Below are 57,671 nucleotides of genomic sequence, written 5' to 3'. Positions count from 1 at the left end.
CAGCTTGCTGCGTTCTTCCGGCGAGAGTCGGAGCAGGCCCTCGGTGAAGAATTCCGTGCGCAACACCGGGTTGAGCGCGAGCAGGCTGGCATGGTTCGGTCCGTTCCCAAGGAAGCGGCTGACGTCGGGGTCCGTGCGCATGCGCTCGCTCCAGCGCTTGACCGTGGCAGCCTTGGGCGAGTCGGGTGCGATACCCAGCTTTTGCAGGCTGGCGGCCTGGATTGCTTCGACCAGCGACAAGCTTCCCGTTGATGAAGCGGGGACCGGCGGGCTAGCCGGCGGCGCAGGCGGTATAGCCTGTGCCGGCGCAACCGGATTGATGGCTGCCTGTTGCGATCGGTAAAGCGCTGCCGGGGCCGACGATGGATTGATGCCTGCAGCAGCGTCACTCCGGCTCGGCGGCGGCGCTTGAGGTGCGGGCTGGAAGTTGAAGGTCGTGTGCTGCACAACCCGGTGCGCGACACCATCGACAACATAAGGGGCACACGTGCCCTTTGCGATCGCTTCGCGGGCTGCGTTGTCGAGCTCCTGGTTGCCGCTGCTCTTGTCGACAATGACAAGGTCGATTCGACCCGCCGTGTTGACCACGTACGTCACCCGGACGCTGCCGCGTATGCCCATTTGCCGTTGCAGTGCGGTGTATTTCGGCCGCCCGAGGCGACAGGGCACGCCGCTTGGTGGACTGAGCGCGTCGGCAAATGCCGATGGATCGGGCGGGTTGTCCGCATGAGGGTCGTCCGGTCTGACCGGTGCGCACGATGCGAGCAGTAGAAGTAGTACCCCGGTGAATGCAAACAGCAAAAAGCTGTCAATTTTATTGGCCAACGCTTTCATTTTAATTTTTGGTCGCGGGTTACAGGTCTTTGGGCTGCAATCTAGCACAGCTGCGATGGCCGCTGAAGTGATTCGCCTTCAAGGCCCGAGGCCTAAGGTCTTGCAGCCACTTCATCCAGATGCAACAGCAAGTCCGCGGGGTCTTCATACACGCGCAATGCGCCGGCCCGTTCAAGTTCATCCATTCCGTATCCGCCCGACAGCAGCCCCACGCCCAGCGAGCGGCAGCGCCGCGCAGCGAGCATGTCCCAGATGCTGTCACCCACCACGACGCAATGCTCGATCGACACGCCCAGACGCGACGCCGCTGCAATGAAGAGATCAGGGTCCGGCTTGGCGTACTTCACGTCGTCGCGCGTGACGACCACCGACTTGGCCGGATCGACCCCGAGCGCTTCCAGATTCACAGCAGCCGTTTCCATCCGGCCGCTGGTCGCAATGGCCCAGCGCGTACCCGCGTCCGTGAGCGCGGCGAGCAACTCGCGTGCGCCGGGCAACGGGCAAACCTGTGCACGCAGCCGCTGATACGCTTCCGCATGAGTGCGGCGCAAACGCTCTACACGCTCGGGACTGATCTCCCCGTGCGTTTCGCGCAGCAACTGGTTCGTGAAGAGGCCCCCGCTCATGCCGATCTTGCGATGGATGCGCCATACCGACAGCTCAATACCTTCTGCATCGAGCGCTTCTTTCCATGCAAGAACATGCTGATACACGCTGTCGACCAGCGTCCCGTCGAGGTCGAAAAGGAATGATGTTTCGATTCGCATGATGGGGTCCTTTGGCAGTAGGTTCAGGCGACTTCATGAGCGTGATGACAGCGTACGCCTGAATGTTGTCACTGATGTGGCTTGCGCGTCGCACGCCATCTATAAATGCCCTAAACGCTGATAGCCGCCGCCGCCTTCGCAACAGCTTTTCCCCACTCATCGAGACGTTTGGGCTCGTAGCGGGATTCGGGCATGGAGATGCAGATGCTGCCGACCGGCGCACCATCCGAATCGATGATTGCTGCACCAATAGCGCACACCGCGCGTCGATACTGCGACAGGTTGATCGAATATCCGCGCTTGCGGATGCGCTCGAGTTCGAGTCGTATCTCGGCGGGGTCGCACGGCGTGGTGTCGCTGAATTTTGGCAGGTCGCGACCCAGGATTTCTTCCACCTCGGCCTCGCTCATGTACGCGAGTACGGCGAGGCCCGTTGCCGTCGCGTGGAACGGGCTGAGGTCGCCAATAGGACTGAAGGTTCGGACCGTCTGCGTGCAATCCGCACGATCGATGAGCACCATTGACTTGGTGCTGTCCGGGATCGACAGGTGGACGGTCTCGTTGGTGAGCTCCCGTAGCTCGCGCATCGGCTCGCGTGCGGCGGCATACAGCGCGCCGCCGCGAAGCGCGGCAGGGCGCACGCCGAGGATCCGCGCGCCCACTTCCCAGCGCGTCAGGTCGCCGCCGGTCTGGCGCAGCCAGCCGGCTTCGAGAAAGGTCATCAGCACGCGCTGGACGCTGGATTTCGGCATGTCCAGCAAACGCGCCAGCACACCCACGCTGACTGGCTGGTTCTGCGATACCGCTTCCAGGATCTCCAGGCTCTTCAACAAACTGTTCATGCACCCCCTCCAGTGATTTGCGGCCGCGCGACAAGCGCGCTCATCCCGGCACGCTGTTGTTCCCTTGCGTCGCGAAAAATCGCGTGTTACTTTGCATCGTAAAAATATGGAACGGCGTGCCGTATTATGGCACGGTAACAAAAATCTCGGAATCCCGAAAACACTCTCGCGATGACATTTCCTCTTCATGCGCCTGCGTCTTTGCAGGTAGTTGCCGCCAACGGCGCCCTGATTCCCCGGCTGGGGCTGGGCACGTGGCAATCCACCCACGATGAAGGTGTCCGTGCCGTGCGGGCCGCCCTCGACGCCGGGTACCGGCATATCGACACCGCTGCCCGCTACGAGAACGAGCAGGCGGTCGGCCAGGCGCTCGCCGCGTGCGGCGTGCCGCGCAACGACGTGTTTGTCACCACCAAAGTCTGGCATACCGAATTGCGCGCAGCCGACTTCCGCCGCGCGGCAGAAGCGAGCGTCGCGCGGCTGGGGCTCGATCACGTCGACCTGCTGCTCGTGCACTGGCCCAACCCCGAGGTACCGCTTGAAGAGACAATCGGCGCGCTCAACGACGCACAACGCCGCGGCCTGACGCGTCATATCGGCGTATCGAATTTTCCGGTGGCGCTGCTCGATCGTGCAGTGGCGCTCTCGCCGTTGCCGCTGGTCGCGAACCAGTGCGAATACCATCCGTATCTCGATCAGACCAAGCTGCTCGCTGCCTGTTCGCGACACGGCATGGCCCTGATCTCGCACTCACCGCTTGGCAGCGGCAAGCTGCTTGCGGACCCGGTGATCGCGGACATTGCTCGTCGGCATGACAAGCAACCCGCGCAGATCATCTTGCGCTGGTTGATCCAGCAGCCCGGGGTCGCGGCCATTCCGAAGTCGTCGAATCAGGTGCGCATAGGGGAAAACCTCGCGGTATTCGATTTCGAACTCGATGCCGCGTCGATGGCGCGCATCCGCTTGCTCGCCCGTGCCGATGGCCGCGTGAGCAAGCCGGCGTGGCATCCCGCATGGGACATCGCGGACACCTCCTTATGCGCAATGCAGCCATGAACCCCATCGACACAATCATGAACTCAGTAACTGATTCGTATAGCGAAGCAATCTTGGCAACAGACCGGCGCCACTTCATGCATCCCGGAACGCATGCGTCCGACCATGCGTCCGGCGAGCTGGAAGGGCGCCTGATGAGGCGTGCGTCGGGCATACGCATGGAGGATCACGCGGGCCGTTCCTACATTGATGCATTCGCCGGGCTGTATTGCGTGAACATCGGCTATGGACGCGAGGAGATGGCCGAGGCGATTGCAGCCCAGAGCCGCAAGCTGTCGTTCTATCACACGTATGCAGGCTTCTCGAACGACCCCGCCGTCGAACTGTCGCAACGGCTGATCGAGGACTGGTCGCCACCGGGAATGAAGAAGGTGTTCTATGGCATGTCCGGCTCGGACGCCAACGAGACACAGATCAAGCTGGTCTGGTATTACAACAATGTGCTCGGGCGTTCGCGCAAGAAGAAGATCATCGCGAGGCATCGCAGTTATCACGGTTCGGGTATTGCAACCGGCAGCCTCACGGGACAAGCGAAGTTTCACACGGCTTTTGACTTGCCCATGCCGCAGGTGCTGCACACGGCGTGTCCTGACTTCTATCGCGACGCCCGGCCAGGCGACAGCGAAAGTGCGTTCGTGGCGGATTGCGTCGAACAGCTTGAACAGTTGATAGAAAGCGAAGGGGCGGACACTATCGCTGCATTTTTTGGCGAACCGGTCATGGGCTCGGGCGGCATCCTGCCGCCGCCGGCCGGCTACTGGCCAGCCATCCAGGCCGTGCTGAAGCGGCACGACATCTTGTTCGTCGCCGATGAAGTCGTGTGCGGTTTCGGGCGCCTCGGCTCGCGCAACGGCTCCGAACATTACGGTATCGAACCGGATCTGATCTCGGTCGCGAAGGGCCTCACGAGCGGGTACTTGCCGCTGTCCGGCGTGATTGTCGGCGAGCGGGTGTGGGACGTGATCGAACGCGGCTCGCGCGAGCAAGGCGCAATGAGCCACGGTTGGACTTACTCGGGCCATCCGGTGTGCGCGGCTGCGGCGTTGACGAACCTCGACATCCTCGAGCGCGAGCAACTGACGCGCAATGCCGCCGACGTCGGCGCTTATATGCAGCAAAGTATGCACGCCGCATTCGATGATCACCCGCTCGTCGGTAATGTACGAGGCGAGGGGATGCTGGCGGCTCTTGAGCTAATGGCCGGCAAGACCGAACGCACACCGTTTGTGCCTTCTCTCAAGGTCAGCAGCCGGGTCGCGCAGGCAGCGCTTGCGCGTGGCCTGATTGTTCGTCCGCTTGGCATTAACGACATCATCGGATTTGCGCCGCCGCTGGTCGCCACGCGAGCGGATATCGACGAAATTATTGGCATTACGCGGCAGGCGCTGCATGCGGCGAGCGAGGATTTGCCCTTGTCCGGCTGATGCGTCACTGCCCGGAACCACACCCTGAAACCATCGGTTTTTAGTGTGTCGTAGTCCTATCATTCACCGCCGTCGATCGTCGCGATGGCGGCGCTTCGTGCTGGTTTTCCGATCGCCCGCCGCATAAAGCACGACGCTCCCACCCCGTTTTTCTGAACGCTTGCACGCGATAAATGCGCGTGATACTTTGCACCTCAACGAGTTTATGGAATGCCGTGCCGCAATGTGGCACGGAGAAATGCAGACCCATTAAGGACCTCACCGTGTCGACGCGCAGCCAAGTGTTTTCCTCCGATTTCACCGACACCCCGTACTGGTGGAAAGACTGGCGTCCGCACGACGACCTGATGTCCGAAGTGCCGCGCGAAGTTGACGTGGCGATCGTCGGCGCGGGTTACGCGGGGTTGTCGTGCGCGCTCGAATTCGCGAAGCACGGCTTGAGCGTGGCCGTTCTCGAAGCCGATGTGCCCGGCATCGGTGCGAGCACGCTTAGTGGCGGACAAGTGTCGGGAGGCGTGAACGTAGGCAAGGCGCCCTCAGGCAAGAAGCTGGACAACGCCGTATCGGAACAACGCCAGCAAGCGCTCCTGCGCGAAGCCGCGGCTTCCTACGGCGTGTTCGAAAGCATCCTCAGGGACAACGCAATCGAATGCGCTTATTTGAAGGCTGGCCGCATCAACGCGATGTGGACCGACGCGCACCTGGCTGCGTGGAAGAAGCGCATCGTGAACCTCAACGCGTACGCGTCGGCGGGTGCACGGATCCTCTCGCGCGACGAACTGCGCAGCGAACTGGCGAGTGACATTTACGCGGGCGGCGTATTGCTCGAGCGCGCGGGACAAGTGCACCCGTCGATGATGTTTGCCGGGCTGCTCGCTGCTGCTCGCGGCGCGGGTGTCACGGTGTGCAGCAAGGCCCCGGTGAAGAGCGTTACGCGCTCAGGGGCGGGGTATCGCATAGAGACCGCGCGGGGAACGCTGGCGAGCCGGCACGTGGTGATTTGCACCAACGGTTATACGGGCGAATCGGTGCCGGACCTGAAACGCCGCGTGGTGCCGGTCGTGTCGCATCAGATCGCCACTGAGGAGCTTCCTGCCGACCTGCAGGCGTCGCTGATACCGAAGCGCCGCGGTATTTCGGAGACGCGCCGCGTGGTCAATTACTACCGCTATTCACCCGACGGCAAGCGTTTCCTGTTTGGCGGCCGCGCGCGTTTCTATAACCTCGACCGGCGCCAGTCGGGTGCGATCCTGCACGCGCAAATGGTTGAGCGCTTCCCGCAGATGGCCGACGTAAAGGTCGCTTATAGCTGGGGCGGCACCGTGGCGCTCACACTCGACTTCCTGCCGCATCTGGGCCGCACCGCCGACGGTATCCACTACGCGCTCGGTTGCAACGGCAGCGGCGTGGTGATGATGACCTACCTCGGCTACAAGGTCGCACGCCTGATTCTCGAAGGGCAAGCGCCCGAGAGCAGCGCCTATGGCACGCCGATGCTCACGCACGCGCTTTATCGCGGCAAGCCGTGGTTCATGCCGGCGCTGGGGAGCTATTACCAGATCCGCGACGTCATCGACAAACGCAGGCAGCACGCCTGAGCGGCACGCTCTTAACCGGGACCCTCCATGATGGCAACAGCAGTCGCAACATCTTCGCCGAGCGGCGCCGAGCGCTCGCAGCGTCTGCTTCTTGATGGCGTCAGCAAGCGTTTTGGTGCGGTCACCGCGCTCGAGACGATGACACTCGATGTGCATCCGGGCGAGCTCCTTGCGCTGCTCGGACCCTCGGGTTGCGGCAAGACCACCACGCTCAGACTGATTGCCGGATTCGATCAACCTGATACCGGGACCGTGAGTATTGGCGGTCGCGATGTCACGGGCCTGCCGCCGGACAAACGCGGCCTGGGTATGGTGTTCCAGAACTACAGCCTGTTTCCGCATTTGAGCGTAGGCGCGAATATCGGCTTCGGACTGCGCATGGCGGGCACGCCGAAAAGCGAGATCGCCGCACGCGTGAAAAAGATGCTCGAGACGATCCGACTGCCTGGCATCGAGGCGCGCAACATCGCGCAACTCTCGGGCGGCCAGCAGCAGCGCATTGCCTTGGCACGTGCCTTGATCACCAATCCGTCTGTGCTGCTTCTCGACGAACCGCTTGGCGCGCTCGACAAGAACTTGCGCGAAGGCATGCAGTTCGAGCTTCGCCAGATACAGAGCGAGCTGGGCATTACAAGCGTGATGGTGACGCACGATCAGGAGGAAGCGCTGACCATGAGCGACCGCGTGGTTGTGATGGATCGCGGGCGGATCTTGCAGACCGGCAGTCCCCGTGATGTCTACGAACAGCCGCGCACGCGTTTCGTAGCGGAGTTTCTTGGCACGGCAAACGTGATCGAGTGCGATGTGATCGCGCGACATGCGCAGGCCGTGAAGCTTCGGCCGCACCGGAGCCGCGCGGACGTCGTGGTCCCGCTACGCGATGTCAGGCTCTCCGGCGATCAGGCCGAGTTTGCAATCCGCCCCGAGAAGGTCGTGCTCGACGCGCCGCAATCGCATCATGTCCGCTTCGACGGGCGTATCGTGCAGCATGTGTTTCGCGGTGCCCACCACGCCTACCGGGTCGATGTCGCGGCACTCGGCCGGCCAGTTTATGCCTATGAGATGGCGACGTCGTCCTCGGGCGGCGGTGCGCGTCCCGCAGGCGCGCAAGTGGTTGTTTCCTTCGACGCCGAAAGCGCCGTGCTGCTGGAAACCGATGGCGGTCCCGCTCTGGCAAAGGCGGCGTAAATGCAGACTTTCGATGCCATCCCAACTCAGCGGATTGAGACGAAGGTCACGAAGCGGCGTGTGCGACCGAGCCTGCTTTACCTGCCCGCGGTGATCTTCCTGTGTGTGTTTTTCCTCGCGCCGCTGCTTGAAAACATACTGCGCAGCGTGGCGCCCTCCCGTGAGGGGGCAGTTTTAAGCTTTCGTTTTTATACGAAGCTGATCAGCGATCCTTATTATCTGGGTGTAATCTTCAACACGCTGAAGGTCAGCTTCGTCACCACGGCGATCTGTGCGGTCGTCGGTTACCCCGTGGCCTACTTTCTTGTGCGGCGCGCGGGCCGCTTCGGTCCGGTGCTGCTGTTTCTGCTCGTCGCGCCGCTGCTGACGTCAATCATCATGCGCACCTTCGGCTGGCGCATCCTGTTTGCACGTCACGGCATGGTCAATGAAGCCTTGCAAGCGCTGCATCTGATCGACCGGCCGTTGAACGTGCTGAACAGCGCGGGCTCGGTGTATATGGGGCTGGTCCATGTGATGGTGCCGTTCATGGTGCTGTCGATTACGCCCGTATTGCAAGGTGTCGACCGGCGGCTCGAAGAATCTGCGCGTATTCTTGGCGCCGGCGCGATACGGACCTTTCTCAACGTGACGCTGCCGTTGAGCATTGAAGGCATTGTGACCGGGTGCATTCTCGTGTTCATGCTGACCAATGGCAGTTTCGTGACCATGCTGCTGCTCGGCGGTGGCCAGGTCGTGACGCTGCCCGTGCTGATCTTCCAGCAGTTCAGCCTGACGCAGGACATCGGCTTCGCCGCGGCAATGGGCAACCTGCTGCTTTTCATCGTGCTGGTTTGCCTCTTCCTGCAGCAGCGGTTCGCTAGCGGCCGGGGAGTGCGGCCATGATCGCGCTGCTGCGCAGGACGGGCGTTGCGCGCGTGCCGTTGTCGCTCTATAACCTCTTGTTCTTCACGTTTCTCATTGCGCCGATCGTCGTGGTCGTGGCCGCGTCGTTCACGGCGGGCAATGCGATCACCGTGCCTTATCACGGGGTGTCGTTGCGCTGGTATCGGCGGCTGATTGAATATCGCCCGTTCATTGACTCGCTGATGACGAGCGTTTATCTCGCGCTCAGTTCGGCATTCGTCGCGATCCTGCTGGCTGTCCCCGCTGCCATCGCGCTAGGCCGCAGCCGCAGCGCCGCCGCTGCGGCCCTAACGACCTTCCTGCTTGCGCCGGTAGCGATTCCCGCCCTCGTGATCGGTTTCTCTTTGCTCTATTTTCTGTCGAGCCTGGGCATTGGCGTGTCCTTCGTTGCGCTCCTGATCGCTCACACGGTGATCTCCGTGCCGTATGTGATGCGTACGGTGCTTGCGGTCTATCGCAACGTCGGCATCAACTTCGAGGAAGCGGCTGCGGTGCTCGGTGCGAACCGTTTGCAGCGCTTCTATTTCGTAACGCTGCCGCTCATCAGCCCGGGTGTATTCGCAGGCGCGCTGTTCGCGGTGCTGATCTCGCTCGACAACCTGCCGGTCTCGTACTTCTTCGGGACGGCGAACGTAACCACGCTGCCGGTCGTGATGCTGTCGTACCTGCAGAACCAGCTCGACCCGGCCATAGCTGCAATCAGCACCGTGCAGATGCTGATTGCGATCGGCTTACTGCTGTTGGTCGAGCGCACCTACGGACTGCGTGCACTCAATGCATGACTTCCCCTTCACTGATTTGATTGCCACGAGGCACGCATGAAATCGATCCCGCCTTTCGCCATAGGCGCTGTTTTCACTTTGACCGCAGCGCTACCGCTAACGGTGAGCGCCGCTGACCTGACCGTTACCGCATTCGGTGGATCGTGGGAAAAGGCGTACCGCACCTGCTTCGTGCAGCCGTTCGAGAAAGCGACCGGGAAGTCGGTCGATGTTGTTCTGGGCAATCCGCTGCAATGGGTCAATCAGGTCGCAGCGAATCCGACAAAACCACCGATTGATGTAATCGTCAGTACACCTGAGGCTGCATACAAGGCGATATCGTTGAATTTGCTGGATCCGGTAACGGCCGCCAACGTGCCGAACGTCGCGCAACTCGATCCGCGCCTCGTGGCATACGGTAAGGGCTACGGCTTCCCGATCACCTTTGGTGATTTCGGCCTGATGTACAACACGAAGACCGTGAAGAACCCGCCGAAGACGTGGAAGGAATTCGTGGACGGAACGGTGGCTGGCAAGTGGCAGGCGGCGCTGCCCGGCATTGCGTACGTTGCGACGCCGCCCGGTCTGATCACGCTTTTCACGAAGGTCTATGGCGGCTCAAGCACCAACATCCAGCCCGCGCTCGACCAGATCAAGCGCATGTCGGCAAGCGGTAACGCCACCTTCTACAGCGACCCGAATACGCCGCTTATGTCCATGCGTTCCGGCGATCTCGATATCGCGATGTACTACGACGGCCGCGCCTGGGCTGAGCACGACGCGAACAATCCTGATATTGGCTTCATCAGTCCGTCTCCGGGCTCAGTGGCATTCCCGAACATGGCGCAGAAGGTCAGGAACGGCTCGCCGCTCGGCTTGCAGTTCCTGAACGAACTGGCGTCCGCCGACGGCCAGAGCTGTTTCGTCAACGCGATGCAATACGCGGCGTCGAACCGCAACGTGAAGTACGACACGCGCGTGGCACCACGGGTCGCGACCAGGGAGAAATCGATCTGGGTGGAGTTCGAGCAGGTCTCCGAGCATTCACCCCAGTGGATTGAACAGTGGAACAAGCAGATCGGCCGCTGACAGGCCCCGCGACGCGAGGCTGTCAAGACTGCCCGCGCGTCCAGACGTTTCATCATTTTCGACAGGCAAGGACAACGCAATGGGTTTGAGAATCGGAGTGGATATTGGCGGATCGTTCACTGACTTCGCAGTGCTCGACGAAGCGACGCGAACAATACGGACCTTGAAGGTATTTTCGAGGCCGGACAGCCCCGGCAGCGAAGTGCTTGCGGGAATGGACGGTCTGCGGGAGCGCTACGGTATCGAGCCGCGCGACGTGGTTTATTTCACGCACGGCACGACCGTCGGCGTAAACGCGGTAGTGCAACGCAAGGGGCTGAAGCTCGGACTTGTCACCACGCGCAACTTCGAGGACGTGCTGGACATTGCGCGCCTGAAGATTCCCGACATGTACCACCTGATGTCGAGCCGTCCTGCGCCGCTGATTCCACGCGACCGGGTATTTGGCGTGGTGGGACGGCTGACGGCGGAGGGTGAGGAGGAAACCGCCGTCGATGAGGCCAGCGTGCTCGACGCCGTGCACGCCATGCAGGCGGCAGGCTGCGAGGGCGTGGTGGTGTCACTGCTGCATTCGTATCGCAATCCGTCGCACGAGCAGCAGGTGAAGGCAATCATCCAGGGGGAAATGCCGGGTATGTTCGTCTCATGCTCGCATGAAGTCTGGCCAATTATCCGCGAGTACGAACGCACCGTCACGGCGACCATTGGTGGTTATGTGCAACCGCGCGTGTCGAATTACCTCACGAAATTGCAGGCGGCGCTGGCGGAAAGCGGTATTGGTGCGGACCTGAAGGTCACCAAGTCCAACGGCGGCGTGATGAGTGCCGAGAACGGCAAGCAGAACTGCGTGCAGATGATCCTCTCCGGCACCGCGTCCGGCGTGATCGGCGCGGCGTATCTCGCGAAGCTCTGCCAGGTGAAGGACTGCATGAGTCTCGACATCGGCGGGACGACGGCTGATATTGCGTTGATCGTGGATGGCAAGCCGCAGTACGCGACGGGCGAATATATCGGCGAATTCCAGATCCATATTCCGTCGGTCTCGGTCTCGTCGATTGGTGACGGCGGGGGCTCGATCGCCTGGGTCGACGAGTTCGGCGTGCTCAAGGTCGGACCGGAAAGCGCGGGGTCGAATCCGGGCCCGGTTTGCTACGGTCGCGGCGGCACGCGCCCGACTATCACCGACGCATTCGCCGCGATCGGCGTGCTCGGCAGCGCAGCGCTCGGCTATAACGCGGTAAAGGTGGATGTCGATGCGTCGTTGCGTGCGATCGAACCGCTTGCGCAACGACTGGGACTCGACGTCTACAAGACTGCAGCAGCGATCATTGAGGTATCGATCTCCGGCATGTATGCAGGCGTGAGCCGCTTGAGCTCGCGCTTCGGCATTGACCCGCGCACCTTCTCGCTGATGCCTTTCGGCGGCGCAGGGCCGATGCTCGGCTGCTTCCTTGCCCGCGCGCTGAATGTGCGGAACCTGCTGGTTCCGACTACCCCTGGTGTGCTCAGCGCGCTCGGCGGTTTGATTGCGGACACCAAGAACGATTTCGTTCGCACGACGTATTATCCGCTCGACCGTGCGTCCCTCGAACGGCTTGGCCACGACCTCGCGCTGCTGGAAGCCGATGCACGCGCATGGGTGATCCGCGAGACGGGCACAGACGCAACGGCCGAACTCGTGGTCTCGGCCGATATGCGCTATCGCGGGCAATCGTTTGAGATCGATACGCCGCTGACCGCCGACGCTATTGCCGCCGGTGACATTGAAGGGATTGCGCAAGCGTTTCATCGGGAGCATGAGCGCCTTTTTGGTCATAGCGACGAAAAGTCCGCAATTCAAGTAGTCGCGCTCAGGCTCGTCATCACCGCGCACACGCCCAAGCCCGAGTTGCCAAAGATAGCGGCGGGCGAAGGCACCCCAAAGATTGAGTCTGAAATCGATGCCTACCTCGACGGCGCGTGGCGTCGCGTTCCGCTCTACCGGCGCACGGCGCTGCTTGGGGGGCATCGATTCCCTGGTCCCGCGATCGTCGCCCAGGACGACACCACCACCTGCGTGCTGCCGGGTTTCAACGCCCGCGTAGACGACTACGGCAATCTTTTTCTCGAAGCCGTTTGAATAGCTGACTTTGGAAACACAACATGACATTCGATAAATCCGTCCTGCAGATTTTCGCGAACTACTGCGTCGCGGCTGCGGAAAGCATGGCCTATACGCTCGTGCGCACCGCGCATTCCGCTTTCGTGAAGGAAACCGAAGACTTCTCCTGCACGCTGATGAACACCCGCGGCCTCACGTTCGCCTCGCCGAAGACGCTGGGCGCGACGTGGTATCCGGGTCTCGACTTCGGTGCTGTGATCGACATGATCGACCACTACGAACCGGGCGATATCTGCATGACCAACGACGCGTACAGCGGCTACGTAGCGACCCACACGCCCGATGTGATGATGTGGAAGCCGGTATTCTTCAACGGAGAGATTGTCTGCTATGTCGGTGGGCATATCCACAACACGGACATGGGCGGCGCGGTGCCCGCTTCGCTGTCGCGCACGCTGACCGAGATCTACCAGGAAGGCATCCGCTTCGCGCCGACCAAGATTGTTCGCGCGGGCGTGCTGGATGAAGTCCTGCTAGAACACATGGCGATCAACGTGCGCGCGCCCGAGCAGAATCGCGGCGACCTGAAGGCGCAGATTGCGATGCTGATGACCGGCGAGCGCCGCGTGCTGGAGATCATCGAGCGCTTCGGGCTGGCGCAATTTCGCGCCGGAATGGATGCGCTGCTTGAGTACTCGGAAGAGCAGGCGCGCACGATTGTAAGGAGCATGCCAGACGGCGAATATTTCTTCGCTGAATATGCCGACGAGGACTCGGTCAACGGCAAACCGCTGCGTGTTGCTCTGACACTGACGGTAAAGGACGGTTCGCTCATATTCGATTTCACCGGCAGCGATCCTCAACTGAATTCGTCGTTGAACATGCCCACGGGCGGCAAGGAGCGCCATGTCCTCGCGCTCGTGGGTCTCAACTATGTCTTGTACTCGCTTAATCCCGATCTTCTGCTTAACGCAGGCATGCTGAAAGTGGCGCGCTGCATCATGCCTGAAGGCACGATCATGAATTGCGTTCCGCCCGCGGCGGTGGGAATGCGCAGCCTGACCGCGAAGGTCGCGCAGTATGTGACCTTCGGTGCGTTCTCGATGGTGTGCCCGGAACGTCTGCCGGCGTGTCCGGCCGGCGGCATGTCGATCCTTAACGTCAAGACCGTGGACCGCCGGGGTCGTGCGGTGATCGCTTCCATCGGTCCGGTGGGCGGTGGTGCGGGCGGAATGATATCGGGCGACGGCTCGGATGCGTCCGGCGCGAACGTGGCGTTCCTGCGCAATACGCCGGTCGAGATCAACGAAGCCGAAGTGCCGATCCGCATCACGAAGTATGGCGTCGTGCCGGGTAGCGCAGGCGCGGGCAAGTACCGAGGCGGGCTGGGAACCGTGATGGAGTTCAGGGTGTTTTCGCCGGGCACGCTGGTGACCGCGCGTAATCGCGACCGCTCGCGCTTCGCTTCCTGGGGCGTGCTTGGGGGCAAGGCGGGCGCCGTCTCGCGCTTTACCCGCAATCCGGGCCGCGAGGACGAGGAGGACCTGGGCGTGACCGACCTCGTGATGTGCGGTCCCGGCGATGTCATCCGCCTCGAAGGCTGCGGCGGTGGCGGCTACGGCCATCCTTACGAGCGCGACGCGCAGAAAGTGGCCGAGGACGTGCGGCGCGGTTACCTTCGCGTCGATCAGGCACGTGAGTTGTATGGCGTCGTGCTGGTCGATGGGGTGATCGACGCCGTGAAGACGGTGCAACTGCGCGAAGAGGCGAAGAGGATATCGGACCAGACTGCAGTCACCCACTTCGACTATGGCGCGGAGCGCAACGCCTATGAGGCGAAGTGGACGCGCGAACGCTACGACGTGTTGACGGGCATCCTCGCTCGCGCGCCGGTGGTGTGGCGTCATTTCCTCAAGCACAAGATCTTCGATGCACTCGACGCGAGGGAAGCGGCCGGCACGCTGACGGCCGGTGCCGGAATTATCGACGAACTGTATGCCGACGTGCTGCGGCGATACCCGCAATTGCTCGACGTCGAGCAGGCAGCAGTTACCTGAAACATGGGGAAAACGCGGATATTTTCGACGCCTGCTTGACGGCCATGCAAAGCACCGCGTTAGCGATGCGATAACAAGCGATTTATGCTGTTTCGCGGTTTTTGTCGGCGTTTCGCGCGAATTCTGCAGGCATACGATCCTTCAGAAGGGACGCGATAAGGCTAGCCCTCGCCGCTTCCCGAACGTTCTTTCAGATCCTTTACCCGTCCGGAGTCAAACCAAGTGAAAGATGATACAAAAAGCGCTGGCGTAAGCCGTCGCGACATGATGCGCGTGTTGGCCGGAACCGGCATGATGGCGCTCACCGGCGGCGGCCTGCTGTCGGTATCGGCGTCTGCGCTTGCCGCCGATACCCCCAAGAAAGGCGGCAGTATCCGGGTGGCGTACGACGCGGGTTCGGTCTCGGACACCCTCGACCCCGCCGTCGGTTCGACGGGTAGCGACTACATCCGCTTCTTCATGTTTTATAGCGGCCTGACGCAGCTCGACGAGAGCCTGACGCCGCAAATGAATATAGCGGAGTCCGTATCAAGTTCCGACGCGAAAACGTGGATCATCAAGTTGCGCAACGGTGTGACTTTCCACGACGGCAAGCCGCTCGCGCCTGCCGATGTGGTCTATTCACTGATGCGTCACAAGAATCCGCAGACGGCATCGAAGGTGAAGACCCTCGCCGACCAGTTCGCCGAAATCAAGGCGAGCGGCCCGAACGAAGTGACCATGACGCTCGATGTGCCGAACGCCGATCTGCCGGTGATTCTTGCTACGCCGCAATTCGTGATCATCAAGGACGGCACGACGAACTTCAGCTCGGCGATTGGGACCGGACCGTACAAGGTCAAGAGTTTCAAGCCGGGCGTCAGCACAATCGGCGTGCGCAATGACAACTATTGGAAGGCAGGACAACCGTACCTGGATCAGATCGAACTGGTGAGCATCAGCGACAACGCGGCACGCGTGAATGCGCTACTCGCAGGCGACGTGCATCTGATCAACTCCGTCGATCCGCGCTCGACGCAGCGCATTGCGTCGACGCCTGGTTATGCGGTCAAGGAAACCAAATCCGGTCTTTACACCGACCTGATCATGCGTCGTGACAATACGCTCACGGGCAACCCCAACTTTGTGATGGGCATGAAGAACCTGTTTGACCGCGAGCAGATCCGCACGGCCGTGTTCCGGGGTTACGCAGTGACCGGCAATGACCAGCCGATTCCTCCCGGTCACCGCTACTTCAACGCTTCGTTGCCGCAGCGCAAGTTCGATCTCGACAAGGCCAAGTTCTACATGCAGAAGGCCGGCGCGGTGGGCCCGGCCTTGCCGCCGATCTACGCCACGACCGACGCGAACGGTTCTATCGAAATGGCGGAGCTGATGCAGCAGACGGCAGCGAAGATTGGTGTGAACCTCGTCGTGAACCGGGTTCCCGGCGACGGGTATTGGTCGAATCACTGGATGAAACATCCGCTCGGTTTCGGCAGCATCAACCCTCGTCCCAGCGCGGACGTATTGTTCACGCAGTTCTTCAAGTCTGATGCGCCCTGGAACGAGTCGGGTTGGAAGGATCCTCGCTTCGACCAGTTGCTGCTGAGCGCACGGGCCGAGACCGACGAAGCCAAGCGCAAGGCGATGTATGGCGAGATGCAGGTGCTGGTGGCGGATCAGGGCGGCATTGGTATCCCGTCATTCATCAGCCTGCTCGACGCCAATGACAAGCGCTTGAAAGGGCTGGGCTCGATCCCGACTGGTGGCATGATGGGCTTCTCGTTTGCCGAACATGTCTGGTGGACTGCCTGACCCAGGCGCGCCACTGAAGCAGCGCCAAGCGGCTGTTGTGGCGCGCGAAGCATCATGACTCAGAAGCACACTTGCTGCGCCACATTCAATTGAAAAATCAATGAAGCTTGATTCGTATTGGCTGGATACCGCTCCCGTATTCAGCGAAGGTGCACAGGGTCCCGTGGAAGGCCGCGCCGATGTGGTCGTGATCGGTGGCGGATTCACGGGTTTGTCGGCTGCGCTCGAACTCGCTACGCGTGGTGTGTCGGTCACCGTGCTCGAAGCAGGGCGCATAGCGAGCGAGGCGTCGGGGCGCAATGGCGGCCAGTGCAACACCGGCGTCGCGCAGGACTTCGCTTCGCTTGCCGCGAGAGTCGGACTGGAGCAGGCCCGGGGGTTTTATCGCGCGTATGAAAGTGCGGTGGCGAGCGTGGAGTCAATCGTCTCTCGTCATCAGATCGATTGCGACCTTGTCCGCACGGGGAAGCTCAAGCTGGCGGCCAAGCCCAGGCACTTCGAAAAACTGGCGCGCACCTACGAGGTGTTGCGTCGCGAAGTCGATCCGGACGTCGAGTTGATTCCGGCTGATCGCATGCGCAGCGAGATCGGCTCGGATGGTTTTCATGGCGGCCTGTTGCAGCGCAACGGCGTGCAGATGCACATGGGGAAGTTCGGCGTCGGGCTGGCGCAGGCTGCTACACGGCACGGCGCGCGTATCTTCGAGGACGCTGCGGTGACGCAACTGAAACACATCGACGGCGAGCGCTACGAGCTCACCTCGGCGCGTGGCGTCATCAGGGCGGACCGGGTGCTGGTGGCCACGGGTGCGTCGCGCGTGGGGCCGTTGCAGTGGTTCCAGCAGCGCATGGCGCCAGTGGGCAGTTTTATCGTGGTGACGGAGCCGCTTTCCACGCAGCAACTCGACGCGTTTTTCCCTCACAGGCGCAGCTATGTAACGTCGCTTAACATCGGCAATTATTTTCGGGTGACGCCCGATAACCGGTTGCTGTGGGGCGGCCGCGCGCGTTTTGCGATGTCCAATCCTCAGTCCGATGAAAAGAGCGGCAACGTGCTGCGCAAGGGACTTGCGAAGTACTTTCCGGAGCTTGCCAACACGCGGATCGACTACTGCTGGGGTGGCCTTATTGACATCACCGTGGACCGGCTTCCTCGTGCGGGACAGCACGAAGGGCTCTACTATTCGATGGGATACAGCGGCCACGGCGTGCAGATGTCAACGCATATGGGACGCATGATGGCCGACGTGATCTTGTCAGGGTCCGAGCAGGCCAACCCGTGGCGTTCGCTGCCCTGGCCTCCTGTGCCCGGGCATGCCGGCCGCACGTGGACGTTGCCTTTGGTTGGTGCGTACTATCGGCTGCAGGATATTTTGTTCTGACGGTTTTTGTTGACCTGGTTGAATCGTGCCTGCATGGCATGCGTGTGATGCGAACGCGCGCGACAGTACGTGGGTCGTCACCAAGGCGATCATGAGCGGACGGCGCGTCGGCTCATGGAAGGGAATGTCTTCATCCCTTCGTCTCTTGATTCCGGTTGGGACCGAGGCGTTGACCGCTTGTGAATTTGCCTCGCCTCGTGGCGAAAATTATTCGCTTTGCTCGATGGTTCCGGATGGTTAGGCTTGTGACTAGCGGCTTACCCCGCTAGTGTGCGCAGTCCTTAGCGGTGGCTCGCACGTTTCACCGCATGCATCCGGAGGGGACGATCTTGGACCCTGAATTGGTCAACCTAAGCTCAGTGGCAGAGCAGACTAAAGCGGGATATTGCAATCAGATCCTGGCGACGGTGAACGATCACGCGGTTCACCTTAGTGTGATGGATTCGCCATTTTTCTGGCATTTCCATCCTGACTCGGACGAAGTGTTCATCGTTCTCGAGGGCGTCTTGCTTGTCGAGCTGGAAACGGCGCGATACGAGTTGAAACCGGGCGAGATGTTGACGGTTCCGGCCGGGGTCAGGCATCGCACCAGCCCTTTGACCTCGCGATCGGTCAATCTCACTGTCGAAAAAATGAACGCGCAAAGCGTACGCGTTTCCTGAGTGCGGGCAGGGTGCATCAGTTGTCGTCCAGGCGAGCACCACGCAGACCTCCACGATCGCGAATAAAAATACCGTAAAGCCGTAAAAGGCTTGCGTATATATGCCGTAAAAAATGAAATATTTACGGCATTTTTTCTTTCATGAACCGGCGAGGAATCCTACACTTCAGGCAACTGATGAGGCCGGGGGTGTCATGTCGAAGCAACGCACAGCAAAGAAGAATCACACGCGTATCAGCTACGTTCATCGTGGCGTAGGCAGCGTCGTACTGAGGCGCTTTGATGCAGCGTGCGATTCATTCGATGAGCTCACCCAGATGCTGCACCGGTCGTTTGCGCGGCTTGGGCGGATGGGCCTTAATTGCACATGCATTGACCAGTCGGCGCTTATCACCCGCGCGCGTGCCATGCGCGGCGACTGTTATGTCGCGGTATGCAACGGACGACTGGTTGGAACCATGACGCTTTACGCACAGGATGGCGAGTCGTCATGTGCGCTTTATCGGCGCAATGATGTTGCGAGCGTTCGCCAGTTCGGCGTTGATCCCGCCTATCAGAGCAGGGGGATCGGGAAGTCGTTGTTGGCCTACGCGGATCACTGGGCCGCCATTCGCGGTTACGCTGAGCTTGCGCTGGATACACCGCAACCCGCTGCACATTTGATTGCTTTTTACCGTGGCCAGGGCTTCCGGATCGACGACTTCGTCAGGTTCGCGGGCAAGCAGTACGACAGCGCGATTCTGTGCAAACCGCCCGTCGCTTTCCGCCACCTTGCCGCGTGGTCGCGCCGTCTTGAACTTCCGCAAGCGAGCGTTGCTCGCGCGGCATGACAAACAGGCCGCACTCATGCCTCAAGTGCGGCCTGCATCAAACCTTGCTTCGAAACCTGCGTTGCAACCTGCCTTGCGACCTATTGCGATTTAATAATCAGACCTTTACCACCGAGGCCTGATAGATCTCATCGACAGACGTTGCAAGCGTTGCGTCGAACTCGCTGTCGCTCATTGACTTCTTGAGCTCGTTGATCAGCGCGCGGGAGAAGCTGGCGATCATCCCGTGATTCTTCGCGAGGCGATTGCACGCGTCGGTCCGAGCGTAGCCGCCCGAGAGCGCCACCACGCGTACCACAGCCGGGTGCTCGATCAGCGGACGATAAAGATCCGCGACGTCCGGGATAGTCAGCTTGATCATGACCTGGCTGCCATCGGGCAACGCATCGAGGCCCTTGAGCAGCTCAGCCAGCAGGATGGTTTCCGCTGCCGCCTTGTCCGGGCTGTTGATCGACACTTCGGGTTCCAGGATTGGCACGAGACCGTGCGCCTGGATTTGCGCCGCGACTTCGTACTGTTGCTTGACGATGGCCGCGATCCCTTCCTGCGACGCATGGTCGATAACCGAGCGCATCTTCGTACCGAATACGCCTAGCTTGACCGCCCGCTCAAGCAGCGCGTCCAGCCCGGGGATCGGTTTCATCAGACGCACGCCGTTCGTTTCTGCCTCGAGCCCCTTGTCCACTTTCAGGAAAGGAACCACGCCGCGGTCTTCCCACAGGAAGGCCGGAACAGACTTGCCTTCAGCCTGTCCGTCCATGGTGGCTTCGAAGAGAATGGCGCCGATGACCTTGTCACCGGTGAAGGCGGGCGCGGTCATGATGCGTACCCGCATCTCGTGCATCAGCTTGAACATCTCGGCGTCGCCGCTGTAGTCACTCTCCGGAATTCCATACGCCCGCAGGGCGCCAGGGGTGGATCCGCCACTCTGGTCGAGGGCCGCGATAAACCCGGGTTTGTTGCTCATTTGCGCCAGCATCTTGTCATTTGCCACGTACGTTTCTCCTTCATAACTATCAAACACCGGACCAGGGATCTCTGGTCTGGGCCATTGCCTTCGATTCAATAAGTGTACTGGATTGGCGGATCAGCTTCGAAAACAAACCAATAGCAGTCGACCGTTTTACCGGGCCGTGCGGGGCGGTCGAGGGCCGGACACGGCAGCCGAAACGGCAACGCGCCGGTTTTCCTGTCTTCGATTCCCGCATGAGCGTTTGCATTTCAGAAGATTGTCCGCCAAGGGCTGCGGCCCTTAAAGCCGCAATTTTAACGCCTGGAAATCTTTTTGAAGATTTGGAAAGGACCTCCGGGAGGCGCGTGTTGCTCGCCGTTTCACCCTTGGCGGAAGTGCGCAACCATGAGGGCGTGAATAGATGTCCCCTGGCCTAAGCAACGCGCGGCTGTCGCATCGCATCGCTTAGTGTCCGCTGAGGGCCCAGAGGCTTGCCTTTAGGGGGCGATTTCCATCCAGGCTCAAAAGCAAACCTGACGCACGGAGCATTTTAATGTCGACGATTTCCAGCGGGTCCAGCGTGCCCACCTCGGCCAGCGCGACCTCGGCCAACGCCATCTCGACCGCAGCCGACACGACGGCCGCCGCGAATTCGGCCAGGGCGGCCGCCGCTCAGTCCGTCATCAGCGGCTCGACGGGCAACGCGTCACTGGACGTCTCGTCGCTGGTCACGAGCCTCGTCAACGCGAAGGTGGCGGGCCAGACCGGCTCGCTGATCGCCCAGCAGAGAAACGACAACACCAAGCTCTCGGCAATCGGTGCTTTGCAGGCAGGGTTGTCGGCGTTGCAGGCCGGCATTGCGCCGCTGTCGAACGGGACTGCTCTTGGGCAGTTCACCGTGACTGCGGACGGCACGGGGTTGACGGCAAGCGGCAGCAGCGGCGCGGCGACGGGCAGCTATTCCGTTGCGGTGACGCAGGTCGCCAGCGCGCAGACGCTCTCGTCGGCAGCGTTCGGCGCAACAACCGCACTGGGCACCGGCACGATGAACGTCTCGGTTGGAGACAACGCGATGAGCGTTGACATCACGCCGGCGAACAACACCGTGAGCGGCATTGCGAGTGCGATCAACGGGTCGTCAAGCAATCCCGGTGTCACGGCAACCGTCGTAACGGGCACGGACGGTGCGCACTTGATCTTGCGCTCGTCACACACGGGTGCATCGAACGCGATTGATGTTTCAGTGGGCACGGTAACCGACGATGCCGGCCTGTCCAGCCTCGGCGTAACGTCCACGGCCGGCGCCAGCGCCGCGGACCCGTCGACCATTGCGTCGGTGTCCGCCACGAGCCCGTGGACGCAGACCGAATCAGCCCAAGACGCCATGTTCACCATCGACGGTACGGCCGGCACGAGTCCAGGCAACACGGTGGCTACTGCGATCCAGGGCGTTACGCTGAACCTGAGCGCGGCGGCCATTGGCGTGCCGGCCGGTACGCCGCAGACGCTGACCGTGGCACAGGACACCACCTCGGCATCGAGCGCCATCAACAACTTCGTCAGCCTCTATAACACCCTGGTCACTACCTATGACCAGGTTGCCGGTTTCGACAGTTCCAGAGCCAAGGGCGCGCAAGGCGGCCCGTTGCTCGGCAACGCGATGTTCAACACGATCAAGAGCACGCTCGCGAATATTGTCAGCAGTGGCGTCAAGAATGGCAGTTCCAACATTTCGCTCGGCGCTATCGGCATAGCCCTGAACAAGGACGGGACGCTCACAGCCGACCCCGCGAAGATCAATAACGAGCTGACGAGCAATCCGGAGGGGGTGGCAACCCTTTTCAACTCGACGACCGGCGTGGCCGCGAAGATGACAAAGAGCCTGAACGGATTCCTGGACGAGCACGGCCTGATTGCGAATAACCAGGACCCGCTCAACGCGAACCTCAAGGGCATCAGCACGCAGCAAGACACCCTGGCTAACTACACGGCCCAGCTTACTCACCAGTACCAGGCGCAGTTCACGGCGCTGAACACAGTCATGGCGACGATGAACAAGAATTCGCAGTACCTGACGCAACTGTTCGGCGGCGCCAACAGCGATGGCGCGATGGCGAAAAACAAGGGCGGTTGATTGACGAGGCGGTGGCGGTAGCGGCGTGTACAGCGGCAGCACGAACGCTTTTGACGGCGGCAACGTTGGCGAATGTGCGCTCGCGGCGCTGGTTGTCATCCTTGAGCAGATTAAGCGAGCGCCGTGAGAATTGTGCTAACGAAAAAGACCCGGCCCACACGTCTCGCGCCCATTTATCAACTCTTGGCGACAGGATTCGCAGGCTTCGTCGCAAGCCGATCGAAAAAAACCAAGCTGCCGCACAGACTCCAGGCATAGCGCTCGCGCGTCTTGCCGGGGAGTCCAGCATGCTTACCGTCATTGCGGTCCATGTAGCCGCAGCCCTCCTGTCTCTCGTGGTTGGAGCATCAATACTCCTGGTCCGAAAAGGCACAACGCGCCACAGGTTGATGGGCCGCATATGGGTGGCGGTCATGTTCGTCACCGTGCTGAGTTCGTTCGACATCAGGGAGTTGAACCACGGTCATCTTTCGTGGGTTCACAGCCTCGCGGTGCTCACCGCGCTTAGCCTTGCCCGTGCAATCTGGGCTATCCGCCAAGGTAACGTCAGCGGCCACGCAGCCGCCATGCGCGGATCGTTCATCGGGCTCGTGGTAGCGGGTATTGCTGCGGTGGTGACCCCGCATCGCTTGCTTAACGTCATGCTCGGCGGGTGGTTTACGTAAATTTAGGTAAATGCTCCGATAGCGGCAGCAGTCCACGTTTCGCCAGGTCGTTTGACGGCATTGCACAGATCAATCGCGCGGTGTCGCAAATGGACGACGTTACGTCGCAAAACGCCGCGCTGGTTGAAGAGACAACGGCAGCGGCCGTGTCGCTCGCCGAGCAGGCACAGATACTTCGCGAAGCCGCTGTGCGCTTTCGCATCTGATATTTGTCGAACATCATGGCAGTCAATCGTGCCGTCGAAGCTGCAGTGAGTAAGTGAAACGGTCGGCGGGAAAAACGCTGACGGTCGCCTCGAAGACAATGCCGTTTTCATCGACATAGTGCCGCGTAATCTCAAGCGCATGCCCGTCCGGTTCAGTCACAAGCTGCTTGGCGATGCGAGGCGGCACGCCTATCGCGCGGATCTCCTGTCGCACCTCTTTGACCACGCGGCCGAAACGTTGTTCGACCATCTCACAGATCAGGCCCGTGCTTTTGCGCAACTCCCGCTTGATACCCGCGCCTAACGTGGGCTCGAGGTACACGTCGGTCCAGCAGATGGGCGTGTCTGGCTTGGCGGGATCCACACGCAGCATTTCGGTCCTGAGCCAGCGCGAGCCGGTCACCACTCCCAATTGCGCGGCCAGCGACGGGCTTGCCGACACTTCAGTGACCGATTGCACATGACGCTCGGTGACGACCGCGAACTGAATCAGGTCTTCGACGCTTGAGAGCGACTGGTCGAACGCTACACGCGGTTTTGTCGCTTCTACGCGTATGCCAGCCCGCTTGCGCCGCGATATCAGCCCAAGTTCCTGCACCCGCTCCAACGCTGAACGCACCGTCGCACGGCTGACACCGTACTGGGCGGACAGGTCCAGCTCGGTAGGCAGCGCGGAGCCGACTTCGAACGTTCCGTCGCCGATAGCCTGGATGAGCTGCTCTGCCAATTCGGCGTAACGGGGTTTCATCTGGTTCAATCCTTTTCTGGTTTTAAAGCCGCTGCAATGCTGCGGCGCGCTCATGCTAGCTCGCAGCACGCGCATTGCCAAGCGCCCGGGCCGCGCAGACGAAAACAAGGACGATCATCAAGGTAAACCCGAGATTGACCCGTTGCGGTAATTACCAATATAGTCCGGACATATAAAACAAGTACGGACATATTAAGCGAGCTGGTCCATATTTGGGCAGCCGCTGAACCTGGAGAAGAGCATGGCAGTTCATACGGAGACCGCACCTCACCACGGCCCTGACGCGGAGCCGGTAACCGCCCGCAGGAAAACGCCCTTCTACGCCCGGCTCGGCGTGCAGATTGTGGTGGGGATCGTGCTTGGCATCACGCTTGGCTTCGTCGCCCCGAAGCTCGCGGTGGACATGAAGGTACTCGGCGACATCTTCCTGCGGCTCATCAAGATGATTGTCGCGCCGCTCGTTTTCCTGAACGTGGTGTTAGGTATTGTTGCCGCGGGCGACCTGAAGAACGTCGGCCGTATTGGGCTGCGTGCGCTGATCTACTTCGAGGTCGTGTCTACCATTGCGCTTGCACTGAGCATGGTGATCGCCAACCTGTCCGGCGTCGGGATGGGCATGCATCTTACGCAGAGTCCTGAGGCTGCGGCCGCTGCTCACGCGCAATACGGCAAAGCCGGAGCAGTCTCGGTCGAACATTTCCTGCTGACGCTCTTCCCGGACAATTTCGTTGGGGCCTTCGCCAACGGCTCCCTGCTACAGGTCCTTGTGATTTCGATCGGCTTTGGTGCCGCAGTCCTGATGCTGAATCAGGACCAGCGCGGCAGCGTCGAGCATGCGCTCTCGCGGATGTCCGACTGCTTCTTCAAGTTCGTCGACGTCATCATGAAATTTGCGCCGCTGGGCGCGTTCGGCTCGATCGCTTTTGCGATTGGAAGCAGCGGCATGAATGCCGTGATTTCCCTCGGCTACCTGCTCATCGTGATGTACCTGTCGCTCGCGTTCTTCGTGGTTGTAGTGCTCGGCATTGTGCTGCGCTTATACGGCTTCAACGTGTTCCGCTTCTTGCGTTACTTCAAGGACGAAATCTTCCTGCTGTTCGCCACCGCTTCGTCAGAAAGCGCATTGCCCCGGCTGTTCGAAAAGCTGGAGCGGCTTGGATGTTCGCGGCAAGCGACGGGTCTGGTTCTTCCCACCGGCTATGCGTTCAATCTCGACGGCACCGCGGTCTACATGTCGCTTTGCGTGATGTTTATCGCCAATGCATACGGCGTGCCGCTCGACTTGCATCAGCAGCTTGGACTGCTTGTCATCATGCTGATTACGTCCAAGGGCGCTGCTACGGTGTCGGGCGGTACGTTCATTGTCTTCGCTGCCACCGTCACGGCATCGGGCATGTTGCCCATTGAAGGCCTGCCCATTCTTTTCGGCATCAACCGATTCACATCTCAGGCAGTTTCCATCTGCAACGCGATGGGCAATAGCGTGGCAACGCTTGTGATCGCCAAGTCGACCGGCGAGTTCGATGAGAGCGCCGCGCGTAGCGAGTATCAGCGCGTATTCGGCACCGCTCCCGGAAAGGTCATCTGATTTCAGAGAATTAAAGGATTAGTCATGCGTATCACTGCCGTCAGGGAAATATCCGTCCCGCTGGAAGGAAACGTGGCGAACGCCCTCGTGAGTTTCGCCGAACATGATGTATCGCTCGTCGCGTTGGAAACTGACGTGATGCGTAACGGCAAACCGGTCACGGGTTATGCGTTCGACTCCATCGGCCGCTACGCTCAGGGCGGCATTCTGCGTGACCGGATGATTCCCCGTCTCATGGCCGCGGAGCCCGGCGGTCTGCTCGATGCGTCGGGGCGCTGTTTTGACCCCGAGAAAGTGTTGCGGACCATCATGCGCAATGAGAAGCCTGGAGGTCACGGCGACCGTGCCGCAGCGGCTGGTGCAATCGAGCTGGCCGTCTGGGACCTGAATGCAAAGCTGCTGGATGAACCGGCGCATGTCACCATCGCGCGGCACTACGGCAGGCAGGGGAAGACCGAAGGCGTGAACGTCTATGCGGCGGGCGGTTACTACTATCCTGAAGAAAGCACGCAGCGTCTGGTCGACGAATTCAATGCTTATCGCGAGTTGGGCTTTGACGCGTTCAAGATGAAGATTGGCGGAGCGAGCCTTGAGAAGGACCTTGCCCGCATTGAAGCTGCGTTGACGGTTGCGCGGGAAGGGCAGCGCCTGGCGGTCGATGCAAACGGCCGCTTCGACCTGAAGACCGCGCTCGGCTACGCGGAGGCCATCACGCCGTATGACTTGCGCTGGTACGAAGAGATTGGCGACCCGCTCGACTTCGATTTGAATCGCCAGGTCGCGCAGGCTTACGCGGGCCGCATCGCCACCGGCGAGAACCTCTTCTCCTTGCCGGACGTAAATAACCTCACGCTGTTTGGCGGCATGCGGCCGGGCAAGGACATCTTTCAGATGGACGCGGGCCTGGCCTACGGGCTGACTGAATACGCGCGGATGATTGACCTTATCGAGAGTCGCGGTTTCAGCCGCGCGCAGGCGTACCCGCACGGCGGCCATCTCATCAACCTGCATATTGCTGTTGGATTGGAGCTTGGTGGATGCGAAGCGTATCCGGGCGTGTTCCAGCCCTTCGGCGGATATCCGGCGGGGTGCGGCGTGGGCGGTGGACTCGTGCGTCCAACCGATGCAGCAGGCTTTGGACTTGAAGAAAAAGACGCGCTGCGCCCATGGCTTACGCGTCTTGCAAACTGATTGAGGAATAGGCAATGGCAACTACAGTTTTCGACTCGGTACTTTTCCGCGACATGTTCGGCACGCCCGAGATGAGGGAGGTGTTCTCAGACGAGGCGTATCTCCAGCGCTGCATTGATACGGAGACCGCGCTGGCACGGGCGCAGGCGAAATCGGGCCTGATTCCCGAGCAGGCTGCGCGCGAGATCACCGCGCGAGCTGACTTTACGAAGCTCGATTTGGACGCGTTGCGCCACGAGACGGAGATAGTTGGTTATCCTATCTTGCCGCTGGTCAGGCAGGTGAGCGAGATGTGCGGCGAGGCTGGCCGATATCTGCACTGGGGCGCGACGACGCAGGACATCATGGACACGGCCACCATGCTGCAGTGTGCGCGCGGCGTGGCGATCATCGAGAAGCAACTGGACGATGTGCGTGAGGCTTTGCGCGAACTGGCCCTCAAGCATGCCGATACGGTGACGGCCGGGCGCACTCACTTGCAACATGCGCTGCCGGTGACGTTTGGATTTCGCGCGGCCGTCTGGTTATCGGCGCTGAACCGCCACGCTGAGCGTCTTCAGCAGGCAAAGGCGCGCGCGCTGATGGTCGAGTTCGGTGGCGCGGCGGGGACGCTTGCTTCGCTGGGTGACCCGGAAAGAGCGCTGGAAACGCGCAGGCTGCTTGCGGAAGAACTGGGTTTGCGCAACCCTGAAATCACATGGCATGTTGCCCGCGATGGGTTGAACGAACTTGTATCGTTGCTAGCAAGCATTGGCGCGTCGCTCGGAAAGATTGGACTCGACGTGATGATGATGGCTGCCTCGGAATTCGGCGAAGTGGCGGAGCCGTTCGTCCCGGGGCGCGGCGCAAGCTCCACCATGCCGCAGAAGCGCAATCCGATTTCCAGTGAACTGATGTTCGCGGCGGCGAAGATGCTGCGTGAGCGGGCAGCGCTTATGCTCGACGCCATGATGCACGACTTTGAGCGTGCGACAGGACCGTGGCATCTCGAATGGAGTGCGGTACCGGAAAGTTTCCTGCTTGCTGCCAGCGCGCTTTTCCAGGCGAACTTCATGTTGCGGGGGCTGCAGGTCGACCGCGAAAAAATGCGAAAGAACCTGGATTTAACGGGCGGACTGATCGTGGCGGAGGCGGTGATGATGGGACTTGCGCCCGCAATCGGGCGACAGCACGCGCACGATGTGGTCTACGACGCGTGTCGCATTGCGATTGAGAGTGGTCGCACGTTGCATGACGTGCTGATTGAAAATGCGCAGATTCGCGAGAGCTTTGGCGAGGCTCAGTTGCGAGCGCTGACCGAGCCCGCGAATTACCTCGGCGCTGCTGCTCACATGGCGCGCTCAGTGGCTAATGGGACGGCAGGGAAAGCTTATTGATGGAGTAGCTTACGGCGGTGGCCACTTCGGCCGCCGCTAGAAAACTGTGATCAATGTTACGCGGATCACTGAACCTCGCCACTATGATGCGAAGCCACGTCGCGGCCCGAGGCAAAGCTTTGTAGCGCGACGGTCAGTCGCCTGTCCGAACCGCGAATTCGCGCGCTATTCCGGCTGTTGTTGAACGGTCGCGTGCCGATCAAGACGTCCATGTGCTTGTGCTGTCGAAGTCACGCAGCGCTAGAACGCCGCTTGATACTGGGCCACAGCCCACCCAAGCCCTTGCAGTGATCTTGCCGCAACCACCGCCGCACGATGAGTTAGGCAACCCCGTGGCGGCGATCCTATACCTTGCAGACTTGCCGCCCGATAAGTTGCTCACGGTCGGGTAAGTGCTAACGCTGGTTCCGATTTCCATTCCACCTGGTGACGCGGCGTTCGGAGGGGGCGTTTTCCGCCCGGCGTCCACCTGTCGCTAGGTCCGTCTTCTGGCGCGTCGATGCTATCCGCTCGTTTTCTGCAAAGCCCCCGATGCAAAACCCTTGCAAGTCACCACCCGCGCGCCCGTCTGTTTATTGAGATGGACGCGCGGAAAAGTGCGTTAGCGTTGGTCTCTTGCAACCAGAGGAGACGCAACCGGATGACAACGGAATTAACACGCTACAACGGCTATCGGTACGTGCTGCGCAAGGGTCGAAGCGTCACTGATGACGTCGAGAGGACCGAAGCTGGGCGCGCTATGTTGATGCACGCGGATATGGTCGTTTGGGAATCGAACCCCGCGCTTGTGGCGCGCGTCGAATCGTTCCTGCTCAAAGAATTTTCGTGGTATTCGAGAAACTCAAAGAGCGCACGGGAGACCCTTCAAACGTTGCTCGCTTATGTGCGTGATGGCGCTGTTGTTGTCTTGCAGGAAAACGGCGCGACTACCGACCATTTCGAGAACGGCGGCTTTACGCTTGACCCGCCCGCGCGAGCCGCGAGGCAAGACCCGCCGCCGTTCGACTACGCTGCGCGCGTGGCTGAAAATTCGGCATCTCTGCGTGAATACAACGATGCTATCGACGCGAGGATCGAGCGAGAACGGCGGCTGAATACCCCATCATTCGAAGACATCAAGCCGTTGGATATGTCCTTTCTTCTATCGGTTGTGGGCATGGTGGTACGTGGCGAAAACCTCAGACGCCAAGCAATGCAAAAAGCCGCGTTGGGCTTTGGTGAGGTTGCAGACGATACGGCCACCCCGCTAGGCAAAGCTGCGCCGTTTGAGTACGTCAAGAGCGCAACCAGCGATGATGTATTGTCTATAGCGGCACGCGGCGTGGGTGAAGCACAAGAGGCAGATTGCCACGCAACATATGAGTTTGAAATGGAACTATGCAATTTTGCAAGTGCAATGTTTAAAGACCCACGCACCTACGCCTTATGTAGCCAGAAAGCGTTTTCTAATTACCAATTCTGTCGAGGTTACTAAATGACTTTGCGATACCTGCTTACCGGCTACGACCCGACTACCAAGACACTTCGCCAGTTCTCGATATCAGCGGATGCAATCGATAGCTTAAAAAATGCGGAAAATCGGGCGCTGATAGAAGTTCCTGTGAATGATCAAAACCCGCTAGATGATGAGCTCGCGCGAACAATAGGCGGAATGGTCTTGATGTCGCTCGTTTCGCAGTTTCCCGAGTTGCGCCCGCTCGCATTGGTGACGGACGGAAACGGGCGCACGGTAATGGATCGGACCGATGGGGGGCGAAAATCGCCGTCTGAGGAGTAGTACTCCGTCCGCCGGCGTGAGTGAAAACAACCGTCCGGTGATCTGATTTTCTGCGAGTGATCGTCGAAACGGGCTTCCTTGAGCGCCGGGTTTTGCCTAGCATCGCGTGATGTGCTTGTATGTCCTTGCGCCCAAAATATGCTGCTGGTCTAAAAGTGCAAGACAGGCCGTCAGCCAAAACCACCTCCCATTTTTCAAACAGCAGGAGAGACGATGCCAGACCTTTTCATGGAATGCGGCGCTACGTCTGCCAAAGACCTCATTGCGGCTCAGCAAGCCGATGGTCTGCCCCGCACCGATCCGTCCATGGCCGGCGTGGACGCCGACGCCATCGTTGCATTCCTGAATGACGTCGAAGCAGCCGGCCTCGACCTGCACGCCTTCATGCTTCATCGTAACGGCCGAGTGGTTGCCGAGGGCTGGCGTTGGCCGTATCGGCCCGACCGGCCGCGAAACCTGCACTCGGTCGTCAAGAGTTTCACCGCGTGTGCGATCGGACTCGCGCTCGAAGAAGGTCTCTTCAAGCTCGACGACAAGGTGGTCTCGTTTTTCCCCGAGCTTATTGTCGAACCGGATCAGGGTTGGCTGACGGAGATGTCCATAGAAGACCTCCTGACGATGCGCGTGGGTCATGCGAGCGAAACGTCAGGCGCAGAGTGGCGATCGCTGAACACGAGCTGGATAGCGGAATTCTTCAAGATCAGACTCGCGCAAGAGCCGGGAACGGCCTTCATGTACACGAGCGCTGCCAGCTACATGTTGTCGGCCATACTGAGCCGCGCGACGGGGGTAACGCTGCACGAGTACCTCAAGCCGCGAATTTTCGAGCCGATGGGCATTGAAGGCGAATCCTGGGATATAGGTCCAGACGGCATCAACCCCGGTGGCAATGGCCTCATCGCGCGAACTGCCGATCTGCTGAAACTAGGCGTGTTGCATGCACAAAACGGCATATGGGAGGGCAAACGCCTGCTTCCCGAAAGCTGGGTCGCTGCTGCAACGACGGCGCACGGCGAGCCGGCCAAATATGGCTATCACTGGTGGACGCGGCCTGACGGCACGTATAGCGCCATCGGCAAGTTCGTCCAGATGACAACGGTGTTCCCGTTGCATGGCGCGACGCTCGCCGTTACCGGCGCGATAAAGGGCAGCGCGAAGCTGTTCCCGTATATCGACCGATATTTTCCGGCGGCCTTTCGAGATCAAATTCGCGATGACATCGAAGACGGGGCTGCCGCCGATGCGCGGCTCAAGGCAAGGCTTGCCGAGTGGCAAAGTCCGGATGCACCGGCACCGTGGAAAGAGCCTTACGAACGGGCCGGTGCGCTCACGGATGGCGCACGCGCACCCGGACAAACGGAGCGCTTCCTGATGCACCCCAACGCCCAGGGCGTGAGCGAATTGCAATTCGAATTCGTCGACGAGACTTGTGTGTTTCGTCTTATCGATGCGCATGGCGAACATGTCATTGCCGCCGGATTTGGCCGGTGGCTGGAGAGCCGCGCCAACATGCCCGGCAGCGATCTTCACCATGGCTACCAGCTCGACAACAGTCCGGTCGTCGCCCGTGCCTGCTGGCTGGATAACACGCGGCTGCAGATGACCTGGATCTTCGCCGAGACCGCTTTTCGGGACACCGTGATCTGCGAATTCTCGGGCAAGACGATAACGTTCAAGCGCGAAGTGAACATCAACGGCGGTGAGCTGCGTCATGAAGACATAACTGGGTCACTCGCCGACTCACTCGCAAGCTAGACAGAGACCAATCAGAGACCAACGGGGAACGTAAATGCATGGCGCGCTTCACGATCCGGCGCCATGCAGCAGGCGTGAATAGGACACCAGCATGCTTGCGAGTTCCTGTGCGACCATGGTCAACGGCGAAGACCGTCGGCTGATGAGACAGACATCGCGTGGATCGAATGCTTCACGAATCGGTATGTTGACGATCGAATTCGAGAACAGCTTCAACTCGACCAGCACGCGCGGCTCGATGGTCAGGTAATCGGATTCGCACACAATGTGCAGCGTCTCTAGCAGCGACTCCGCCGTGATAACGATCCTGGGCTCCCCCAGTTCCTCTGCACGAAAGAGGCTGGTCAGGCGGTTCTCCGCCCCGCCAACAATTCCCGCAGGCCGGATGCTGACCCACTCGCAATCCTTCAGATCGCGAACGGACGTGGCACGCGCCTGGGGGTGACCCTTGCGCGCGATCACGCCTGGCACCGACCGGTAGAGGCGTTCTATGTCGAGATCGACGTCGCTGACTTGCGGCGCGAGCGGACACAGCGCGAAGTCGAGCCGGCCGTCGCGGATCTTCTCGATCAGCATCTTCGTATAGCCGCTGGTCACATGCACGTGTACGCGCGGAAAGCGGGCGATAAAGCGCTTGAGTACAGGCAGCAGGGATTCTGACAGCGGTTCGGACGTAACGCCGAGCGCGATTTGCCCTTCGGGTTCGCCCGACGACTGCTGCATGTCCTGCATCGCGCGTTGGCAATCGCGAATGATCGCGTTCGCGCGAATGAGGAAGGTCTCGCCCAGGCTGGTCACGCTGATACCCTGATGCGAGCGGTTCAGCAGCGTCACGCCAAGCTCGGCCTCAAGGCTCTGGATTGCTTGCGTCAGCGTGCTTTGCCCAATGTCGAGCGCCCTTGCCGCAGCACGGAAGCTGCCTTGCTCCACAACCGCGCAGAACACCCGGAGCTGGATCAACGTCATGAAAAACCCTCTGGAATAAGTGCACCGCTCGCCCGATCCTATGCCATGCCGGACGGCGGGAGCGATGCGTTCGGCTTGTGCCAAGCATAGCCTTCCAGAAAGCCCACGTGTACCGCTGAATCCCGATGCCCCGATGCCTCAATGCATCGATACCTCATGCAGCCTGAAAGAGGCCTCGTGCGCGTTCGTCGCTTTCGGTGGTGCCGGACGATGCCACGAGCGAGTAGAGGTCCTTGCAGTTCGACGGTTGGGCGATCAGGTCAATCTGCGTGCCAATTCCCTCAGTGCGCACAAGATCGTTAAGGTAACGCAGCGCCGAAAAGTCTTCCAGAGCGAACCCGACTGAATCAAATACCGTCACCTGTGCATCTGATTCGCGGCCTTGTACCTCACCGGCCAGCACGCGCCAGAACTCGATCACGGGCGAGTCGGCGGGAAGCTGCTGGATGTCGCCTTCTATGCGCGTCTGCGGTTCGAACTCCACCATTACGCGCGCACCGTTCAGCACGTCGGCATGCAACTCGGTCTTGCCGGGGCAATCACCACCCACGGCGTTGACATGCATCCCCGCTTCAATCATGTCGGGCGTGAGAATGGTTGCGTTGGTTTTATCGGCGGTCACGGTGGTGACAATATCGGCGCCTTGTACGGCCTCGCGTATCGATGCCGCCCGCGTGAGCGTCAGCCCCTTGATGCCGGACAGGTTGCGGATGAGTTTCTCGGTGGCGGCGGGGTCCGTGTCGAACACGCGAATATGCTCGATGCCAAGCATATTCTTGAACGCCAGCGCCTGGAATTCGCTTTGCGCGCCGTTGCCAATCAGCGCCATCGACTTCGATCCCGGTCGCGCCTGGACGCTTGCGGCGAGAGCGGAGGTGGCCGCCGTGCGCAGTGCCGTCATGATGGTGAACTCGCTGAGGAGCAAGGGGAAACCGTTGGCAACGTCGGCGAGCACGCCGAAGGCCATCACGGTCAGCATATTGGTGCGGGTATTGTTGGGATGCCCATTGACGTACTTAAAGCCGTACAACGCGTGATCGGCGACGGGCATCAGTTCAATGACACCCTCGGGCGAATGCGCCGCTGTGCGGGGAGATTTGTCGAACTCGGGCCAGCGCAGGTAGTCGGCGCGGATGTAGTCGGCGAGGGTGTGAATGAAAGTTTCCGGGCCGATGGTGCGAAGCAGTTGCCTGATGTCGTTGACGTCGATGTATCGAGTCATGGTGCGTTCCTGGACGATGAAATGAACTTGAGGGGCTACATGGGTGTGTCAATGTGCGTTGCTATGCAAGCTTGCAACCGATGCGTGGAAGTCAGGCGCCGAGCAGCTTGCCGGTGCGTTGAGGCGTCGCGCCAGTGACGCGGCCAAGCGGATCGCCATGCTTAACGTATCGCACGTCGCGGCGCATGTAGAACACGCCGCGGGTTTTGCTGTAAATGGTGGTGGTCTCGCCGCTCGTTGCATCGATCACGTCGAAGAGCGGCTGGCCTACTTCGATCACGTCACCAAGCTGCGCGCGATGCACCAGGATGCCGCTTGCGGGCGCGAGAAACTGCTCGCTGCCAGCAAGCGGGGTGGCGGGGCCGGCAAGCTCCGGCAACGGCGGCGCAAAGCCGTCTATGAAGCCTTGATGCGTGAGGTAGTCGATGATCGCCTGCGCGTCCTTCCGCGCCATGACATACGACACATCACGCTGACCGCGATGCTCGACCGTGACGGCCACCGTGCCGGTCGGAATCGGATAGTGCGCGCCGAATTGCTGCTTCAGTTGCCACCATGTCAGGCTCTGCGCTTCATCGAAGGAGCTGGCTCCAGAGTCGTATGCCAGCAGCGAGGCCACCGCGCCGAGGTACCGGGCGAGTGGTTCCGCTTCGGTCCAGATCGCCTGGCCCGTGTAGATATGCATGGCGGCTTCGCGTGAACAATGCAGGTCCAGCACCACGTCTGCGTCGTGCGCGAGCAGCATGAGCTGGCGTTGCAAGCCGTCGAACAAGGTGGCCGGTTGTTGCGTAATCAGCGCTGCTTTCCAGGCTTGGCGAATGATGACGAGATTTTCGTCGGCATCTTGCGTGAGCTTGCCTGCGAGCGCCGCCGCAATCTTGCTGGCGAGCATGGGGAAGTCGCGGTTGTAGTTGCGGCCGCTGGCGAATTCGAAGCGGCCGACGGGAGCGCCGAACAACCACTGGCTCAGTCCAAGCGGATTGGCGTTGCAGACCAGCACGATTTCACTACGAAGCTTGCCGTCGTCTTCAAGACGGCGCAACTGTTCGAGCAGCGTGAGTGCAACCATCACACCCGGCGTTTCATCGGCGTGCAGGCCGGCCTGGATGTACACCTTTTTGCCAGCACCACTAGCACCGAATTCGTGACTCGTCAGATGGTACGCGGCGCCTGCGGTTGCGTGGGGCAAGGCATGGGAGGTGCTGTTCATAAGAAGGAAAAGAGGCTCGTAGTAGCGGCAAGGTCATCTTACGGGGAGTTCGGGCGGCGCAGAAGGCGGCCTGACCGATCGGGATCAGCCTGGCAGATCGCCTGCCGCACGAACCTGAAGTCGGGTTTGTGTCACCATCAGAATCAGGCGCTCACGCCTCGCAGAAGGCGCGAGTAAGACACGAGCATGTTGACCAGTTCATGAGCGACCGTGGTCAACGGCGACGCGCGGCGCCTGATGAGGCAGACATCACGCGGATCGAATGCTTCTCGAATCGGGATGGTGACGAGCGACGGCGAAAAGAGCTTGAAGTTGGCTAGTACCGCCGGCTCGATAGTCAGGCAATCGGTTTCGGAAACAATGTGCAGCGTTTCCAGCAACGACTCCGCCGTGAAGACGATGCGCGGCGGTCCGAGCGCTTCAGCCTTGAAGAGGCTGAGCAGCCGGTTCTCGGCACCTCCGGCAATGCCTGCGGGCCGGATGCTGACCCAGTCGCACTCCACCAGTTCGCGCACGGACGTGACACGCGCTTGGGGATGACCCTTGCGCGCGATCACACCTGCGTCCGACCGGTACATCCGCTCGATGCTGAGATCGACGTCGCTTACATGGGGCGCGAGGGGACATAGCGCGAAGTCGAGGGCGCCATCGCGGATCTTTTCGATCAGCATTTTCGCGTAGCCGCTGGTCACATGCACCCGCACGCGCGGAAACCGTTCGATGAAACGCTTGAGTACCGGCAGCAGGAATTCCGCGAGCGGCTCGGAGGTCACGCCCAGTGCGATGTGTCCTTCCGGTTCTTCCGATAACGGCCTCATGTCCTGCGTGGCGCGCTCGCAATCACGGATGATCGCGTTGGCGCGGACAAGGAAGGTTTCGCCCAGGGCGGTCAGGCTGATGCCCTGATGCGACCGGTTGAGCAGCATGACGCCCAGCTCCGCCTCCAGGCTTTGGATCGCCTGGGTCAGCGTGCTTTGCGCAATGTCGAGCGCTCTTGCCGCGGCGCGAAAACTGCCTTGCTCGACGACCGAACAAAATGCCCGGAGCTGGATCAGCGTCACGATGAATGCACCGCTTCAAGCGCGATGCGGTGATCCATAAAAGTCGGCGTGGACGTGAGCGTACGCGCGACAACGTCGACCAGCACAGGCAGGTCGCGCCCCGCCAACTCGGCGTTGAAATACTTGCGGGACGGATCGATGTCGTCAGGCACGGTGCGCGTGATGACCTTGAAGCCGTCATCGCGATTTCCCCGCAGCTCGGGCACCGCTTGAAGGAGTCGGCGGGTGTAAGGGTGGCTCGGATTATCGAAGACGGCGTTGCGCGTTCCCTCTTCAACAATATGACCCCGGAACATCACCAGCACGCGGTCGGCAATCTGCTCGACCACGCCGAGATCATGCGAGATCAGCAGGCACGCAAACCGGTAGCGCTGCTGCAGCGAAACGAGCATGTCGAGAATCTGCTTCTGCACGGTGACATCGAGTGCGGACACGGGCTCGTCCGCGATGATCACGGCAGGTCTGCTTGCCAACGCGCGTGCAATCGCCACACGCTGGCGCTGACCGCCGGAGAGCTGATGAACGAGGCGGCCGGCGAACTCACCCAATCCCACGTCATCCAGCGCATCCGCCACTCGCTGGGCGCGTTGCGCGCGGCTCAAGGTCTTGTCGAGCCGCAGCGCTTCGCTAATCAGCGCGTCGACCCGCATGCGTGGATCGAGTGAGGAGTAGGGGTCCTGGAACACCATCTGGACCGAGCGGCGCGCGGCTTGCATTGCGTCGTGACCGGCGTTGAGGAAGGGCAGCCCGTTGAGCAGGATCTGCCCTTGCGCGGTGGGCGCGAGCCCGAGGATCGCCTTGGCGATACTTGTTTTCCCGCTGCCCGATTCACCGACTATTGCTACTGTCTCGCCCGCCTGCACGCTGAACGATGTCGGATGCACGGCCCGTGCGAGAATCTTCCTGAACCACAAACCGGGCACCCGGTAATCGATTGCCACATCCTTCACTTCGATGACCGGCGGCGCCGATGAGCTGGGTGGGCTCAACGCGTCCTCGTTATCGGCGCGTCTTGGCAGCGCTTCGAGCAGCTTCAGCGTGTATTCGTGCGAGGGGCGTGCCAGTACCGTCGCCACCGCGCCGGTTTCCACGACCGAGCCGCGCCGCATCACGAGCACTTGTTCCGTGTAAGCCGTCACCAGCGCAAGATTGTGGCTGATGAAGATCAGCGCGGTGCCTTCCTCGCGCGTGAGTTCGATCATCAGGTCGAGCACTTCTTTCTGCACCACGCAATCGAGTGCTGTTGTCGGCTCGTCTGCGATCAGCAGCTTGGGGCGCAGCAACATCACCGCGGCGAGCAGGATGCGTTGCCGCATGCCGCCGGAAAATTCGTGCGGATAACGCTTCATGCAGCCAAGCGGGTCGCGTACACGGACTCGCTCAAGCATGGCTATAGCCTGCAAACGAGCAGCGCCACGAGCGATCGAACGCCGCCGCATGAGTGCCTCAGTCAACTGGTCACCAATGCGGATGGCCGGGTTGAGCGAGACCATCGGTTCCTGAAACACCATGCCAATGCCCGTGCCACGCGTAGCCAGCCATTGCGCGGGCGTATTGCCGAGGACGTCACGACCCTCGAAGCTGATGGTTCCCGAGACGATCTCCGCACGCTCCGGCAGCAAGCCGAGCAATGCGCGGCCGACCATGGTCTTGCCGCTGCCGGACTCGCCCACGAGTGCAAGCGACTCGCCAGCGTTCAACGTGAAATTCACGTCGTGCGTGACCTGTTTGATCGCGCCTGTTTTGTCGGGGAAACCTATCGTCAGGTTGCTTACCGTCAGCAATGGGGGTTGAACAGGAGCCGTCATCACATTCCCCCCTTCATGCGCGGGTCGAGCAGATCGCGCACCCCATCGCCGAACAGATTGATCCCGAACAACGCAAGCGAAATAGCTGCGCCGGGAAAAAGCACGACCCAGATTGCCTGATCGATTGCTGTGCGCCCGTCGGCAAGCATGCCGCCCCAGGTAGGTTCGGGTGCGGGCACGCCAAGCCCGAGAAAACTGAGCGCGCTTTCGGCAAGCAGCGCCGAGCCAAACAATGAAGTCGAAAACACCAGCAGTGGTGCCACGCAATGTGGCAGGACATGGCGAAGCAGGGTCCATGCGCCGCTATTGCCCATGGTTCGCGAAGCGACCACGAAGTCGCGCTGGCGCAGCGACAGCGCCGCGCCGCGCGCAATGCGGCTGACTGAAGGCGTATAAGCGAGGCCGAGCGCGACCACCACTCCCCATTTCGAAGGCCCGACGACGGTCATGATGCCCAGCGCGAGCAGCAAGCCGGGGAACGCCATCAGCGCATCGATCAGCATGGCCGCAAGCCGGTCGAACCAGCCGCCGGCGTAACCGCAGACAGCGCCTATTGACGTTCCGGCGAGCAACGCGAACAGCACGGAGCAGACGCTGACGGTGGTACTGACGCCGGCGCCCGACATGATCCGGGACAGGATGTCGCGGCCGAATTCGTCGGTGCCGAACCAGTGATGCAGCGAAGGCGGCGCGTAACGTGCGTGAATATTGACGTCGAGGGGACCGTAGGGCGTGTAGACGAGATTGACCACCGCGATGAGCAGCAAGAGGCCGACGAGCACGGCTCCGATCACGAGGTTGGCGCGCCGGGCGCGCTTGGGAGAGGAGGGCATGGGAGAGTCAGAGCTTGAGGCGTGGATCGAAGATCGGGTACAGCAGGTCGACAACAAGATTGGTCAGCACATACAGCAGTGCGATCACAAGAAGGCATCCCTGCACGACGGGATAATCGCGCGAATAGATACTTTCCACGAGCAGGCGGCCCATGCCCGGCAGTGTGAATACGGTCTCGATCACGGCGCCTCCCGCGAGCAGGTGACCGAGCACGAGACCGATCACGGTGAGCGTGGGACCGAACGCATTGGGCAGCGTATGGCGCAGCAGCACGCGCCGTTCCGACAAACCTTTGGCACGTGCGTGAGCGATATATTCCAGCCGCAGGACTTCGATGCTGCTCGCTCGCATCATGCGTGTCACGACCGCGATTTCTCCCAGCGTGACCGCTATGACCGGCAGCACAAGGTATTTGAACGATGCCCAGCCGGCTTGCGAAAACGGCTGGTAGCCGAAGGTAGGAAGCAGGTGCAGCTTCACGCCGAACAACCAGATGAGCAGGATGCCGGCCCAGAAACTCGGTATGGATACCAGCATGATGCTGCCCATGACCACTGCGAGATCGCCGCGGCGGTTTTGCATCCAGGCAGCGAACAAGCCGGCGGGAATGGCGATCAGGCAGGCCAGGAAAGTCGCAGCGAGCACGATCTCCGCGGTCACGGGAAAGGTTTCGCGAATCAGTTCCAGCACCGGCTGATGCCGCACGATCGACATGCCGAAGTCGCCCGAAAGCAGATGCGATACCCAGATCGCGAATTGCGCGGGGATGGACTGATCGAGACCAAACGAGTGGCGCATTTGTTGCAGCAGCACCGGGTCGTTGAGGTCGCCGAGCATGAGCGAAGCCGGGTCACCGGGAATGGCGCGGATCATGCCGAACACGAGCAGGGTCACGATGAACACCGTCGGGACCGCCATCGATATGCGCTTGATGATGTAGCTGAGCATTGGCTTGCCTAGTTCTTCGTCACGTTGGAAAAACGCTTCAGGCGCAGGGGCCAGGTTGTCACACCCTGCAACCGGTTGCTCACAAGCGTCAGGTCGGGTGAGTCGTACAGCACGATCATGGGCACGTCATCCATCATCATCTGGTGCAACTGTTCGAAGGCCCGCTTTCGGGCGGCGGTGTCGGTCACGCCGTCGATGCTATGCAGCAGCGCGCGCGCCTTGGGGTTCTCCCACTGCACCATGGGATTTTTGGACTTGTCGCCGAGTACATCGCCGTACATCAGCGCAGGCTCGAGGCGCGCCGAGTAACCAAACGACATCAGCTGGAAATGCCCCGAGCGGAAGTCGTTGACCTGGGTGCCCCATTCGACCACCTGCAACTTCACGTTAATACCCGCCTGCGAAAGCAGTGACTGCAGATACACCGCGGTCGAGTACATGTGTGCGTAACGGCGGTTGGTTTCGAGCGTCAGCGTCTGGCCTGCATAACCGGCTGCCGCGAGCAGACGCTTCACCTCGGGGAGGTTTTGCTTATATCCCACTGCGTCGCCGGCGGTATAGAACGCTTCGGCATCCGGCGTCAGCGATGAGTTGTAGTGCGCCAGGCCACCGCTGACTGCGTTCACCACGCCCGGCAGATCCACCGCAAGCGCGATCGCGCGCCGGATGCGGACGTCGGCGAGCAAGGGATCACGCGTTTGCATCAACAAGGCAGCAGGATCGGCCCCTGGTCCTGCGATCACATGCCAGTGAGGATCGGCGGGCGGCAGGTTGTTCTCCGATACATTCATCTCGTCGATCTGTCCGGACATGAGCGCGGAGAGTTGTGCCGCTTCATCCGGAATGGCGACGAAGCGCACGTTCGCCTGCGGATGCTTGGCGCCTGCCAGTCCGCTTGGTGGCTCAGTGCGTGACTGGTATTGAGTGAAGGGTTTCAGCAGAACGTATTGCCCTTGTTTCCACTCGCTGAATACGAACGGACCGGTTCCCACAGGCTTCAGCCACGCCCCGTTCTTGTCGAGGCTTGCAGGACTCAGGATGGCGAGCGGGCAGCGGGGTTCCGTCATGTGAGTGAGAAAGAGTGCGGACGGCCGGTCCAGTTCGAACACCACGGTATGCGGATCGGGTGTGTTCACCGCCAGCACCTTCGGACCCCGGTGTCCGTCATAGTTGCCGCGGCAGACGTAGCCCGACTGCGGCTTCATGAAGTACTCGTAGCTCCATTTGACATCGGCGGAGGTGAATGGCGTGCCGTTGTGGAACAGCACGCCATGACGCAAGTGAAATGTGTATTGCTTTCCGTCCGGCGAGATGTCCCAACTGTCGGCAAGCATGGGCGCGACCGACAAGTCGCCCTTGAGCGCCACCAGCGACTCAACCACGTTAGCGAGGATCTCGTCCGTAAATGTATTGCGTAACACGTTGCCCGGCATGGACGTTGTTGTGTCGGTGTTGATGGCAAAACGGATTTCGGGAAGCGCCGGTGCAGCGACGCTCGGCTGCGCCCATGCGCGGGCGGGCAGGGCTGCGGCTGCCAGCGTTGCCACAATTGCCGCACGCTTCATGGACGGAACCCAGCGGTTTCCCACGCGGCGCGCTGCAAGTCGGTGAGGCGCGGGAAATCGGGAATTACCGTCAAAGGGAGTCACCATCAAAACGTCCTTCGGGAAGGGGATTGCACAACGCCATAACCATGCGATGAATAGATAGGAAGCGATCGTAGAAGCTCATATTCGCATTGGGAAGAGCAGTCCTGCCGATCGGTGGCCGAAATTCGGATCGCCCGGGAAAACAGCACTAGACACGCAGTTATTGATGTGAAGGGGCCTTGGGCGAGAGTGATCGCGCAGTAAGGGAAAACTGGGTATCGGGCGTGCAGATCATGATCGTCAGAAGTGTTCTTCCTTTCAAAAATTTTTCTACCTACGATTGCGGCATTGCTTCAGCGTGCCTGATGTCCGGTTGATCCTGAGGCCGCATCCCTCTTTTATCCGACCCCGTTCGCATCAGATGCCGTGCCCAGCCGGGAAGGGCATTAAATGAGAAGTTAGGAAACCAAAATAAAAATCAACCCATCTTTTAACCGTCAACTGAAACCACGATATCCCATGAAAAGAAAACTCATCGCGTTAGGCGCATTTGGCTTTGGCCTTGTCGGCAGTGTGCACGCGCAAAACAGCGTGACCCTTTACGGATTGCTCGACGACGGTTTCGTCTACAACTCGAACGCCAAGGGAACCCGCCAGTATGAAATGGCGGCAGGCAACCTGGAGGGCAATCGCTGGGGATTGATCGGCTCGGAAGACCTTGGCGGCGGACTCAAGGCGATCTTCCGGCTGGAAAATGGCTTCAACATCAACAGCGGGGCGCTGGGTCAGGGCGGGGCCATGTTCGGGCGACGGGCTTACGTGGGTTTGTCGAATCAGTATGGCGTGGTCACGATAGGCCGCCAGTATGACGCGCTGACCACCTATATGGCGCGATACACGGCAGGCGGCGCAGGCGGGGACGGGGTGGTTGCATCGTGGGCCGGCGTGTACGGCGTCCACCCCGGTGACATGGATAACCTCGGCGGCACGAATCGCACGAACAACTCCGTCAAGATTGATACCGAGTCGTTTCGCGGGCTGCAGGCGCAGGCTTTCTATAGCTTCGGCAATGCGGCGGGCAACTTCACGAGCAACCAGACCTACAGTTTTGCGACATCCTACAGGAGCGGTCCGCTCGACGTGGGTGTGGCCTACGACAACGTGCGCGATCCCAACTACGCGCTGTACGGAGATAATTCAAATTCGAATACCGCAAGCTCCACTAGTTCGCTCAATATGAGCAGCCCGGTTTATAGCGGCTTCGCTTCGGCGCACACATTGCAAATTGTTGCCGCCGGTGTCGGCTATCAGATCGGCGCATTTCGCCTGGGCACGGAATATAGCAATGTGCAGTTCCAGAACATTGGCACGGAGTCGGGAACCGGCCTCAACCCCGGCAAACTCTCGGGAACGGCCCGGTTCAATATAGGCGAAATCAACGCGATCTATCGTGCAACGCCTGCCCTGCAGCTTGGCGCGGCCTTCGCCGTCACGCGCGGCAGTTCAGTCGGCACCATCTCCGGCGCGCACTATAACCAGACCGATATTGGCGCGGACTATGCTTTGTCGAAGACGACCGATCTCTACGCGGTCGGGATCTATCAACTGGCAAGCGGGCATGATTCGACCGGCAAGGTGGCCGTGGCGACGATCGCAAATCTGACGGCGTCGAATAACAACAAGCAGGCCGCGGTAACGCTCGGTATCCGGCATCGCTTCTGATACGAAAGCGCCGATGAACCATGATGGTGTCCATGCTGCGCAGCGGCTGCGCAACTTCCAGATGCGAAGCCGCGGCTTGCTGCAAGGCGACAACACGCAGCTAGTGCTGGGATTCATCGGCGATAGCTGGGTTCGCGGTTCAGGCTTGCCTGCACTCGGCGACGCCAGCCGCACGCGTTATTTCATGCCGGGCCTGACGGTCGCGCTTCAGCGGCTCTATGGTGACGCCGGCGGCGGCTGGTGCGGGCTTTCATATGCAACGTCCAGTGACAGGCGTGGTGGTTCGGCGAACCCGGACCGCCTTTATCAATCCGGTAGCGGTGACTGGACAACAAGCAAGAACGACCGTCCGGTAGCGGACCTTTGTACGAGCGTGAGCAGTACACCGGGCGATACCATTCGCGTCACCAATATGTCGGGACCCACGAGTGAAGTAAGGCTACATTACTTGCCGGGCGGCGTGATTGATTATCGATGGAACGAGGGGCCGTGGATACGGTTTGATCTGCGTACAGCAGACCATGTCACGAGGCTGACGGGGTTTCCGAGCGTGGGCGCATGGACGCTGGACATCAAGGTAGCGTCGGGCGTGGTGGAGCTCGCCGGGATCGAACACCGGAACGACAATCCGGGCGTCCGCATTCACAATCTCGGTGCAGGGGGAAGTACTGCGCTGGATTGGTCAAGCGTCAACCCAGCAACATGGCAAAGAGCCATAGCGGCGCTTGATTTACAAACAGCACTGACGTTCTTCGGCACGAATGACCAGAAGCGGATCACGCCGCAAGAGCACGGCTCAAGTCTTGCAAGGCTGGTGCGCTCGCTTAGAGCAGCGGCGCCGGACGTAGATATCGCGCTGGGGACGTCACCGGAAAGCGGCGACATAACCCCGCCACGGCCCGGCCGTCCCATGCGCTTGTATATGGCCGAGGCTCGACAACTTGCAATCGATCAGGGGCTGTGCCATATCGATTGCCAACCCGCTTTCGGCGATGTCAGCGACTACAGGTACTCGGGACCCCGTCCGTTGCTTGATGATTCGCTGATCCACCCGTCGGTAGCCGGCATGCGCGTGATTGAATCGTTTTATCTTCGCGTGCTTGGCCTCGGTGATGCTTAGGCAGCCGTACTCGAATCCGAACCCTCAGGACGCAGGCGCAACCGATGCGCCGCCAATCTTGTGTCGTTGCAATGAGTCCGTTACGAAGCCCGACGCTTTCATCTCTTCCACGAAACGCCGGAGGTATTCAGCCGCTGCATTACCGCGGCTCTTCGGCAATCCCATTGCTTGCTGGATCACCATGAAGCGCTCGCCGAGCAACCGAAGGCCCGGCGTTTTCGCGGCATCGCTTTCAAGCTGTTGTTTCACGCCTGCGGCGACCTCGATCCCCTGTTCGAGAAACGTCTGCACCACGGTAGGCGACGAAGGCGCGCGAACGATCTGTGCGTGCTTGAGTTCCCGCGATAAAAACAGGTCATAAGCGCTGCCTTTACCGACTGCGACGCGCATGTCCGCATGGTCGACCTCGCTGTTGTGCTGAATTGGAGAATCGTTGCGGACCATATGAAAGCCTTCGATCAGCACATACGGCGCAGTGAACGCAATGCTTGCTCCTCGCGCTGGATCGATTGCGAAGAAGCCGATATCCGCGCGTTCGTCGCTGACTGCTTCAACGGACTTTCCGGCGGTATCGAAGATCACGAGATCGATGGGTAGAGCTAGACGCCTGCCGAGTTCCCTCGCGAGGTCGATAGACACACCGACCGGCTCGCCAGTAGCGGGATCCTTGTTAGCGAGAATCGGATTGCCCAGATTGATGGACGCCCGCAGCGTGCCGGTGGGCGCGAAAGCGGAGAGCACTGATGAGTCGGTCGTCATGGTGTCTTGAGCAATGGAAGGTTGGTGCAAACCGAACCTATGGTTTGAGGATGTTGCTGATGCGCGAGAGTGCATCGAGCGTATGTTGAAGATGTTCGCGCAGCGCCGCGGAGGCTTCTTCGTTACGTTCCTTCTCAAGCAGCGCCAGGATATGCAGATGCTGCTTACAATGTTTCTTGTACCGCTCGCGGTGCTGCATCGATCGGTACGAAAGCAGGCGGCGAACGCGGTTCACGCGCTTGATCGTATCGATGAAAAACGCGTTGCCGGATGCCTCGACTAATGACTCGTGAAAGCGAACGCCGCGATCGTGCAACTGATCCGCCGTGTCGGTCTCGATACCGCCGTCCAGCAGATGTCGTTCCGCCGCACGGCAGCGCTCGAGCACCTTCGGGTCCAACCGGTATCCAGGTTCAAGAAGCGCAGCCGGTTCAAGCGCCAGACGCAAGCGGTACGATTTCATCAAGCTGTCAGGCGTCGTCAGCATGGCCGAGAATTGCCACCCGTACCCCGGCTTGCGTTCGGCCCAGCCTTCCTGCGCTATGCGCCCCAGAACGGCTGTTAGCTGCGTCGCCGTCAGTCCGTAACGGGTCTTCAGCATTTGCTCCGACACCTCGTCGGGCAATGCACTTTTCAGGCGATCATCTGCTATACGGAAATACGCGCTCGTGATCGCGTCCGGGCCGCTCAAGCCAATCGAAATCGCGGTTTCCGTCGCTAATTCAATCGCAGGGTTTGCCACGAAAAATCCGCGATTGGGCTCGCGGCTCAACACGCCCTTTTCGTGCAACAGCGAGAGGGCTTCGTTGACCGGCGAGCGGGACAGCCGAAGAAGGTCCGCTATCTTTTGCGCGGGCAGATGAGTGCCCACCTCCATCTCTTCGGTCCTGATCCACTCGACGATTTGAGCGGCTATCGATCTATCGTTCATGCTTCTCTTTTTCACCTTGAGCGGCCAGGGTCTTCTGCAAAATAAGCGGAATGACGCCGCCACAGCGCAGCAACGCGATTTCCAGTTGCGTTTCAACAGCTGCCGTCGCCTCGTATGATTCAACGCGAGCGTCCGCCCGTACAATCTTTACGTCGACCTTGCAACGCGGCGTGACCGTCTCGGGCGGCGCGTTCACTTCCACCTTGTCACCGGGCTGGATGTTCAGCGTAACGGGGCTGATGCCTGTTGGCCATCGAAGCGGCAAGATGCCCATGCCGATCAGGTTCGACCGGTGAATCCGTTCAAAGCTTACCGCCAGCACGGTGCGAATTCCAAGCAGGCGCTGGCCCTTTGCCGCCCAGTCGCGAGAAGAACCCGTGCCATACCGTTCGCCTGCGATGAGCACGACAGCGTCGCCTTGCGCGCGATACTGCGCAGCGACTTCGTGAATCGGCTTGATGTCACCGCTCGGAACGTGCAGCGTATGAGCGACCGGCGCGCCAGGGTGCAAGAGGTTGACGAGAGACTTGTTGTAGAACGCCGCGCGGATCATGACTTCCCAGTTGCCGCGACGCGATGCGAAAACGTTCAGGTCGTCGCGGTCATCGCCTCGGGCAACAAGGAAGTCCGCGACGAAGCTGTCCTTCGGTATGGCGCTGGCGGGCGAGATATGGTCGGTCGTGATGTCGTCGCCGAGTACGAGCAATGGGTAGGCGCTGTACGTTCCCAGCTGCGTACCTTCGGTCACGGCCGCGAACGGCGGACGTCTTAACGCATTCGACTGTGAGTCCCACGGGAACTGCGAGGCGGCAGGTGCATCAATGCCATGCCACGCGGGATTCTCGCTGGCGATCGCGAACGCGCGCGGATAGTCGGCCGGGTCCGCCGCCTGTTCAAGAAACGTGGCGACCTCTTCTCGCGTAGGCCACAAATCGCTCAGGAAGACCGGTGTGCCATCTGGCGCGATCTGCACAGGGTAGTGTTTCAGATCGGCTTGCGCATCGCCTGACAGCGCAAATGCGACGACCAGCGGCGGCGACATGATGAAGCCGAGATCAAGGTCGGGATGAATGCGGCCGGGAAAATTCCGGTTCCCGGACAACATGGCGACTGGATAAATTGCCTTGGCTGCTAGTGCGGCTTTTACGGGTTCGGTGAGCTGGCCGGAGTTGCCAATGCACGTGGTGCAGCCATAACCCACTATATCGAAACCCAGCGCCGACAGATCGTCGATGAGCCCGGCACGCTCCAGATACAACGCTGCTGCGGGCGAGCCGGGCCCAAGCGATGTCTTGATCCAGCCCGGCACCGTCAAGCCCAGCTTGCGCGCTTTGCGGGCCACGAGGCCGGCGGCGATCAGCAAGGCGGGGTCCGACGTGTTCGTGCAACTCGTGATGGCCGCGATTGCGACAGGGTGCTTCGGCATGCCGGGCGCGTGTGCTTGCGGTGTGAACGCAAGCGTATCGAGTGCCGCGGATGTAGCCGAGTAATCGAGCAGATCCTGAGGGCGTCGCGGACCGGCAACATGCATGCGTATCGCGCTCAGGTCGATCTCGATGGTGCGCGTGAAAACCGGCTCGGCTGCAGGATCGAACCATAGGCCCGCCCGCTTGCTGAACACTTCGACGAGCGCGATTGCAGCCGCGTTGCGATTGGTCGTGCGCAAGTAATCCAGAGTGGTGTGGTCGACGGGGAAAAAGCCTGTGGAAGCGCCGTATTCCGGCGCCATGTTCGCCACCACCGAGCGTTCACCCGCCGTTAACGTGGCAACGCCCGGACCAAGGAACTCGACGAATTCGCCAGCAACGCCAATCTCCCGCAACCGTTGCGTCACCGTCAACGCAAGGTCGGTGGCAAGCACGCCGGGCTCGAGCGCACCGGTCAGGCGCACGCCGACCACGTCCGGGATGCGCTGCATGACAGGCATGCCGAACATCACGGTCTGCGCTTCCAGGCCACCCACGCCCCAACCCAGCACGCCAATACCGTTAATCATGGGCGTGTGGCTGTCCGTGCCGATCAGGGTGTCTGGCACAGCCCAACGCTCGCCGTCGCGTTCCTGGACCGATACGACGGTCGCCAGTTGCTCAAGGTTGATGGTGTGCATGATCCCCGTGCCGGGGGGATGGATGCGCACTCCGGTCAATGCCCGCGACGCCCAGCGAAGAAAGCGGTAGCGCTCCGCGTTTCGGCGAAGTTCCTGCTGCAGATTCATTGGCGCGGCGTCAGGCCGGCCGAAATACTCGACTGCCAGGGAGTGATCGACCGATGCATCGACTGGAAGAACGGGGTTGAGCGCGCCCGGGTCCGCACCGGCTTCGGCCAACGCGTCGCGCATGGCGGCAATGTCAACGAGCGCCGGCGTACTTGTCGTATCGTGCATCAGCACGCGGTCCGGCTGGAAAGCGATTTCGACTTCGCTGGTGCCATGTTCCAGCCATTCGATGATGCCTTCGACCGCAAGCCCGCGCTCGTCGCCATCCGTATTTCGAATCACGTTCTCGAGCAACAGGCGCAGCACGACGGGCAGACGGTAGAGCGTTTCACCGAACATGCCCGGCAAGTCGACAAACCGCAGCGACGCATTGCCGACCGTCAGCCGCGCTTCGGAATTGAAATCGCGAGTATTTTCCATCCGTCATATTTTGCATTTTTATAATTTAAAATGCAATGTTGACTCGTAGCGGGATGTGTTTACAACGCGGCGTCGGCTTGCCACTCTGCGGTCATTCCCGCTATGTCGGCGAGCCAGAGCCTGAACAACTTCACCTTGTCGAGGTTGCGTTCGTTCGTCCGGTACGACAGGAAGTGGGTCTCGCGCATGAAGGGTTTGAAGTGCCCTTCACCGAACTCGACCAGTTCGCCGCGCGCGAATTCGCGTTCGGCCAGACGCGTGGTTTCCAGCGCAATACCCATGCCGTCGACCGCGGCGGATATGGCCAGCGCGCCGCGATCAAACGAAGGACGAGGCTTGTTCGGAAAGTCCAGTCCATTCAGCGTGAACCAGTCACGCCATGTCACGCGGCTGAGTTGCGAATCGATCAGGGTGAAGTCGACAATCTGCTGCTCGAGAGAAACCCCTTCGCGCAACATGCCGGGCGAGCACATTGGCACGATCCGCTCGGCGCCGAGCGGATACACACGCAGGCCGGGACGCTCGACGGCCATGCCATAAGAGATGGCGATATCGACTTCATGCATGCGCGTAAGATCGATCGGTTCTGCGCCCGATGAAAGCCGGATCGTGATGTCGGGATGTGCCTGCATGAATTTAGGCAGGCGCGGACCCAGCCATTTCACCGCAAGACTCGGTGCGCAATGAACGGCCAGCACCTGCGCCTGGGGTGATAAAGCGACCTCGCTGCATGCGGCCTCGATTACGTCGAATACGCGCCCTAGGCTGTCGAAAAGCCTTCTGCCTTCAGCCGTGGTCTCAACGCGCCGGTTGCGTCGATGAAATAAAGGCAAGCCGAAATAGGCCTCCAGTTCCTTGACCTGATGACTGATCGCGGACTGCGACAGATGCAACTCCTCCGCGGCCAGCGTGAAGCTTTCAAGTCGCGCAGCCGCTTCGAAAGCGCGCAGCAGCACGAAATTCGGTATCCGTCGCATGCGCTTGCCGTCTCCGTTGGAATGTTTTTTGTCGATGCATGAATCCTGTTCATCTTTCTATGAACAGTCATCGTTTGTCAATGAGGGTCAAGCGGACGACCATGAAGCCCTGGAAACAATCCCACTTGATCTACAGGAGATAAACAAATGACGGCTGTCATGGAAGCGCGTCCCGACGCATCGGTAAAGCTGGTGAAGGATGGCAAGGTATCGATTTATCAGCCGGAGCAAGACGGGCTGATCTTTCCAGAATTGCCGACGTTCGCGAACCCCGCGGCGCATCGGCAGCACTTGAAGGAACGCCTGGCCGGAGCGTGCAGGGCGTTCGCGCAACAGGGCTTCGATTATGGTTTTGCCGGTCACCTGACCGTGCGCGATCCGGAAAACCCCGGCTTGTACTGGACGAATCCGATGGCTATTCACTTCTCGCAAGTGAAGGTGTCCAACCTGATTTGCGCGGATCATGAAGGCCGTGTGGTCGAAGGCAATCATGCGATCAATCGGGCGGGTTTTGTGTTGCACGCAGCCGTTCACGAAATGCATCAGGACATTGTGGCGATGTGCCATGCGCACACGGTATACGGCACGGCATTCGCGGCGCTCGGCAAAAAGCTCGAGCCGATCACGCAGGATGCCGCCGCATTTTTCGAAGACCATGTAGTGATCGGCGATGAAGCCGGACAGGTCGCGGTGGAAGTGAAGGCGGGCCACAAAGTCGCGAATGCGTTCAAGGGCGTGAAAGCTGCCATTCACCAGAATCACGGCTTGCTGACGGCGAGCCGTCACAGCATAGAGTCGGCAGCATTCTGGTTTATCGCGCTGGAACGTTGCTGCCATCAGCAATTGTTGATTGACGCAACCGGCATTGTGCCGAAGCTCGTCACGCCGGACCGCGCACGATATAGCCGCGAGCATGTGGGGAGCGAATACATCGGCTGGCTGCATTTCCAGACGATCTGGAATGACCTCGTTGCCAGGCAGCCCGACATGTTTGACTGATCACGCCATGCGTTGAACGCTGCGCACACAAGACGCATTTCGCTTTAAGCAGGGACGACACGGCCACCGTCACGAGCGGGGCGGCGTCCCGCTTTTATCCGACCCCAGGAGACAATACATGAATCCCGCTAGTCCGGCCGCATTGAGCAAACGCGACGAAGCATCCACGTTTTCCAAGATCACGTGGCGACTATTGCCGTTCCTGTTCCTATGTTATTTGTGCGCTTATCTGGACCGCATCAACGTGGCATTTGCAAAGCTCCAAATGCTCAAGGACCTTGATTTCAGCGATGCCGTGTATGGCGCTGGTGCGGGCGTGTTTTTCGTTGGCTATCTTCTGTTCGAAGTGCCCAGCAACTTGCTGTTGTTGAAGGTGGGTGCGCGGCGCTGGATCGCACGGATCATGATCACGTGGGGCATCATTTCCGCCGGCATGATGTTCGTCACAACGCCAACGAGCTTCTACATCATGCGCTTCCTGCTCGGCGTGGCGGAGGCGGGTTTCATTCCTGCAATCCTGTTCTATCTCACGTACTGGTTCCCTTCGTCGCGGCGCAGCAAGGTGACCGCGTTGTTCATGACAGGCATTCCCATGTCGGGGGTGGTCGGCGGCCCGCTGTCCGGCTGGATCATGAACCACATGGGCGGCGCGCATGGGCTTGCCGGATGGCAATGGCTGTTCGTGCTCGAAGGCATTCCGACCGCGATCCTCGGGCTGATCGCGCTGGTCTATCTCGACGACAAAGTCAGCGACGCCAAGTGGCTTTCCGCACCTCAACGAGCCTTCCTCGAAAGCGCATTGGTCGAGGAACGTTCGGCTCACGTACTGCATTCCGTGAAAGACGGTCTCATGCATCCGAAGGTCTTGCTGCTCAGCCTTATCTATTTCTTCTTCACGATGGGCCTGTACGGCGTGAGCTTCTGGCTGCCTACGCTGATCAAGGCGAGTGGCGTGGCCGATCCGCTGGATATTGGATTGCTGAGCGCGATTCCCTATGCTGCGGCGGCCGTCACCATGGTGCTCGTCAGCCATAGTTCGGATGCTCGCGGCGAGCGGCGCTGGCATCTTGCGTTGCCGGGTATTGTGGGCGCGGTGGGTCTGTACTTCAGCGTTTCGTATGCGCATTCCACGCCGATTGCAATGATTGCGTTGACCTTCGGCACGATGGGCGTGATGACCACGATCTCACAGTTCTGGGTTCTGCCCCCGGCTATTCTTGGCGGTGCGGCCGCAGCGGCCGGGCTGGCTGTTGCCAACTCGGTAGGCAGCATCTCGGGCGTGGTCAGCCCCTATGTGATCGGGTTGATCCAGACCGCGACGGGATCGACAGGAAACGGCGTGCTCGGGCTTGCGGTGAGCTTGATCATTGGCAGCGCGCTCGTATTCACGGTGCCCGCCAAACTCGTGAACAGCCGCAAGCGTGAAGCGATGAAGGGCACTGAGCACGTAATGGAAAGCGGCGTGCAGACACGTGCTTGATACAGCACATAAGAGAAGTTGCTCAAGGCAAGTGCGCCGCGTCTTCGCGTTCGTCTCCCAGCACTTCACCCAGGCGTCGTACCAGGTTCTCGCGGGCGCGGCTGGTGTGCAAGTCGGTGAGCTCGGCTGCGCGTCGCGCGTCGCCCGCGGCGATAGCCTCGGCAATCGCTGCGTGTTCGTCCCAGATGGATTTGCGTTGAGCCGACGATTGCAGCACGGCGCCCATCACACGGCGCAGATGAACCCAGTGAAGATGCGCGGTTTCCACAATCAACGGATTGCCCGATGCAAGGTAGATGGCAGAATGAAAAGCCCAGTCCGCGTCGATCATGGCTTTAACGTCGTCACCCTTCGACGCACGGCGCCCTTGCGTGATCAATGCTTTGTCGAGCTTTGCGCCGCGTTGCGCTGCAAGACTCGCGGCGAGAGAATCGAGCGCGCCGCGGATCTCGTAAAGATGGGCGATCCAGGTGGGGTCGAGCGGGGTGACAAGAAGTCCGCGTCCCGGTGCGTCCTGTACGAGCCCGTCTTTCTTGAGCAGGCGCAGCGCCTGCAAAACGGGCGACCGGGACACAGCAAGCTGGTCGGCAATTTCTTCCTGCGTGATACGGGTTCCCGGTGCGAGCGATCCTTCGCTGATGGCGTCGAGCAGCACTTTATAGACTTCATCAACATAGTCTGTACGGGCCTGAAGCTTCAGAAGTTTGGCGACCATGATGGCTCTCGGTAAGTTTGGATACTGAGTTCAACAGGTTACAGGCTGGCGCTGGACAGCGTCAAACGGATTGACCGGATAGCGTGAAACGGAGGGCACCAAGCGTTTACCTGTAGAGACAGCGCGGTACTTCGAATCGTATCTTTGTATACAGAGTTCGGAGTTCAGAATCTAAAGCATGAAGATAAGAGAGGCGGACGACAACCCGGCTCCGCACGATGGATAAACCCAGCAGAGGATCCCCATGAACATCAAGTCAGACAAAGCAGAAGGTCAGAAAAGCGGCGGTGGCGGCGTGGTACAGAAGAAACTTGTGCCGTTTGGCGGTTATTACACCAACAAGGTTCCGGGTCACGATCCGGAATTGACCGAGACAGGTCCTGGCACGCCGATGGGTGAATACATGCGGGCGTTCTGGCATCCCGTATGCATGTCGATCGAACTCACCGATACCCCGCGTTACCTGAAGATCCTGTGTGAAGAGCTGGTCGCGTTTCGCGACGGCAGCGGTCGTGTGGGCGTGCTGCATGCGCATTGCGTTCATCGCGGGGCATCGCTGGAATATGGTGCGATCCAGGAGCACGGCATCAAGTGCTGCTATCACGGTATGGTTTTTGATGTGGACGGTACCTGCCTTCACGTGCCGTTTCCAAATGGCGAAGAAAAGGAAGCCGAGAAATACGCGTGTTCGATCCAGCAGGGCGCGTACAAGGCCGTCGAGCGTAACGGCCTGGTGTTTGCTTACATGGGGCCACCCGACAAGGAGCCGCCGTTCCCGGAATGGGAGGGAGACTTTACCGTCGCGCCCGGTGATGAACTCGTGGCGTACAGCAACTTCCAGCATTGCAACTGGCTGCAAGTCCAGGACAACGCCGCGGATAATTACCATCCGACCGCGCTTCACGCAGGCAAGAACGTGGTGAACGGCAAGTACCAGGGCACGACGTTCGACGAAGTCGGCGCGAAGTCCATGGAGGTCGCACCCGACATGCATTTCGTGCCCGTGCAGCAAGGGCGCAGTCTCGCCTGCGCGGGGGCGCGTCGGGTCGATAAAGACAGGCTGTTCGTGCGCGTCCAGCATCAGGTCCTGCCTAATCTGAGCCTGCACGCTTATACCTCGGAAGACGGTTCGAAGAAGAAGCTGTTCAGCCGCTTCCACATCATTCGCTGGACCGTTCCTGTTGACGATGAAAACAGCAAGATGATCGGCTGGCGCGTGATGGGGCCGGGCATTGATACGCGCGGCATCTGCGATAAATCGCTGGTGGGGTACGAGTCGATCGACTTCCTTGAAGGACAAGTGGCCATGCGTCGTCCCGAGCGCTTCGGAAAATACAAGCTGGAGGACTTGCCGCCCATCCCGCCGAACCATCGCGAGCGGGAGAACTACAAGGACGCTCAATACGCGCCGGGCGATTACGAAGCCATCATCAGTCAGCGGCCGATCGCTGTGCATGCGCTAGAGAATCCGACGAAGTTCGACGCCGGCTTGTTCCTGTTCCGCAAGATGCTGCGTGATGCGGTACGCGGTACGAACCCGGCGGCGTCGGCGGATAACTTTGCTCAATGGTTCCGTGCCAACGCGGGCGCGCCGAATAGTTATTGCTCTGGCAATGTGTTCGATATCCCGGAAGGCGAGACTGTCGAACAGGAGGTGGCGAACCGCCGCAATGTGACGAAGCGCATCGTCGCGATTCTGACGGAAAGCGAGACGCTGAAGGGCGAGGAGCGGGCCGTGTTTGTGCGAGAAAAGTTCGATGCGCTCGAGGCGTCGGTCAAGAGCTGAGCGGATCATCACAAGGGTAAGGGCAACACACATGTTGCCCGGCCCCTATAGAGGCCTGCAACCAGGTCGTGCAAGGAAATGCTATGGCAAGTTCAGACAGTCCGGCGGACGCCCGCACCCTTGAGCTGATGGTGCGTCAGATCCGCTTTGAAGGCAGGGGCATTAACTCCTACGAGTTCGTTGATCCATCGGGCAAAGTGTTGCCCGCGTTCACTGCGGGCGCGCATATCGACGTCTATTTGAACGATGGCTTGGTCCGTCAATACTCGCTAAGCAATTCGCCAAATGAACGGCATCGCTATGTGATCGGGGTATTGCGCGACGAAACGGGCAGGGGCGGCTCGAAAGCATTGCACGACGGATTGCGCGTGCAGGACAAGGTGCGCATCAGTTATCCGCGCAATAACTTCGAACTTGCCGCCGATGCCAGCAAGGTCATTTTGTTAGCTGGCGGTATTGGCGTGACGCCGTTGAAATCGATGGCGCATCGGCTTGAAGACCTGGGCATCGACTATGAGATGCACTACTGCGCGAAGGATGAAAGCTGCACGGCATTCGCGGCCGAGCTTGCGCCGCTGCATGCAAGCGGCAAGCTGAAATTTCACTTCGATAATGGTGATCCGTCGAAGGGGCTGGATCTAAAGCGCTTGTTGAGCGAGACCGCCCCCGGCGTGCACGTCTATTATTGCGGCCCCGGCGGGTTCATGAAAGCGTGCGCTGCTGCGACTGGGCACTGGCAGCCCGGAACGGTTCATTTTGAACATTTCAAGGCGCCAGAGCGGGCCGTGAGCGAAACCGTTGCGGCGGCTGTGGGCGAGTTCATCGTGAAGATTTCCAGCACCGGGCAGCAAATACCGGTGTCAGGCGACCAGAGCATTGCCGATGCGTTGGAAGAGGCGGGCGTGGCGATTGAAACCTCGTGCAGGGCCGGATTGTGCGGCACTTGCAAGGTGCGGTATTTATCGGGCGAGGTGGAACACAACGACTGCATTCTCGGCGACGACGAGAAGCGAGAGTATCTGACTTGTTGTGTATCGCGGGCGTCAAGCCGGGAGCTGGTGCTGGATCTTTAGTTCGGAGGCAGCAATGCTGCGGCCATGGTTGCACGCGAAGGGCCTGTTCAAGCGGCTTCAAATGCTTGCCATCAAGGCGCCCGAACTTCATGTACTAGGTGATTCAGGCTGGTCGTTTCGCGAGACATTGCCCCGCCACTGCCTGGTGCGTGAGCAAGGGGATGGGCCGCGGCTTAGCAGCCGGCGGACGCGTGCGGCTCGAACAGGACGTAGAATAAAAATCTAACATATCGACTATTTCTCCGATCTCGTTCTACGTGTCGGGAAAATCAGGGAAATCTTTGGGAAATTATTTTCAGGTCTTAACTTTAAAATTGGCGCTCCTCCAAAACTTGAATAACGATGAGCGCTGACCTCCATTACTTCGACTACGCGGCGACCACTCCTGCGGATCCACGTGTCATCACTGCAATGGTCAATTGCCTGGGAATAGACGGGGTGTTTGGCAATCCGGCGTCGAACTCGCACGCCGCCGGTACGCGGGCACGAGGCATGGTAGAGAAAGCGCGTGAGCAAGTTGCCTCGCTCATTGGCGCGCACGCCGACGAGATCATATGGACTTCCGGAGCGACGGAGTCGAACAACCTCGCGCTGAAGGGATTTGTTGAAGTAAGCGGAACGTTGCCGCATATTGTTACTAGCCGGATTGAACACAAGGCCATCCTGGATACGACCGCCAGCCTGGAACAGCGTGGATTTTCAGTTACTTATGTCGCGCCCGATGAAAGCTGCGCCATCACGGCCGCTGCGGTTCGCGCAGCACTAAGGCCAGACACGGGCATAGTCTCGCTCATGCTGGTCAACAACGAAATCGGAACAGTCACCGACATCGCGGCGATCGCGCCCATCGTTCATGCCGCGGGTGCATTGTTGCACGTGGACGCGGCTCAAGCGCTTGGCAAGACACCAATCGACGTCAAGGCTCTGGGGATTGATTTCATGTCGATGTCCGCCCACAAGGTCTATGGACCGAAGGGCATCGGGGCACTGTACGTCGCTCGCGAAGCGGCCACTCGGCTTGCACCGCAGATGCACGGGGGAGGGCATGAAAGAGGCCTGCGCTCAGGGACTCTGGCTACCCATCAGATCGTGGGCATGGGCACGGCCTGCGCAATCGCCAGGGCGGAAATGGACGCCGATACAGCGAGAATCGCCGCGCTCAGCGAACGGCTGCTGGACGGGATCCTCTCGATCGATGGTGTTAAGAAAAATGTGCGCGACGGCGTACACCTTCCCCATACGCTTAGCTTGAGAGTTGACCGCGCGGGGTTTTTTCCGTTCATGCTCGCCGCGGATCTTGCCATCTCTTCCACGTCTGCTTGCAGTTCGGCCTCTAGCTCGGTCTCGCACGTATTGAGTGCGATTGGACTTGATGAGCAAGCAGCGGCCCGGACAATACGCATAAGCCTTGGGCGCTTTACCGCGGAGCAGGACGTGGATCGAGCCATTACCTGCATTCGGCAGGTAGTCGACCAATGCCTCGTGGTGCAGTAAGGTCTGTATTGTCTAAGTGAAAGGCGTCAGTGCGTGAAATAACACGGACGCCTTTTCGGTGCTTCTATAGCGATCGCGTTCGAATGAGAAAGTCGAATTGGTAAAGCTCGCGATCGCACCTTGAGCGCACGGAGATCACACGATTTATTTCTGATTTAGTTAGTAAAACAAAATAATTGGTATCGCTCGACGATATCATCAGGAGCTCTTCGGACTGAAATGTCTTAACCCTGACTCAAATAAAGGCGCGACAGATACGCTCATCGACTATCCCGGTTCGCTTTGGTCATTTGATAAGTATGTCGAAACTGCTATAGGTGCCTGTCCGGTGATCAAAAAACATGGTATGACACAATGAACGTCCGCTCGAGTTCAGGCTAGCGAAAACTCTGCGTGATCCCAGTGTCAACCGGCAATCCATCTATGCATCGCAGGCGCTTCCTATTGGCGGCTTTCAGTGCTGCGGGTATGGCGCTCAACGCGCGTGCCGCGCAGGTGAAGCATTTCGATATCGTTTACCCGCAAATTCGACCCGGTGGGGACGTGCATGCCCCCTTTGCGCTGGCGGTCCTTGATCTCGCGATGAAGGCGGCCAATGCCGACTACACGATCCGACAAGCGAAAGTCGTCATGGAGCGAGGCCGGGCGCTTGCCGAGC

At 60.2% G+C, this 57,671-nt stretch carries 46 protein-coding genes and 2 pseudogenes (2 of these 48 cut by a window edge); 30 read left to right on the top strand and 18 right to left on the bottom strand.

The window, feature by feature from the left end; genetic code table 11:
• The 3 genes from SBC1_RS34265 to SBC1_RS34255 form a co-directional block, all read right to left on the bottom strand.
• Positions 1-825, bottom strand: the 5' portion of a protein-coding gene (locus SBC1_RS34265; protein WP_165104728.1) for a TonB family protein. The gene continues 744 nt to the left of window position 1, outside the view; only the first 825 of its 1,569 coding nucleotides appear in the window; its start codon is at positions 823-825; its stop codon lies off the left edge, out of view.
• 101 nt (positions 826-926) lie between these two features.
• Complete coding sequence (locus SBC1_RS34260) at positions 927-1,601, bottom strand: HAD family hydrolase (protein ID WP_165104727.1); 675 nt, start codon at positions 1,599-1,601, stop codon at positions 927-929.
• Between the two features lie 110 nt (positions 1,602-1,711).
• Complete coding sequence (locus SBC1_RS34255) at positions 1,712-2,443, bottom strand: IclR family transcriptional regulator (RefSeq protein ID WP_165104726.1); 732 nt, start codon at positions 2,441-2,443, stop codon at positions 1,712-1,714.
• A 171-nt stretch (positions 2,444-2,614) separates the two neighbouring features.
• On the opposite strand from SBC1_RS34255, the gene SBC1_RS34250 reads away from it, so the two are divergent.
• The 13 genes from SBC1_RS34250 to SBC1_RS34190 all read left to right on the top strand — a co-directional run bounded on the left by SBC1_RS34250 (position 2,615) and on the right by SBC1_RS34190 (position 19,292).
• A complete protein-coding gene (locus tag SBC1_RS34250; RefSeq protein ID WP_241202331.1) occupies positions 2,615-3,499 on the top strand; it encodes an aldo/keto reductase in 885 nt (294 codons plus the stop codon).
• Between the two features lie 17 nt (positions 3,500-3,516).
• A complete protein-coding gene (locus SBC1_RS34245) occupies positions 3,517-4,923 on the top strand; it encodes an aminotransferase (protein ID WP_370469681.1) in 1,407 nt (468 codons plus the stop codon).
• 263 nt (positions 4,924-5,186) lie between these two features.
• On the top strand, positions 5,187-6,521 hold the full coding sequence (locus SBC1_RS34240; RefSeq protein WP_165104725.1) for an FAD-binding oxidoreductase: 1,335 nt from the start codon (positions 5,187-5,189) through the stop codon (positions 6,519-6,521).
• A gap of 27 nt (positions 6,522-6,548) precedes the next feature.
• Positions 6,549-7,709, top strand: a complete 1,161-nt coding sequence (locus SBC1_RS34235) for an ABC transporter ATP-binding protein (protein ID WP_165104724.1) — start codon at positions 6,549-6,551, stop codon at positions 7,707-7,709.
• Complete coding sequence (locus SBC1_RS34230; RefSeq protein ID WP_165104723.1) at positions 7,710-8,594, top strand: ABC transporter permease; 885 nt, start codon at positions 7,710-7,712, stop codon at positions 8,592-8,594. It begins immediately after the preceding gene.
• Positions 8,591-9,397 carry an ABC transporter permease gene (locus SBC1_RS34225; RefSeq protein ID WP_165104722.1) on the top strand — a complete coding sequence of 269 codons (807 nt, stop codon included), beginning with the start codon at positions 8,591-8,593 and terminating at the stop codon, positions 9,395-9,397. The genes SBC1_RS34230 and SBC1_RS34225 overlap by 4 nt, the downstream gene beginning before the upstream one ends.
• Before the next feature lie 36 nt (positions 9,398-9,433).
• Complete coding sequence (locus SBC1_RS34220; RefSeq protein WP_165104721.1) at positions 9,434-10,465, top strand: extracellular solute-binding protein; 1,032 nt, start codon at positions 9,434-9,436, stop codon at positions 10,463-10,465.
• Positions 10,466-10,544: 79 nt separating this feature from the next.
• On the top strand, positions 10,545-12,584 hold the full coding sequence (locus SBC1_RS34215) for a hydantoinase/oxoprolinase family protein (protein WP_165104720.1): 2,040 nt from the start codon (positions 10,545-10,547) through the stop codon (positions 12,582-12,584).
• 23 nt (positions 12,585-12,607) lie between these two features.
• Positions 12,608-14,623 (top strand): hydantoinase B/oxoprolinase family protein, encoded by a 2,016-nt coding sequence (locus tag SBC1_RS34210; protein ID WP_165104719.1) that lies wholly within the window; start codon positions 12,608-12,610, stop codon positions 14,621-14,623.
• Between the two features lie 264 nt (positions 14,624-14,887).
• Entirely contained in the window at positions 14,888-16,420 is a 1,533-nt protein-coding gene (locus tag SBC1_RS34205) for an ABC transporter substrate-binding protein (protein ID WP_165104960.1), read from the top strand.
• Between the two features lie 100 nt (positions 16,421-16,520).
• The gene (locus SBC1_RS34200) at positions 16,521-17,801 is read left to right on the top strand and encodes an FAD-binding oxidoreductase (RefSeq protein WP_165104718.1); all 1,281 of its coding nucleotides are present in this window, start codon (positions 16,521-16,523) and stop codon (positions 17,799-17,801) included.
• A gap of 287 nt (positions 17,802-18,088) precedes the next feature.
• Complete coding sequence (locus SBC1_RS34195) at positions 18,089-18,463, top strand: cupin domain-containing protein (RefSeq protein ID WP_241202330.1); 375 nt, start codon at positions 18,089-18,091, stop codon at positions 18,461-18,463.
• Positions 18,464-18,656: 193 nt separating this feature from the next.
• Entirely contained in the window at positions 18,657-19,292 is a 636-nt protein-coding gene (locus SBC1_RS34190) for a GNAT family N-acetyltransferase (protein WP_165104717.1), read from the top strand.
• 97 nt (positions 19,293-19,389) lie between these two features.
• Here the strand turns inward: SBC1_RS34190 and SBC1_RS34185 are convergent, their stop codons facing one another.
• Positions 19,390-20,286, bottom strand: a complete 897-nt coding sequence (locus tag SBC1_RS34185; protein WP_165104716.1) for a fructose bisphosphate aldolase — start codon at positions 20,284-20,286, stop codon at positions 19,390-19,392.
• A 511-nt stretch (positions 20,287-20,797) separates the two neighbouring features.
• Here SBC1_RS34185 and fliD point away from each other — a divergent pair.
• The 3 genes and pseudogenes from fliD to SBC1_RS34170 form a co-directional block, all read left to right on the top strand.
• Positions 20,798-22,378: a flagellar filament capping protein FliD gene (gene fliD, locus SBC1_RS34180; protein ID WP_165104715.1), complete on the top strand. Its 1,581-nt coding sequence runs from the start codon at positions 20,798-20,800 to the stop codon at positions 22,376-22,378.
• 287 nt (positions 22,379-22,665) lie between these two features.
• On the top strand, positions 22,666-23,043 hold the full coding sequence (locus tag SBC1_RS34175) for a DUF2306 domain-containing protein (protein ID WP_165104714.1): 378 nt from the start codon (positions 22,666-22,668) through the stop codon (positions 23,041-23,043).
• 56 nt (positions 23,044-23,099) lie between these two features.
• Positions 23,100-23,249 (top strand): annotated as a pseudogene (locus SBC1_RS34170) (chemotaxis protein); the annotation flags it as partial.
• 22 nt (positions 23,250-23,271) lie between these two features.
• On the opposite strand, the gene SBC1_RS34165 reads toward SBC1_RS34170, so the two are convergent.
• Entirely contained in the window at positions 23,272-23,997 is a 726-nt protein-coding gene (locus tag SBC1_RS34165; RefSeq protein ID WP_165104713.1) for a GntR family transcriptional regulator, read from the bottom strand.
• A 241-nt stretch (positions 23,998-24,238) separates the two neighbouring features.
• Between SBC1_RS34165 and SBC1_RS34160 the strand changes: the two genes are divergently transcribed.
• From SBC1_RS34160 to SBC1_RS34135, 6 genes are all read left to right on the top strand, one after another.
• Entirely contained in the window at positions 24,239-25,585 is a 1,347-nt protein-coding gene (locus tag SBC1_RS34160; protein WP_165104712.1) for a cation:dicarboxylate symporter family transporter, read from the top strand.
• 24 nt (positions 25,586-25,609) lie between these two features.
• A complete protein-coding gene (locus SBC1_RS34155) occupies positions 25,610-26,776 on the top strand; it encodes an enolase C-terminal domain-like protein (protein ID WP_165104711.1) in 1,167 nt (388 codons plus the stop codon).
• 14 nt (positions 26,777-26,790) lie between these two features.
• Positions 26,791-28,152, top strand: a complete 1,362-nt coding sequence (locus SBC1_RS34150; protein ID WP_165104710.1) for an adenylosuccinate lyase family protein — start codon at positions 26,791-26,793, stop codon at positions 28,150-28,152.
• A gap of 640 nt (positions 28,153-28,792) precedes the next feature.
• A complete protein-coding gene (locus SBC1_RS34145) occupies positions 28,793-29,626 on the top strand; it encodes a hypothetical protein (protein ID WP_165104709.1) in 834 nt (277 codons plus the stop codon).
• A complete protein-coding gene (locus tag SBC1_RS34140; RefSeq protein WP_165104708.1) occupies positions 29,627-29,929 on the top strand; it encodes a hypothetical protein in 303 nt (100 codons plus the stop codon).
• 213 nt (positions 29,930-30,142) lie between these two features.
• On the top strand, positions 30,143-31,684 hold the full coding sequence (locus SBC1_RS34135; RefSeq protein WP_241202329.1) for a serine hydrolase: 1,542 nt from the start codon (positions 30,143-30,145) through the stop codon (positions 31,682-31,684).
• A 48-nt stretch (positions 31,685-31,732) separates the two neighbouring features.
• Here SBC1_RS34135 and SBC1_RS34130 read toward each other — a convergent pair whose 3' ends face one another.
• From SBC1_RS34130 to SBC1_RS34095, 8 genes are all read right to left on the bottom strand, one after another.
• Complete coding sequence (locus SBC1_RS34130) at positions 31,733-32,650, bottom strand: LysR substrate-binding domain-containing protein (RefSeq protein ID WP_165104707.1); 918 nt, start codon at positions 32,648-32,650, stop codon at positions 31,733-31,735.
• A gap of 154 nt (positions 32,651-32,804) precedes the next feature.
• Positions 32,805-33,872 (bottom strand): ornithine cyclodeaminase, encoded by a 1,068-nt coding sequence (locus SBC1_RS34125; RefSeq protein ID WP_165104706.1) that lies wholly within the window; start codon positions 33,870-33,872, stop codon positions 32,805-32,807.
• Between the two features lie 91 nt (positions 33,873-33,963).
• Positions 33,964-35,082: a succinylglutamate desuccinylase/aspartoacylase family protein gene (locus tag SBC1_RS34120; RefSeq protein ID WP_165104705.1), complete on the bottom strand. Its 1,119-nt coding sequence runs from the start codon at positions 35,080-35,082 to the stop codon at positions 33,964-33,966.
• 143 nt (positions 35,083-35,225) lie between these two features.
• Positions 35,226-36,143, bottom strand: a complete 918-nt coding sequence (locus SBC1_RS34115; RefSeq protein WP_165104704.1) for a LysR substrate-binding domain-containing protein — start codon at positions 36,141-36,143, stop codon at positions 35,226-35,228.
• Entirely contained in the window at positions 36,140-37,951 is a 1,812-nt protein-coding gene (locus tag SBC1_RS34110) for an ABC transporter ATP-binding protein (RefSeq protein WP_165104703.1), read from the bottom strand. The genes SBC1_RS34115 and SBC1_RS34110 overlap by 4 nt, the downstream gene beginning before the upstream one ends.
• The gene (locus tag SBC1_RS34105) at positions 37,951-38,784 is read right to left on the bottom strand and encodes an ABC transporter permease (RefSeq protein WP_165104702.1); all 834 of its coding nucleotides are present in this window, start codon (positions 38,782-38,784) and stop codon (positions 37,951-37,953) included. The genes SBC1_RS34110 and SBC1_RS34105 overlap by 1 nt, the downstream gene beginning before the upstream one ends.
• A 7-nt stretch (positions 38,785-38,791) precedes the next feature.
• Positions 38,792-39,733 carry an ABC transporter permease gene (locus SBC1_RS34100; RefSeq protein ID WP_165104701.1) on the bottom strand — a complete coding sequence of 314 codons (942 nt, stop codon included), beginning with the start codon at positions 39,731-39,733 and terminating at the stop codon, positions 38,792-38,794.
• Between the two features lie 8 nt (positions 39,734-39,741).
• Positions 39,742-41,385, bottom strand: a complete 1,644-nt coding sequence (locus tag SBC1_RS34095; protein ID WP_241202328.1) for an ABC transporter substrate-binding protein — start codon at positions 41,383-41,385, stop codon at positions 39,742-39,744.
• 456 nt (positions 41,386-41,841) lie between these two features.
• Between SBC1_RS34095 and SBC1_RS34090 the strand changes: the two genes are divergently transcribed.
• Positions 41,842-43,044, top strand: a complete 1,203-nt coding sequence (locus tag SBC1_RS34090) for a porin (protein ID WP_165104700.1) — start codon at positions 41,842-41,844, stop codon at positions 43,042-43,044.
• A 13-nt stretch (positions 43,045-43,057) separates the two neighbouring features.
• Entirely contained in the window at positions 43,058-44,164 is a 1,107-nt protein-coding gene (locus tag SBC1_RS34085) for an SGNH/GDSL hydrolase family protein (RefSeq protein WP_165104699.1), read from the top strand.
• Positions 44,165-44,188: 24 nt separating this feature from the next.
• Here the strand turns inward: SBC1_RS34085 and SBC1_RS34080 are convergent, their stop codons facing one another.
• Genes SBC1_RS34080 through SBC1_RS34065 form a run of 4 tightly spaced genes read right to left on the bottom strand, consistent with a single transcriptional unit; the run spans position 44,189 to position 49,466 of the window.
• Complete coding sequence (locus SBC1_RS34080; protein WP_165104698.1) at positions 44,189-44,923, bottom strand: ABC transporter substrate-binding protein; 735 nt, start codon at positions 44,921-44,923, stop codon at positions 44,189-44,191.
• Positions 44,924-44,960: 37 nt separating this feature from the next.
• The gene (locus SBC1_RS34075) at positions 44,961-45,854 is read right to left on the bottom strand and encodes a GntR family transcriptional regulator (protein ID WP_165104697.1); all 894 of its coding nucleotides are present in this window, start codon (positions 45,852-45,854) and stop codon (positions 44,961-44,963) included.
• The gene (acnA, locus tag SBC1_RS34070; RefSeq protein WP_165104696.1) at positions 45,844-48,489 is read right to left on the bottom strand and encodes an aconitate hydratase AcnA; all 2,646 of its coding nucleotides are present in this window, start codon (positions 48,487-48,489) and stop codon (positions 45,844-45,846) included. Before acnA ends, SBC1_RS34075 begins: the two co-directional genes overlap by 11 nt.
• A gap of 59 nt (positions 48,490-48,548) precedes the next feature.
• A complete protein-coding gene (locus SBC1_RS34065) occupies positions 48,549-49,466 on the bottom strand; it encodes a LysR substrate-binding domain-containing protein (protein ID WP_165104695.1) in 918 nt (305 codons plus the stop codon).
• Positions 49,467-49,613: 147 nt separating this feature from the next.
• On the opposite strand from SBC1_RS34065, the gene SBC1_RS34060 reads away from it, so the two are divergent.
• Together SBC1_RS34060 and SBC1_RS34055 are read left to right on the top strand one after the other, a co-directional pair.
• On the top strand, positions 49,614-50,465 hold the full coding sequence (locus SBC1_RS34060; protein WP_165104694.1) for a class II aldolase/adducin family protein: 852 nt from the start codon (positions 49,614-49,616) through the stop codon (positions 50,463-50,465).
• A 118-nt stretch (positions 50,466-50,583) separates the two neighbouring features.
• A complete protein-coding gene (locus tag SBC1_RS34055) occupies positions 50,584-51,945 on the top strand; it encodes an MFS transporter (protein ID WP_165104693.1) in 1,362 nt (453 codons plus the stop codon).
• Between the two features lie 22 nt (positions 51,946-51,967).
• Here the strand turns inward: SBC1_RS34055 and SBC1_RS34050 are convergent, their stop codons facing one another.
• A complete protein-coding gene (locus SBC1_RS34050; RefSeq protein ID WP_165104692.1) occupies positions 51,968-52,660 on the bottom strand; it encodes a GntR family transcriptional regulator in 693 nt (230 codons plus the stop codon).
• Between the two features lie 244 nt (positions 52,661-52,904).
• On the opposite strand from SBC1_RS34050, the gene SBC1_RS34045 reads away from it, so the two are divergent.
• The 4 genes and pseudogenes from SBC1_RS34045 to SBC1_RS34030 all read left to right on the top strand — a co-directional run.
• Positions 52,905-54,446 (top strand): Rieske 2Fe-2S domain-containing protein, encoded by a 1,542-nt coding sequence (locus SBC1_RS34045; protein ID WP_165104691.1) that lies wholly within the window; start codon positions 52,905-52,907, stop codon positions 54,444-54,446.
• A gap of 83 nt (positions 54,447-54,529) precedes the next feature.
• Positions 54,530-55,519 carry a PDR/VanB family oxidoreductase gene (locus SBC1_RS34040; RefSeq protein ID WP_165989138.1) on the top strand — a complete coding sequence of 330 codons (990 nt, stop codon included), beginning with the start codon at positions 54,530-54,532 and terminating at the stop codon, positions 55,517-55,519.
• A gap of 336 nt (positions 55,520-55,855) precedes the next feature.
• Positions 55,856-56,998: pseudogene (locus SBC1_RS34035) on the top strand (cysteine desulfurase family protein); the annotation flags it as partial.
• Positions 56,999-57,436: 438 nt separating this feature from the next.
• Positions 57,437-57,671 carry the start of an ABC transporter substrate-binding protein gene (locus SBC1_RS34030; protein WP_165104689.1) on the top strand. Its footprint extends 635 nt past the window's final position, so 235 of the gene's 870 nt are visible here — the first part of the coding sequence; it begins with the start codon at positions 57,437-57,439; its stop codon lies off the right edge, out of view.

Source organism: Caballeronia sp. SBC1, from assembly GCF_011493005.1.
Classification (GTDB): Bacteria; Pseudomonadota; Gammaproteobacteria; order Burkholderiales; family Burkholderiaceae; genus Caballeronia.
The sequence above is the reverse complement of the archived record's forward strand: the minus strand, read 5'-3'. Positions and strand labels throughout refer to the sequence as shown.

Excerpts from the sequence above, each read along its gene's own strand:
- SBC1_RS34260 (WP_165104727.1), bottom strand. The coding sequence starts at position 1,601 with ATGCGAATCGAAACATCATTCCTTTTCGACCTCGACGGGACGCTGGTC.
- SBC1_RS34255 (WP_165104726.1), bottom strand. The coding sequence starts at position 2,443 with ATGAACAGTTTGTTGAAGAGCCTGGAGATCCTGGAAGCGGTATCGCAG.
- SBC1_RS34250 (WP_241202331.1), top strand. The coding sequence starts at position 2,615 with ATGACATTTCCTCTTCATGCGCCTGCGTCTTTGCAGGTAGTTGCCGCC.
- SBC1_RS34245 (WP_370469681.1), top strand. The coding sequence starts at position 3,517 with ATGAACTCAGTAACTGATTCGTATAGCGAAGCAATCTTGGCAACAGAC.
- SBC1_RS34235 (WP_165104724.1), top strand. The coding sequence starts at position 6,549 with ATGATGGCAACAGCAGTCGCAACATCTTCGCCGAGCGGCGCCGAGCGC.
- SBC1_RS34230 (WP_165104723.1), top strand. The coding sequence starts at position 7,710 with ATGCAGACTTTCGATGCCATCCCAACTCAGCGGATTGAGACGAAGGTC.
- SBC1_RS34225 (WP_165104722.1), top strand. The coding sequence starts at position 8,591 with ATGATCGCGCTGCTGCGCAGGACGGGCGTTGCGCGCGTGCCGTTGTCG.
- SBC1_RS34220 (WP_165104721.1), top strand. The coding sequence starts at position 9,434 with ATGAAATCGATCCCGCCTTTCGCCATAGGCGCTGTTTTCACTTTGACC.
- SBC1_RS34215 (WP_165104720.1), top strand. The coding sequence starts at position 10,545 with ATGGGTTTGAGAATCGGAGTGGATATTGGCGGATCGTTCACTGACTTC.
- SBC1_RS34210 (WP_165104719.1), top strand. The coding sequence starts at position 12,608 with ATGACATTCGATAAATCCGTCCTGCAGATTTTCGCGAACTACTGCGTC.
- SBC1_RS34205 (WP_165104960.1), top strand. The coding sequence starts at position 14,888 with ATGATGCGCGTGTTGGCCGGAACCGGCATGATGGCGCTCACCGGCGGC.
- SBC1_RS34200 (WP_165104718.1), top strand. The coding sequence starts at position 16,521 with ATGAAGCTTGATTCGTATTGGCTGGATACCGCTCCCGTATTCAGCGAA.
- SBC1_RS34190 (WP_165104717.1), top strand. The coding sequence starts at position 18,657 with ATGTCGAAGCAACGCACAGCAAAGAAGAATCACACGCGTATCAGCTAC.
- fliD (WP_165104715.1), top strand. The coding sequence starts at position 20,798 with ATGTCGACGATTTCCAGCGGGTCCAGCGTGCCCACCTCGGCCAGCGCG.
- SBC1_RS34175 (WP_165104714.1), top strand. The coding sequence starts at position 22,666 with ATGCTTACCGTCATTGCGGTCCATGTAGCCGCAGCCCTCCTGTCTCTC.
- SBC1_RS34165 (WP_165104713.1), bottom strand. The coding sequence starts at position 23,997 with ATGAAACCCCGTTACGCCGAATTGGCAGAGCAGCTCATCCAGGCTATC.
- SBC1_RS34160 (WP_165104712.1), top strand. The coding sequence starts at position 24,239 with ATGGCAGTTCATACGGAGACCGCACCTCACCACGGCCCTGACGCGGAG.
- SBC1_RS34155 (WP_165104711.1), top strand. The coding sequence starts at position 25,610 with ATGCGTATCACTGCCGTCAGGGAAATATCCGTCCCGCTGGAAGGAAAC.
- SBC1_RS34150 (WP_165104710.1), top strand. The coding sequence starts at position 26,791 with ATGGCAACTACAGTTTTCGACTCGGTACTTTTCCGCGACATGTTCGGC.
- SBC1_RS34145 (WP_165104709.1), top strand. The coding sequence starts at position 28,793 with ATGACAACGGAATTAACACGCTACAACGGCTATCGGTACGTGCTGCGC.
- SBC1_RS34140 (WP_165104708.1), top strand. The coding sequence starts at position 29,627 with ATGACTTTGCGATACCTGCTTACCGGCTACGACCCGACTACCAAGACA.
- SBC1_RS34135 (WP_241202329.1), top strand. The coding sequence starts at position 30,143 with ATGCCAGACCTTTTCATGGAATGCGGCGCTACGTCTGCCAAAGACCTC.
- SBC1_RS34130 (WP_165104707.1), bottom strand. The coding sequence starts at position 32,650 with ATGACGTTGATCCAGCTCCGGGTGTTCTGCGCGGTTGTGGAGCAAGGC.
- SBC1_RS34125 (WP_165104706.1), bottom strand. The coding sequence starts at position 33,872 with ATGACTCGATACATCGACGTCAACGACATCAGGCAACTGCTTCGCACC.
- SBC1_RS34120 (WP_165104705.1), bottom strand. The coding sequence starts at position 35,082 with ATGAACAGCACCTCCCATGCCTTGCCCCACGCAACCGCAGGCGCCGCG.
- SBC1_RS34110 (WP_165104703.1), bottom strand. The coding sequence starts at position 37,951 with ATGACGGCTCCTGTTCAACCCCCATTGCTGACGGTAAGCAACCTGACG.
- SBC1_RS34105 (WP_165104702.1), bottom strand. The coding sequence starts at position 38,784 with ATGCCCTCCTCTCCCAAGCGCGCCCGGCGCGCCAACCTCGTGATCGGA.
- SBC1_RS34100 (WP_165104701.1), bottom strand. The coding sequence starts at position 39,733 with ATGCTCAGCTACATCATCAAGCGCATATCGATGGCGGTCCCGACGGTG.
- SBC1_RS34095 (WP_241202328.1), bottom strand. The coding sequence starts at position 41,385 with ATGGTGACTCCCTTTGACGGTAATTCCCGATTTCCCGCGCCTCACCGA.
- SBC1_RS34090 (WP_165104700.1), top strand. The coding sequence starts at position 41,842 with ATGAAAAGAAAACTCATCGCGTTAGGCGCATTTGGCTTTGGCCTTGTC.
- SBC1_RS34085 (WP_165104699.1), top strand. The coding sequence starts at position 43,058 with ATGAACCATGATGGTGTCCATGCTGCGCAGCGGCTGCGCAACTTCCAG.
- SBC1_RS34080 (WP_165104698.1), bottom strand. The coding sequence starts at position 44,923 with ATGACGACCGACTCATCAGTGCTCTCCGCTTTCGCGCCCACCGGCACG.
- SBC1_RS34075 (WP_165104697.1), bottom strand. The coding sequence starts at position 45,854 with ATGAACGATAGATCGATAGCCGCTCAAATCGTCGAGTGGATCAGGACC.
- acnA (WP_165104696.1), bottom strand. The coding sequence starts at position 48,489 with ATGGAAAATACTCGCGATTTCAATTCCGAAGCGCGGCTGACGGTCGGC.
- SBC1_RS34065 (WP_165104695.1), bottom strand. The coding sequence starts at position 49,466 with ATGCGACGGATACCGAATTTCGTGCTGCTGCGCGCTTTCGAAGCGGCT.
- SBC1_RS34060 (WP_165104694.1), top strand. The coding sequence starts at position 49,614 with ATGACGGCTGTCATGGAAGCGCGTCCCGACGCATCGGTAAAGCTGGTG.
- SBC1_RS34055 (WP_165104693.1), top strand. The coding sequence starts at position 50,584 with ATGAATCCCGCTAGTCCGGCCGCATTGAGCAAACGCGACGAAGCATCC.
- SBC1_RS34050 (WP_165104692.1), bottom strand. The coding sequence starts at position 52,660 with ATGGTCGCCAAACTTCTGAAGCTTCAGGCCCGTACAGACTATGTTGAT.
- SBC1_RS34045 (WP_165104691.1), top strand. The coding sequence starts at position 52,905 with ATGAACATCAAGTCAGACAAAGCAGAAGGTCAGAAAAGCGGCGGTGGC.
- SBC1_RS34040 (WP_165989138.1), top strand. The coding sequence starts at position 54,530 with ATGGCAAGTTCAGACAGTCCGGCGGACGCCCGCACCCTTGAGCTGATG.